The sequence below is a fragment of the Cytobacillus firmus DS1 genome, assembly GCF_000565285.1.
Taxonomy (GTDB): Bacteria; Bacillota; Bacilli; order Bacillales; family Cytobacillaceae; genus Cytobacillus; species Cytobacillus firmus_A.
In genome coordinates this window covers 115343-173013 of the sequence record NZ_APVL01000004.1, presented here as the reverse complement: position 1 = coordinate 173013, position 57671 = coordinate 115343, and the positions used below count along the sequence as shown (strand labels likewise).

Annotated in this window: 64 protein-coding genes (1 of these 64 cut by a window edge); 9 read left to right on the top strand and 55 right to left on the bottom strand. The window is 40.5% G+C overall.

Going from position 1 to position 57671, the window contains the following annotated elements; genetic code table 11:
* Positions 1–277: 277 nt before the first annotated feature.
* The 9 genes from PBF_RS07030 to spoIIGA all read right to left on the bottom strand — a co-directional run bounded on the left by PBF_RS07030 (position 278) and on the right by spoIIGA (position 6437).
* Positions 278–1051 (bottom strand): RNA-binding protein, encoded by a 774-nt coding sequence (locus PBF_RS07030; protein WP_035328827.1) that lies wholly within the window; start codon positions 1049–1051, stop codon positions 278–280.
* 64 nt (positions 1052–1115) lie between these two features.
* The gene (locus PBF_RS07025) at positions 1116–1379 is read right to left on the bottom strand and encodes a YggT family protein (RefSeq protein ID WP_009330847.1); all 264 of its coding nucleotides are present in this window, start codon (positions 1377–1379) and stop codon (positions 1116–1118) included.
* A 6-nt stretch (positions 1380–1385) separates the two neighbouring features.
* Positions 1386–1832 carry a cell division protein SepF gene (locus PBF_RS07020; protein WP_035328826.1) on the bottom strand — a complete coding sequence of 149 codons (447 nt, stop codon included), beginning with the start codon at positions 1830–1832 and terminating at the stop codon, positions 1386–1388.
* A 4-nt stretch (positions 1833–1836) separates the two neighbouring features.
* Positions 1837–2523, bottom strand: a complete 687-nt coding sequence (locus tag PBF_RS07015) for a YggS family pyridoxal phosphate-dependent enzyme (RefSeq protein ID WP_035328824.1) — start codon at positions 2521–2523, stop codon at positions 1837–1839.
* Positions 2524–3351 (bottom strand): peptidoglycan editing factor PgeF, encoded by an 828-nt coding sequence (gene pgeF, locus PBF_RS07010; protein ID WP_035328820.1) that lies wholly within the window; start codon positions 3349–3351, stop codon positions 2524–2526.
* A gap of 69 nt (positions 3352–3420) precedes the next feature.
* Positions 3421–3690 (bottom strand): YlmC/YmxH family sporulation protein, encoded by a 270-nt coding sequence (locus tag PBF_RS07005; protein ID WP_035328818.1) that lies wholly within the window; start codon positions 3688–3690, stop codon positions 3421–3423.
* Between the two features lie 96 nt (positions 3691–3786).
* The gene (gene sigG, locus PBF_RS07000; protein WP_026041699.1) at positions 3787–4566 is read right to left on the bottom strand and encodes an RNA polymerase sporulation sigma factor SigG; all 780 of its coding nucleotides are present in this window, start codon (positions 4564–4566) and stop codon (positions 3787–3789) included.
* Between the two features lie 168 nt (positions 4567–4734).
* Positions 4735–5454: an RNA polymerase sporulation sigma factor SigE gene (sigE, locus tag PBF_RS06995; RefSeq protein WP_009330857.1), complete on the bottom strand. Its 720-nt coding sequence runs from the start codon at positions 5452–5454 to the stop codon at positions 4735–4737.
* 44 nt (positions 5455–5498) lie between these two features.
* Positions 5499–6437, bottom strand: coding sequence for a sigma-E processing peptidase SpoIIGA (spoIIGA, locus tag PBF_RS06990; RefSeq protein WP_035328815.1), 939 nt, complete (start codon positions 6435–6437; stop codon positions 5499–5501).
* Positions 6438–6885: 448 nt separating this feature from the next.
* Between spoIIGA and hmpA the strand changes: the two genes are divergently transcribed.
* Positions 6886–8115, top strand: coding sequence for an NO-inducible flavohemoprotein (hmpA, locus tag PBF_RS06985; protein WP_035328812.1), 1230 nt, complete (start codon positions 6886–6888; stop codon positions 8113–8115).
* A 117-nt stretch (positions 8116–8232) separates the two neighbouring features.
* Here hmpA and ftsZ read toward each other — a convergent pair whose 3' ends face one another.
* The 25 genes from ftsZ to PBF_RS06865 all read right to left on the bottom strand — a co-directional run bounded on the left by ftsZ (position 8233) and on the right by PBF_RS06865 (position 35180).
* Positions 8233–9378: a cell division protein FtsZ gene (gene ftsZ / locus PBF_RS06980; protein ID WP_035328809.1), complete on the bottom strand. Its 1146-nt coding sequence runs from the start codon at positions 9376–9378 to the stop codon at positions 8233–8235.
* Positions 9379–9524: 146 nt separating this feature from the next.
* Positions 9525–10811 carry a cell division protein FtsA gene (gene ftsA, locus PBF_RS06975; protein WP_035328805.1) on the bottom strand — a complete coding sequence of 429 codons (1287 nt, stop codon included), beginning with the start codon at positions 10809–10811 and terminating at the stop codon, positions 9525–9527.
* A 122-nt stretch (positions 10812–10933) separates the two neighbouring features.
* Positions 10934–11302, bottom strand: a complete 369-nt coding sequence (locus PBF_RS06970) for a small basic family protein (protein WP_019381715.1) — start codon at positions 11300–11302, stop codon at positions 10934–10936.
* Complete coding sequence (locus tag PBF_RS06965) at positions 11302–12033, bottom strand: DUF881 domain-containing protein (RefSeq protein WP_035328801.1); 732 nt, start codon at positions 12031–12033, stop codon at positions 11302–11304. Before PBF_RS06965 ends, PBF_RS06970 begins: the two co-directional genes overlap by 1 nt.
* A gap of 71 nt (positions 12034–12104) precedes the next feature.
* The gene (locus PBF_RS06960) at positions 12105–12836 is read right to left on the bottom strand and encodes a DUF881 domain-containing protein (RefSeq protein ID WP_035328787.1); all 732 of its coding nucleotides are present in this window, start codon (positions 12834–12836) and stop codon (positions 12105–12107) included.
* Positions 12784–13575, bottom strand: coding sequence for a cell division protein FtsQ/DivIB (locus PBF_RS06955; protein WP_035328785.1), 792 nt, complete (start codon positions 13573–13575; stop codon positions 12784–12786). The genes PBF_RS06960 and PBF_RS06955 overlap by 53 nt, the downstream gene beginning before the upstream one ends.
* A gap of 192 nt (positions 13576–13767) precedes the next feature.
* Positions 13768–14676, bottom strand: coding sequence for a UDP-N-acetylmuramate dehydrogenase (gene murB, locus PBF_RS06950; RefSeq protein ID WP_035328783.1), 909 nt, complete (start codon positions 14674–14676; stop codon positions 13768–13770).
* Positions 14677–14742: 66 nt separating this feature from the next.
* Positions 14743–15846, bottom strand: a complete 1104-nt coding sequence (gene murG / locus PBF_RS06945) for an undecaprenyldiphospho-muramoylpentapeptide beta-N-acetylglucosaminyltransferase (RefSeq protein ID WP_035328781.1) — start codon at positions 15844–15846, stop codon at positions 14743–14745.
* Between the two features lie 286 nt (positions 15847–16132).
* Complete coding sequence (gene spoVE, locus PBF_RS06940; protein WP_035328778.1) at positions 16133–17233, bottom strand: stage V sporulation protein E; 1101 nt, start codon at positions 17231–17233, stop codon at positions 16133–16135.
* Positions 17234–17403: 170 nt separating this feature from the next.
* Positions 17404–18756, bottom strand: a complete 1353-nt coding sequence (murD, locus tag PBF_RS06935; protein WP_035328776.1) for a UDP-N-acetylmuramoyl-L-alanine--D-glutamate ligase — start codon at positions 18754–18756, stop codon at positions 17404–17406.
* Positions 18757–19731 (bottom strand): phospho-N-acetylmuramoyl-pentapeptide-transferase, encoded by a 975-nt coding sequence (mraY, locus tag PBF_RS06930; RefSeq protein ID WP_035328774.1) that lies wholly within the window; start codon positions 19729–19731, stop codon positions 18757–18759.
* Between the two features lie 2 nt (positions 19732–19733).
* Positions 19734–20183, bottom strand: a complete 450-nt coding sequence (locus PBF_RS06925; protein WP_035328772.1) for a hypothetical protein — start codon at positions 20181–20183, stop codon at positions 19734–19736.
* A 1-nt stretch (position 20184) separates the two neighbouring features.
* Complete coding sequence (locus PBF_RS06920) at positions 20185–21645, bottom strand: UDP-N-acetylmuramoyl-L-alanyl-D-glutamate--2,6-diaminopimelate ligase (RefSeq protein ID WP_035328769.1); 1461 nt, start codon at positions 21643–21645, stop codon at positions 20185–20187.
* Positions 21646–22030: 385 nt separating this feature from the next.
* Positions 22031–23947 (bottom strand): stage V sporulation protein D, encoded by a 1917-nt coding sequence (locus PBF_RS06915; RefSeq protein ID WP_035328767.1) that lies wholly within the window; start codon positions 23945–23947, stop codon positions 22031–22033.
* 97 nt (positions 23948–24044) lie between these two features.
* The gene (locus PBF_RS06910; RefSeq protein ID WP_035328765.1) at positions 24045–26267 is read right to left on the bottom strand and encodes a penicillin-binding protein; all 2223 of its coding nucleotides are present in this window, start codon (positions 26265–26267) and stop codon (positions 24045–24047) included.
* Positions 26267–26632: a cell division protein FtsL gene (gene ftsL / locus PBF_RS06905; protein WP_035328763.1), complete on the bottom strand. Its 366-nt coding sequence runs from the start codon at positions 26630–26632 to the stop codon at positions 26267–26269. The genes PBF_RS06910 and ftsL overlap by 1 nt, the downstream gene beginning before the upstream one ends.
* Before the next feature lie 56 nt (positions 26633–26688).
* Complete coding sequence (gene rsmH, locus PBF_RS06900) at positions 26689–27621, bottom strand: 16S rRNA (cytosine(1402)-N(4))-methyltransferase RsmH (protein WP_035328761.1); 933 nt, start codon at positions 27619–27621, stop codon at positions 26689–26691.
* Positions 27622–27732: 111 nt separating this feature from the next.
* Complete coding sequence (gene mraZ / locus PBF_RS06895; protein ID WP_035328759.1) at positions 27733–28164, bottom strand: division/cell wall cluster transcriptional repressor MraZ; 432 nt, start codon at positions 28162–28164, stop codon at positions 27733–27735.
* A gap of 279 nt (positions 28165–28443) precedes the next feature.
* Entirely contained in the window at positions 28444–30078 is a 1635-nt protein-coding gene (gene bshC, locus PBF_RS06890; protein ID WP_035328757.1) for a bacillithiol biosynthesis cysteine-adding enzyme BshC, read from the bottom strand.
* Between the two features lie 142 nt (positions 30079–30220).
* On the bottom strand, positions 30221–30607 hold the full coding sequence (locus tag PBF_RS06885; protein WP_235192219.1) for a DUF3397 domain-containing protein: 387 nt from the start codon (positions 30605–30607) through the stop codon (positions 30221–30223).
* Between the two features lie 10 nt (positions 30608–30617).
* Positions 30618–31511 (bottom strand): 2-dehydropantoate 2-reductase, encoded by an 894-nt coding sequence (locus PBF_RS06880; RefSeq protein ID WP_035328753.1) that lies wholly within the window; start codon positions 31509–31511, stop codon positions 30618–30620.
* Between the two features lie 182 nt (positions 31512–31693).
* Positions 31694–33235, bottom strand: a complete 1542-nt coding sequence (locus tag PBF_RS06875; RefSeq protein WP_035328751.1) for an acyl-CoA carboxylase subunit beta — start codon at positions 33233–33235, stop codon at positions 31694–31696.
* A 45-nt stretch (positions 33236–33280) separates the two neighbouring features.
* Complete coding sequence (locus PBF_RS26095; RefSeq protein ID WP_160169247.1) at positions 33281–33445, bottom strand: hypothetical protein; 165 nt, start codon at positions 33443–33445, stop codon at positions 33281–33283.
* A gap of 163 nt (positions 33446–33608) precedes the next feature.
* Positions 33609–33821: an acetyl-CoA carboxylase biotin carboxyl carrier protein subunit gene (locus tag PBF_RS06870; protein ID WP_035328750.1), complete on the bottom strand. Its 213-nt coding sequence runs from the start codon at positions 33819–33821 to the stop codon at positions 33609–33611.
* A gap of 15 nt (positions 33822–33836) precedes the next feature.
* Positions 33837–35180: an acetyl-CoA carboxylase biotin carboxylase subunit gene (locus PBF_RS06865; protein WP_035328748.1), complete on the bottom strand. Its 1344-nt coding sequence runs from the start codon at positions 35178–35180 to the stop codon at positions 33837–33839.
* Positions 35181–35443: 263 nt separating this feature from the next.
* Here PBF_RS06865 and PBF_RS06860 point away from each other — a divergent pair, with 263 nt between their 5' ends.
* Positions 35444–35917 (top strand): N-acetyltransferase, encoded by a 474-nt coding sequence (locus tag PBF_RS06860; protein WP_035328746.1) that lies wholly within the window; start codon positions 35444–35446, stop codon positions 35915–35917.
* 78 nt (positions 35918–35995) lie between these two features.
* Here PBF_RS06860 and PBF_RS06855 read toward each other — a convergent pair whose 3' ends face one another.
* The 4 genes from PBF_RS06855 to PBF_RS06840 all read right to left on the bottom strand — a co-directional run bounded on the left by PBF_RS06855 (position 35996) and on the right by PBF_RS06840 (position 38447).
* On the bottom strand, positions 35996–36625 hold the full coding sequence (locus PBF_RS06855; RefSeq protein WP_035328744.1) for an RsfA family transcriptional regulator: 630 nt from the start codon (positions 36623–36625) through the stop codon (positions 35996–35998).
* Between the two features lie 108 nt (positions 36626–36733).
* Positions 36734–37492: an enoyl-CoA hydratase/isomerase family protein gene (locus PBF_RS06850; RefSeq protein ID WP_035328742.1), complete on the bottom strand. Its 759-nt coding sequence runs from the start codon at positions 37490–37492 to the stop codon at positions 36734–36736.
* Positions 37493–37630: 138 nt separating this feature from the next.
* Entirely contained in the window at positions 37631–37804 is a 174-nt protein-coding gene (rpmF, locus tag PBF_RS06845) for a 50S ribosomal protein L32 (RefSeq protein WP_009791160.1), read from the bottom strand.
* A 118-nt stretch (positions 37805–37922) separates the two neighbouring features.
* The gene (locus PBF_RS06840) at positions 37923–38447 is read right to left on the bottom strand and encodes a YceD family protein (protein WP_035328739.1); all 525 of its coding nucleotides are present in this window, start codon (positions 38445–38447) and stop codon (positions 37923–37925) included.
* 229 nt (positions 38448–38676) lie between these two features.
* Between PBF_RS06840 and PBF_RS06835 the strand changes: the two genes are divergently transcribed.
* On the top strand, positions 38677–39891 hold the full coding sequence (locus PBF_RS06835; protein WP_035328736.1) for a nucleotidyltransferase: 1215 nt from the start codon (positions 38677–38679) through the stop codon (positions 39889–39891).
* Between the two features lie 106 nt (positions 39892–39997).
* Here PBF_RS06835 and PBF_RS06830 read toward each other — a convergent pair whose 3' ends face one another.
* The gene (locus PBF_RS06830) at positions 39998–41008 is read right to left on the bottom strand and encodes a SepM family pheromone-processing serine protease (protein WP_035328734.1); all 1011 of its coding nucleotides are present in this window, start codon (positions 41006–41008) and stop codon (positions 39998–40000) included.
* On the bottom strand, positions 41005–41796 hold the full coding sequence (locus PBF_RS06825) for a patatin-like phospholipase family protein (RefSeq protein ID WP_035328732.1): 792 nt from the start codon (positions 41794–41796) through the stop codon (positions 41005–41007). Before PBF_RS06825 ends, PBF_RS06830 begins: the two co-directional genes overlap by 4 nt.
* A 330-nt stretch (positions 41797–42126) precedes the next feature.
* Here PBF_RS06825 and ylbJ point away from each other — a divergent pair, with 330 nt between their 5' ends.
* Positions 42127–43344, top strand: a complete 1218-nt coding sequence (gene ylbJ, locus PBF_RS06820; RefSeq protein WP_035328730.1) for a sporulation integral membrane protein YlbJ — start codon at positions 42127–42129, stop codon at positions 43342–43344.
* Between the two features lie 82 nt (positions 43345–43426).
* On the opposite strand, the gene coaD is transcribed toward ylbJ, so the two are convergent.
* From coaD to PBF_RS06805, 3 genes are all read right to left on the bottom strand, one after another.
* Positions 43427–43906, bottom strand: coding sequence for a pantetheine-phosphate adenylyltransferase (gene coaD / locus PBF_RS06815; protein ID WP_035328728.1), 480 nt, complete (start codon positions 43904–43906; stop codon positions 43427–43429).
* Between the two features lie 59 nt (positions 43907–43965).
* Positions 43966–44520: a 16S rRNA (guanine(966)-N(2))-methyltransferase RsmD gene (gene rsmD, locus PBF_RS06810; protein ID WP_035328727.1), complete on the bottom strand. Its 555-nt coding sequence runs from the start codon at positions 44518–44520 to the stop codon at positions 43966–43968.
* A gap of 355 nt (positions 44521–44875) precedes the next feature.
* Positions 44876–46279: a stalk domain-containing protein gene (locus PBF_RS06805; protein ID WP_035328725.1), complete on the bottom strand. Its 1404-nt coding sequence runs from the start codon at positions 46277–46279 to the stop codon at positions 44876–44878.
* A gap of 185 nt (positions 46280–46464) precedes the next feature.
* Between PBF_RS06805 and PBF_RS06800 the strand changes: the two genes are divergently transcribed.
* The gene (locus PBF_RS06800; protein ID WP_035328723.1) at positions 46465–46854 is read left to right on the top strand and encodes a DUF7147 family protein; all 390 of its coding nucleotides are present in this window, start codon (positions 46465–46467) and stop codon (positions 46852–46854) included.
* A gap of 35 nt (positions 46855–46889) precedes the next feature.
* On the opposite strand, the gene PBF_RS06795 is transcribed toward PBF_RS06800, so the two are convergent.
* The 5 genes from PBF_RS06795 to PBF_RS06775 all read right to left on the bottom strand — a co-directional run bounded on the left by PBF_RS06795 (position 46890) and on the right by PBF_RS06775 (position 49031).
* Positions 46890–47165: a YlbG family protein gene (locus PBF_RS06795; protein ID WP_009330926.1), complete on the bottom strand. Its 276-nt coding sequence runs from the start codon at positions 47163–47165 to the stop codon at positions 46890–46892.
* A 159-nt stretch (positions 47166–47324) separates the two neighbouring features.
* Positions 47325–47762 (bottom strand): YlbF family regulator, encoded by a 438-nt coding sequence (locus PBF_RS06790; protein ID WP_035328720.1) that lies wholly within the window; start codon positions 47760–47762, stop codon positions 47325–47327.
* Between the two features lie 59 nt (positions 47763–47821).
* Positions 47822–48253, bottom strand: coding sequence for a hypothetical protein (locus PBF_RS06785; protein ID WP_035328718.1), 432 nt, complete (start codon positions 48251–48253; stop codon positions 47822–47824).
* A gap of 115 nt (positions 48254–48368) precedes the next feature.
* On the bottom strand, positions 48369–48611 hold the full coding sequence (locus tag PBF_RS06780; protein ID WP_035328716.1) for a YlbE-like family protein: 243 nt from the start codon (positions 48609–48611) through the stop codon (positions 48369–48371).
* 12 nt (positions 48612–48623) lie between these two features.
* A complete protein-coding gene (locus tag PBF_RS06775) occupies positions 48624–49031 on the bottom strand; it encodes a YlbD family protein (protein WP_035328714.1) in 408 nt (135 codons plus the stop codon).
* A 159-nt stretch (positions 49032–49190) separates the two neighbouring features.
* Here PBF_RS06775 and PBF_RS06770 point away from each other — a divergent pair, with 159 nt between their 5' ends.
* Complete coding sequence (locus PBF_RS06770; protein WP_035328712.1) at positions 49191–49688, top strand: PaaI family thioesterase; 498 nt, start codon at positions 49191–49193, stop codon at positions 49686–49688.
* Positions 49689–49702: 14 nt separating this feature from the next.
* The gene (locus tag PBF_RS06765; RefSeq protein ID WP_035328710.1) at positions 49703–50077 is read left to right on the top strand and encodes a hypothetical protein; all 375 of its coding nucleotides are present in this window, start codon (positions 49703–49705) and stop codon (positions 50075–50077) included.
* A 13-nt stretch (positions 50078–50090) separates the two neighbouring features.
* Here the strand turns inward: PBF_RS06765 and PBF_RS06760 are convergent, their stop codons facing one another.
* The 3 genes from PBF_RS06760 to PBF_RS06750 all read right to left on the bottom strand — a co-directional run bounded on the left by PBF_RS06760 (position 50091) and on the right by PBF_RS06750 (position 52762).
* The gene (locus tag PBF_RS06760) at positions 50091–51131 is read right to left on the bottom strand and encodes a CAP domain-containing protein (protein ID WP_051488826.1); all 1041 of its coding nucleotides are present in this window, start codon (positions 51129–51131) and stop codon (positions 50091–50093) included.
* A gap of 554 nt (positions 51132–51685) precedes the next feature.
* Positions 51686–52117, bottom strand: a complete 432-nt coding sequence (locus tag PBF_RS06755) for a CBS domain-containing protein (protein ID WP_035328707.1) — start codon at positions 52115–52117, stop codon at positions 51686–51688.
* Positions 52118–52129: 12 nt separating this feature from the next.
* On the bottom strand, positions 52130–52762 hold the full coding sequence (locus PBF_RS06750) for a CAP domain-containing protein (RefSeq protein ID WP_035328705.1): 633 nt from the start codon (positions 52760–52762) through the stop codon (positions 52130–52132).
* A 232-nt stretch (positions 52763–52994) separates the two neighbouring features.
* Here PBF_RS06750 and PBF_RS06745 point away from each other — a divergent pair, with 232 nt between their 5' ends.
* Complete coding sequence (locus PBF_RS06745; RefSeq protein ID WP_035328703.1) at positions 52995–53354, top strand: YugN family protein; 360 nt, start codon at positions 52995–52997, stop codon at positions 53352–53354.
* Positions 53355–53451: 97 nt separating this feature from the next.
* On the opposite strand, the gene PBF_RS06740 is transcribed toward PBF_RS06745, so the two are convergent.
* A complete protein-coding gene (locus tag PBF_RS06740; protein ID WP_035328701.1) occupies positions 53452–53802 on the bottom strand; it encodes an Asp23/Gls24 family envelope stress response protein in 351 nt (116 codons plus the stop codon).
* A gap of 156 nt (positions 53803–53958) precedes the next feature.
* Here PBF_RS06740 and ytvI point away from each other — a divergent pair, with 156 nt between their 5' ends.
* The gene (gene ytvI / locus PBF_RS06735; RefSeq protein ID WP_035328699.1) at positions 53959–55017 is read left to right on the top strand and encodes a sporulation integral membrane protein YtvI; all 1059 of its coding nucleotides are present in this window, start codon (positions 53959–53961) and stop codon (positions 55015–55017) included.
* Between the two features lie 71 nt (positions 55018–55088).
* Here ytvI and PBF_RS06730 read toward each other — a convergent pair whose 3' ends face one another.
* The 3 genes from PBF_RS06730 to ctaG form a co-directional block, all read right to left on the bottom strand.
* Positions 55089–56261 (bottom strand): GNAT family N-acetyltransferase, encoded by a 1173-nt coding sequence (locus tag PBF_RS06730; protein WP_035328697.1) that lies wholly within the window; start codon positions 56259–56261, stop codon positions 55089–55091.
* Positions 56262–56391: 130 nt separating this feature from the next.
* Positions 56392–56859: a DUF420 domain-containing protein gene (locus PBF_RS06725; RefSeq protein ID WP_035328690.1), complete on the bottom strand. Its 468-nt coding sequence runs from the start codon at positions 56857–56859 to the stop codon at positions 56392–56394.
* A gap of 492 nt (positions 56860–57351) precedes the next feature.
* Positions 57352–57671, bottom strand: the final stretch of a protein-coding gene (gene ctaG, locus PBF_RS06720; RefSeq protein ID WP_035328688.1) for a cytochrome c oxidase assembly factor CtaG. It continues 583 nt past the right edge of the window; only the last 320 of its 903 coding nucleotides appear in the window; the start codon falls outside the window, past its right edge; the stop codon is at positions 57352–57354.

The window sequence follows — 57671 nt, the reverse complement described above, 5'->3', positions numbered from 1 at the left end:
GCCCGTTGATTTCCACTGCGGACACTTGCTTTCCGCGGGGCGTGCGGTGAGCCTCCTCAGCGCTTTGCACCTGTGGGTCTCACCTGTCCCGATACTCCCGCAGGACATTGAATAAACTTCCTCGAATGAACACCTTACGCAGGAATTGCTGCAGCATTTACGAGGATCAAGTGCCCACAGCGAGGATCAACTCAGCAGATTAACAATATGTTGCATTTTGAACAACAAACAAATAAATAGCCTCAATATAGGTTTGTTAAAACCCTCTCCTGCTTTACTAACTCTGCCTCCCTGCAATTATCCTCCATTTGTCCTTTTTTGTTTTCCCATCTATTTCTATGATTTTGGAACGGCCTTGTCCCCTGACTGAAATGATGTCGCTTTGCTGACATTCAAATGAGGGGTTTTCTAATTGCGTCCAATTGACTTTGACGAGTCCCTGTTGGATATAGAGCTGGGATTTCTGTCTTGAGATGTTATAGATGGCTGAGATGACTGTGTCCAATCTTAGGGATGAAGAGGTGATGGAGCTTTCTTTCCACACCTCTGATGATTGAATCGCCTGAGAAAAGGGCTGCTTTTTCAAAGATACTGTCGCTCTGCCAATTGACTGCAGCTGCAGACTGATGTAATCTTCAATTTCTTGTGCTGCAAAAAATTGGATTCTGTCATCTTCAAAAAGGATATCACCGAATTTTCCTCTCTTTAGCCCCAGAGACATTAGACTGCCCAGGACTTGAGGATGTTCAATGCTGATAAACTTTTTTGGATATTCCAGTTCAAACAGCCGAATTTGAAAATCTTCCTCATCACTTTCATAGTAATCCGGAAATATCAGGGCTCTCTTTCTCTCAACATTTGAAGTTCCGCCAAAAAAAGCAAATAAGATTCCTGAATGCTGTCCTATGACGCTGTTAAGAATTTGCTGCTCCCTTGGATCAAGGAAATCCGTAAGCTTTGATGCATATGTATTTTCCACAAGGTCTTTCCAGTTAAGAACCTGATCAATAAATTCTTTTTCTTCCGGCCGGAAGTGCTGATAAATGGTCAAATTTAGCCGACCTCCTTTTATACAAATAAAAAAGGGCCATTTTGGTAGCCCTGTTTTGTCAGTCTTATGAAATCCAATAAAAAAGCTGCTGCAAACCTCCAGTGGCAAATCTCAAAACTAAGATAGCCACAATTGGAGAAATATCAATCATTCCGAGCGGCGGAATGATTTTGCGGAAAGGCTCAAGGTACGGTTCACATATCCTTGCCAGAAACTGGCCAAAAGCAGATTCCCTTGCATTAGGGAACCAGGACAGCAGAATATAAATAATCAGTGCCCATGAGTAATAATAAATTGCAGATGACAATATTCCAAATACTAATTCCATTAAGTGCTACCACCTCGTATTTTCTATTTCTTGTTCTTTCATCAGCTGAGAGATATTCCCTGATACTTCAACATTGTCAGGTGTACACAAGAAGATATCAGTTCCAATCTTCTGAATGTCTCCGCCGATGGCATAAACGGTTCCGCTTAGAAAGTCAACAATGCGCTTTGCCTGATCTTTTTCTATTCTCTGCAGATTGACTACAACAGCTCTTCTGTTTTTCAGCTGATCCGCAATATCCTGTGCTTCTGCATATACTCGAGGTTCAACAAGAACTACTTTTGAAGATTTCTGCACACTTTGGAGGCTGACAATGTTCTGTTTTTGAACTGGCTGCTGCTGTTTCTGCACTTGCTTCACTGGCTCTCTTTCTTCTTCGATGATTTCCTCTTCCTTATAGTCATATTCATCATCCAGGAAGAAAAATGTTTTAAATTTTGATTTTATACTCATTTTATTAAACCTCCTGACCCTCTTTGCCTACTAAAGCTGTCCCAATCCTAACCATTGTGGCACCTTCTTCAATTGCCAGAGTAAAATCATTGGACATGCCCATTGAAAGCTCAGTACAAGGAGCAAAATCAAATCCCAGCTCCTTTACCTGTTTTTGAAGGTCCTTGAGTTTACGGAAACAGGCACGAAGCAAATCTTTGTCTGCTGTATGCGGCGCCATTGTCATCAGGCCAATGATATTGAGATTTTTATAATCAGCCAGGCTTGAAATAAAGTCAGCTGCCTCTTCAGGATTAATTCCCTGTTTCGACGCTTCGCCTGAAACATTGACCTGAACAAAGCAATTTATCTTTCGATCCGCCCGCTTGTTAATTTCTTTAGCAAGGGATAGCCTGTCCAGTGAATGAATATAGTCGACTTTATCAATTATATTTTTCACTTTGCGCGTTTGCAGTGTTCCGATAAAATGCCAGGTTGGCCTGTCCTTTAACACTTCCCATTTAGCAAGAATTCCTTCATCTCTGTTTTCCCCTAAATGATGAATACCTGCTTCAAGGGCTTCTTGTGCTCTTTCCACTGAAACGTACTTAGTAACAGCAATTACGGTAATTTCTTCCGGCTTACGGTTAGCCTTTATGCACGCTTCGTGGATGGCTGCCTCTATTCTCTTTAAATTTTCTTCTACTCTCATTTAGCTTCCTGCTTCCTCCTTCCAGCCAATAAAGCTCAACATCCTGCCGGTAATTCCCCTGTCTCTTCGGTGGGAGAAAAAATAGTCTGCATGACAGCTAGTGCAAAAATCAGTCATCATGATATTTTCATGTGGAATCCCTGAATTTACAAGGATTTTTCTATTTAATTCTTTCAGGTCAAGCTGGAATTGATTGTCACTAATTTGATTATATGGCTTTATATCGACATCTTCTAGTATTTTTTGCACTTTTGAAATAACACGATCATCAACAATATAACAGTTTCCGCAAATGGAAGGGCCAATCACGGCTTGGACCTCTCTTATGTCTATGCCTTCACCTGCAAACAGTTCAGCCATATTCCTGCCAATCCCCCCTACAGTACCTTTCCAACCTGCATGGGCAATGCCTATGGCTCCTGTCTTTTCATGCAGGAAATAAAGCGGGACACAATCAGCGTAACACAGGGTCATCATGACACCTTTAGAATAAGTGAAAAAGCCGTCAGTATCCGAAAAGGAATCTTCGTAAACAAGAGCACCTTTCCCTCTATCATTTCCAGTAACTTTTTTTATGTTTACTTCGTGAGTTTGTTCAGCGCCAATCCATTTTTCAATAGAAAATCCAAGCAAGTCAGCCACATGCTGCCGATTTTGACTGACTGCTTCATAGCTGTCATTCACGTGCAATCCTGCATTAAGCGTTCCATATTCATCACTGCTGAAGCCGCCTTTTTTAGTTGTAAAACCAGCCATTATATTAGGAAAACGATCTGCCCACTCTTTTATGACAAAATACTCTTCCGTTTTTAAAGAAAATGGTTCCATGCGACTAACCCCATTTTATTTTTCTATAGTTTACCACAAGGAAGGCAGTGATGACACCATTAACAACTCTTATGCCTCTTCCTCTATATATTTCGGCTCAACCGCATCCTGATAGCGGACAAGTATGACATCTTCACCAATTTTTATAATATTATTCCATGGAATGACAATATCTGCGTCCCTGCCAAAGAAACCTAACACTTTCCCCGCGCCTCCGATAATTACCGCTTCAATTTTCCCTGTATTTATATTAATATCTATGTCCCCAATATTTCCAAGTTTTTTGCCGTCAGCTACATTTACAACATCCTTCATTTGAAATTCAGATATTTTCACCATCGACACTTCACTCCCAATTTTTGTTCTTATTCAATATATGTTTGCTTCTATAAGAAAAATGTTCGGTAAATATAAAAAGCAGCCAAATTGGCTGCTCTAGCTTTGAATATTTTTATTCATTTGTTTGATGGCCGCTTTTTCAAGCCTTGAAACTTGTGCCTGGGAAATGCCGATTTCCTCTGCCACTTCCATTTGCGTTTTGCCCTGGAAGAAGCGTTTTCTGAGAATCAGTTTTTCCCGTTCATTCAATCTCCTCATACCCTCTTTGAGCGCTATTTCTTCAATCCACTGAATATCTTTGTTCCGTTCATCGCTAAGCTGATCCATCACATAAATAGGATCCCCGCCATCATTATAAATCGGCTCAAATAAGGAAACAGGATCCTGGATGGCATCCAGTGCAAAAACGATTTCTTCATGAGGCACATCCAGTTCTTTAGCTATTTCTTCTGCTGTTGGCTCTCTGGATGTTTTACTCATGAGGCGTTCTCTTACTTGCAGAGCTTTATAAGCAATGTCCCTTAAAGAACGGGAAACACGGATCGGATTATTATCACGCAGATACCTGCGTATTTCCCCAATAATCATTGGAACGGCATAGGTGGAAAACTTAACGTTTTGACTTAGATCAAAATTATCAATAGATTTCATCAGACCGATACAGCCGACCTGGAAAAGGTCATCAACAAATTCGCCTCTGTTATTAAAACGCTGAATCACACTCAATACGAGGCGCAAATTGCCGTTGACGAGTTTTTCCCGTGCGGTTATATCCCCCTTATGCATTTGCTTGAAGAGCTCTCTCATTTCTTCGTTTTTTAAAACTGGAAGCTTTGAAGTATCAACACCGCAAATTTCTACTTTATTTCGAGTCAATCCATTTCCCTCCTCACAGGAGCTGCTGTACAAAAAACAGTATCTCCTTGGAAAGGAAAAATATGCACCGGCTAATCAGGCTGCCTGATGGGAAAATTGTCAAAGCATCATTAACACTAGGTTTTCTCCTTGCAAAATTCTGTAAAAAATATTCCCGGCATTAAACTTCTAAACCATCTTGTTAAATTCTTTTTTAAGTCTTTTTATTATTCTTTTTTCCAGACGTGAAATATAGGACTGGGAAATTCCCAGCATATCTGCCACATCTTTTTGAGTTTTTTCTTCACCTGATCCGAGGCCAAATCTAAGTTCCATTATCTGTTTTTCACGATCTGAAAGTTGATGTAATGCCTTTAACAGCAGCTTTTTATCAACATTTGCTTCGAGATCTTTGGTAATGATATCATCCTCAGTGCCCAGAACATCGGATAGAAGAAGTTCATTGCCATCCCAATCAATATTTAGTGGTTCATCAAAGGAAACTTCAGAACGGATTTTGTTGTTTCTTCTTAAATACATTAGAATTTCATTCTCAATACAGCGGGATGCATATGTAGCCAGTTTGATTTTTTTCTCCGGGTTAAATGTATTCACTGCTTTAATAAGCCCAATCGTTCCAATACTGATTAAGTCCTCTATATTGATGCCTGTATTTTCAAACTTCCTGGCAATATACACAACAAGACGAAGATTTCTTTCAATTAAAATGGATCTTGCCGCTTTATCTCCTTTTGGAAGCTTGATCAGGAGCATCTCTTCTTCTTCCTTACTGAGTGGAGGAGGTAGTGCTTCGCTGCCGCCTATATAATATACTTCATCTGTTTTGATCCCCAGCTTAATCAATAATTTATACCAATAGTAGGATAAGCGAAGTTTTAACTTTTTCATGAATTGTCCTCCTTCTAAATTAAGTTCGTGCAGAGTATAGTATATTAACTTACTTTTGCATCCGGCTTCATTGTACTTTTACCTGTAAGCATCTTGGGGTGTACAATGCACTGAAACGCATCGTCTGCTGAAAGCTGCTGCATGGAAAATGATATTAATCCTCGTTCCGCTTCGATTATTTCATTCTCTTTTTCAAGGAGAATCCTGTCAGGCTTGAACCCTATGATTAATTGGTGTTCTTGTCCAACAACCTTACATGGAATGACCCTCATTTTATGCTCCCAATCCCCTCCAATTGACTCGCTGCCCATGATGATATCCTCCGGGTTCCCTGCCAATTTACTAATTTCAGGCGGAAATTCATCTAGCCTGTCTTTTATGGATATAAACATCACAGGCATTTTCGAAATGGGATCGTATAACTGGTTGCCGCTGTCAATCAGGCCTTTGAAGCAATATTCTGTTTTATTGATCACAATACGCACCAAAATTAAAGAATCATAATGAATTTTTGTCATCTCAATTCCTTCAACATTTCTCTTTGAAAAGTGCCAGGCTAGAGGAAACCCAAGAAGCACGAACAGCCAGCTGATAGGATCACCGAAGCCTTTGACACTGGCCATCATGACAGATGAAGAAAGCTTAAAATCAAAATTGATAAAATAATGAATGCCTATTAAGGAGCCTCCAACTAAAAAAGTAGCAAAATAAAAAGTCATGAGACCTTTTACAAAATAACGTAAACGCTTAAAGCCGAAAACAGTCAGTACCATTGCAATGGAGAATAATAGCTTAGTGAACGGGTGACCTGAATATTCATTAAATGGTGTAAATGCTAATAAAATGATGATCGATCCTATGAAGCCGCCCGCAAAAATTCTCCAGAGTCTGGTTTCTCTTTTTAAAATTATGGCTGTTAAATAAAGGAGAAGGCTGTCAAACATAAAATTCAATGCCCAGATAACATCCAAATAGACCGTCAATTATCTTCCTCCTTTATAAAGTGAAACTTCAAGAAGTGGGGGTTTTCTTTATCCCCCGCTGATTGTTAGTTGAACCAATCGGGCCTTTACGGGCAGTTTGACCCCCACTTTTCCTCCGTTGATTCCGCATAGTCCTGAAGTAGGGGTCTTACTGCCCGTTAGACTGCGATCAAATCAGAATCTGATAGATTGACTTGAGGTTCCGATTCTCTCATATAGTTAAAGTGCTATGATTCTGTTGAAAAAAGTATAGCGCATTTCAGTAAAGAAAGTGTGTCGCTTTCTGTATGCAAAAAGATAGAAATTTTCCCTATTCCCAACGGATTTTGTCATTATTTTTCTATTCATTGCCCCTTCCTATTTTCCCTGGGTGTGATTTATATCACATTTTTTGTTTTTATTATCAACTATAATGACAGTGAAAATAATAAAAAGGAGTTTTGCTGATATGCTAGACACAAAAACAATTGAAATTATTAAAAGCACTGTACCTGTACTTGAAAAACACGGTGAAGATATTACGAAAACCTTTTATAAACTGATGTTTACAAATCACCCTGAACTGCTGAACATTTTCAATCACGCTAATCAAAAGCAGGGCCGTCAGCAAAAAGCACTTGCAAACTCAGTATATGCTGCGGCAAAATATATCGATAATCTCGAAGCTATTATTCCAGTTGTCACACAAATCGCACATAAACACAGATCATTAGGAATTAAACCTGAACATTATCCAATTGTGGGAGAGCACTTAATCCTTGCAATCAAGGAAGTACTGAAAGAGGCCGCAACTGAAGAAATAATTGATGCATGGGTTAAAGCATATGGTGTTATAGCTGATGCATTCATCGGATTAGAAAAGAGTCTTTATGAGGATGCAGCACATAAGCCAGGAGGCTGGGATGACTTCAGAACGTTCACAGTGGCAAAAAAGGTGAAAGAAAGTGATGTGATTACATCCTTCTACTTTACACCTGCTGATGAAGGAAATATTTCCGGCTACCTTCCGGGTCAATATATTAGTGTGAAATTAACGATTCCAGGGGAAGAATACACACATATTCGCCAATACAGCCTGTCTGATTCCCCGGAAAAATCATATTACCGAATTTCTGTAAAGAAGGAAGAAGGCAACTCTGAAAAGCCGGACGGAAAGGTTTCCAGCTATCTTCACAATGACCTTAACGAAGGCGATTGTATAGAGATTAGTGCCCCTGCAGGAGAATTTGTTCTGAAGAACGTGGATAAGCCTGTGGTTCTGCTTAGCGGCGGGGTAGGCATTACACCAATGCACAGCATGCTTCGTCATCTTGATGCGACAGGAATAAATCATGAAACTATTTTTGTTCATGCTGCACTCAATGGAAATGTACAGGCATTTACTAACGAAATTCAGGAGATTGCAAAGAATAATCCATTAGTTAAATCATATTTCTGTTATGAAAATCCAACAGATAAAGATAAAACGGAAAAAGTCTACAGCAAAGAAGGCTATATTACTTCTGAGTGGTTAAAAACAATTGTGTCAAATAAGGAAAGTATGGTTTATATGTGCGGTCCAGTGCCTTTCATGCAGGCTATGTATGAAGCATTGCTTGATGCAGGTATTAAAAAGGAAAATATCCGCTATGAATTCTTCGGGCCATCAATGCAATTAAAGGAAACTCAATCAGTTTAAAAATTTAATACGCATGGCTCATCACTTTGAGCAGTGCTTAAATGTGTAAAAACTTTCATGACAATTGTAAAAAACACCTGGAATCGAGCTGATTCCAGGTGTTTTTTCATTCATATATTATCTTCTGCGGTTACGGTTGCGCAGAAACGTCGGGATATCCAACGTTTCTTCCGGCTGGTGAGATTGGCTGCTTCTTACAGTTTCCTGTGGAGCTTCCTCCCTTTTAGACTCACGCTTCATAGCCGTGCCCATGTTTGGAGAAGATTTTGGCTGTCCAAATGTTGGTCTCATAGGCTTAGGCTGGATCACTTCTTCATTAAATCCAGTTGCAATAACTGTCACAACGATCTCATCTTTAAGATTTTCATTAATAACGGAACCGAAGATCATATTGACATCCTGATCAGATGCCGAAGCAACAATGTCAGCAGCTTCCTGTACTTCATACAGGCTTAGATTCGACCCGCCGGTGATATTCATTAAGACGCCTTGTGCTCCATCAATGGATGTCTCAAGTAAAGGAGAAGAAATCGCCTTTTTCGCGGCTTCTGCTGCACGGTTTTCTCCTGCAGCCACACCAATTCCCATTAGTGCTGAACCTTTATTGGACATGATTGTCTTCACATCTGCAAAATCAAGGTTAATTAATCCTGGGACAGCGATTAAATCGGAAATACCCTGAACACCCTGGCGTAAAACATTATCCGCTTCGCGGAATGCTTCAAGCATTGGGGTGCTTTTATCAACGATTTCTAATAGCCTGTCATTTGGAATGACGATCAGTGTATCAACCGCTTCCTTCATAGCCGCAATTCCGCCGGCTGCCTGAGTGGAACGCTTGCGGCCTTCAAATGTGAACGGGCGCGTAACAACACCGACAGTAAGAGCACCTAAATCACGTGCAATCTGGGCAATGACTGGAGCCGCTCCAGTTCCAGTTCCTCCTCCCATACCAGCAGTAACGAATACCATATCCGCTCCTTTAAGTGCTTCTTCAACCTGCTCTTTACTTTCTTCTGCCGCTTTCTTGCCTACCTCAGGGTTGGCACCAGCCCCAAGTCCCCTTGTAAGCTTGCCTCCGATTTGCATTTTTACTTCTGCTTTTGATAAATTCAGCGCCTGCGCATCCGTGTTAACTGCAATAAACTCGACACCTTGAACACCATGCTCAATCATTCTGTTTACTGCATTGTTACCGCCGCCTCCAACGCCGATGACTTTTATAGTTGCTAATGAATCCAAATTTGTATCAAATTCCAACATGACTTATCCTCCTAATTCGTCGACATTCCTAAGAACACCTTTTTTGATTCGCTTTTTTACGCACTCCCAACTGGGGTTTCAGTGCTTTTACTATCCGCCGTATGGCTTTCGATTCCGTTTCCCTAACCCTTGCGAATCAAATCAAGTTATTCGAAAAAGTATCCGAGGAACTTTTTAACTCTTGATGTGATCTTTTCTTCCGGCTGTTTTTCCGGCTTTGTTTTCGGTTGCGGTTGCGGTTTTTGCACTCGGTTTTCTTTTGCTTCAGGAACAGTCACTGGCTGCTCCATTTTTCTGCCCTGTATTTTGGCATTCTTATAGGCGAACTTAATCAATCCAACAGCAGTTGTGTACTGCGGTTCCCTCACTCCAATATAATCTGGAATTGCAATGCGGACTCTATTCTGGAAAACATCCTGTGCCAGTTCAAGGATCCCCTGAGTGTTGGCTACGCCCCCAGATAGAACATAGCCGCCGGGAAGGTCTTTTGCACCCAGACGTTTCACTTCGTGCTGGATAAGATCAAAAATTTCTTCCATTCGGGCTTCTATAATATCTGAAATTTCCAGCTGATTAAATTGCTGATGCTGATCACTTCCGATGATAGGCACACTGAATACTTCGTCTTCAGATGCATGGTCATAGAACGCATAGCCATACTTTGTTTTAATTTTTTCTGCATCTTCTGTAGAAGTGCGGAGTCCGATTGACAAATCTTTTGTAATATGGTCTCCACCTACAGGAAGGACACTGGTTGCCTTTAAATAACCATTTTCGAATATGGCAATGGTTGTGGAGCCGCCGCCAATATCAACAAGTGCAACTCCAAGGTTTTTTTCATCCTTGGATAATGCGAATGCACCTGCCGCCAGAGGCTGAAGTGTAATATCCATGATTTCAAGGCCGGCGCGTTCCACACAGCGCAGTGTGTTATGTAAAATCGTTTTTGATCCAGTAATAATGGTGCCTTCCATTTCCAGACGCACACCAATCATTCCGCGGGGATCACTGATCTCGTCCAATCCGTCGACGATAAACTGTTTTGGAATAACATCAATGATATCTCTTTCCGGCGGGATTGAAACAACTTGTGCCGCATCAATAACTCTAGCAACATCTTCGTCTGTTATTTCCCTATTTTCACTTGAGACCGCGACAACGCCATGGGATGGCTGAAGCATAACATGGTTGCCAGTTATCCCCACAATCACATTTTTTATTTCCATTCCTATCATTCTCTCAGCCTGTTCGATTGCCTTTTTAATAGAATGAACGGTTTCGTCTATATCAACAATAGAGCCCTTGCGCAGCCCCTCTGAATGTACATTGCCAACACCAATAATATTTAAAGAGTCATTGACCATTTCCCCAATGATTACTTTTACACTGGATGTACCGATGTCAAGACTAACATATATTTCATTGCTGTTCATTCTCTGGCACCTCCTTTTTTTGCTATTCCGATTATTGAACAACAATCATTTTTTGCTGTTGTTTGTTTTAATAAGTTAGTTTATCTATAAAATTATTCGTCAAAACTAATATTTTCCCTTTTTTAAATATCATTTTTTTCTGTTTTTTCTCTGTTTTGAGACCATTTTGCGATTAAAATTCTTCTGATGACCGCAATATTCTGGAATAACCTGACCCCAAATGCAAATACTGCTGCTAAATACAAGTCTACACCAAGATGCACACCCAGAAAAGCTAAACTTGCTGCCAGCAGGATGTTAAAAAAGAAACCGGAAACGAAAACTTTTTCATCATAAATGTTTTGAAGCTGTGCCCGAATCCCGCCGAATAGAGTATCCAATGCAGCAAGAACAGCTATGGACAGATAATTCGAGTATTCATCCGGCACCTTTATATCTGTCATAAGTCCAAGTATCACACCTATGATCAATCCTAAAACGGGAAGCCACATTATGATTTGCCTCCTTCATCAGGTTTCACAGGCTCCATATATCTGATTCTCAATGCCTCGTCATATGCTGGAATCGTAATTGGCTCTCCAGACTTTTCCACCTTTACCCGAAGATTGTCAATGAAGAATTCTTCTGCAGATTTTGATACCTGCATGCGGTTAAAAAGCTTCTCTGCAGATTGAACATTCTCGGTGATTACTTTCACTTCAATAGGCAGGGATTTTAAGGCATAGCCGTCTATCATGGTCTCCCTGTTAATGTCCCTTATGACAGTAGTATTGATAATTCTTCTCCCGCCAATGGAAATGTGCATGGCATCATACATATTTAACTCGTTTACCAGCCGCTTGAGTAAATCTGGTGAAACAGAATCAGGCTGCTTGCCCAGGAGCAGCTCCTCATGTACCGCTTCTAAGGTTAAGATTATGCCTGGTCCCGTCACTTCACTTAATCCGGCTTCCATTTTTAATTCCTCCAGCGTCTCACGAAGCACTCGTTCTTTGCTTTGTTTGCGCTTTGTTTCATATTGGGCAATTTTTTCTTCATTTGAACTGATTTCACGCAATAGTTTTAATTGCAGTTCCTTTTCCTTAAGAATGTCAGCTCTAAGCTCCCAAGTATCTCTCGTATCCCGGACTGCCGGTTCCTTAACTGTTTGAAACTGAATGGCAATCATAAAGCCAATTACAATTGTTATAAAGGTAAAGCTGAACTTCTTTTTGCTGTCCACTTTAATTCCACCTTGCTTTCCCGAATAAATTATTCTGTGGACAATTTTTTTATACGAATGCTAGTTTGGCTTTACGAACCCAGTAATGGTTCAATGATAATTTCGCCCTTTTCCTCTAAAGTGAATTGGATGTTTTCATCTACCAATGTATCTTTCACTCCGCCCGTCAGATTCAGAGCGGACGAAAGCACTTCGGCATCACCAATGGCCGTAATGACAAAAGGTGCAGGGTGCTGATAGCCATCTACTTCTATCACAGGTCCGTTGCATACAATATATGAACTGTGTGACAGCCTCTGCCCGTTTATGGCAACCGCTGATGCACCGGAAATATAGAGCTCATTAATCACTTTAAAGACATGGTGTTCATGTACAATATAATTATTAATGTTATCTTCATCCGGATTGTAATCGCCATCTACAAGAGTAACTTCCACTCCTGGGCCCTTTACTTTCACTTTTCCCAGATGCATCCTGTACTTCTCAGCATCCTCAGCAAGATTAAAATAAACCTGCGCTTCCTGTGAAAGCTCTTTTTCGATATCAAGAACGTTTTCCTGCTTTTGATTTAATTCTTTTTGAAGAGCTCTGTTTTTTTCCTCCAGTTCAACAAGCTGATTACGGAGCTCCAGGTCTCTTTCCCACTGTTTCCCGCTCAATGCCGGCTTTTCTTCTTCTCCCTGTGTAAGGTGATAGGAAAAAGCCATCATGTAACCCAGCACAAGAAAGACCAGGGAGAATATTACATGATTACCCTTCACCTTCATTTTCTTCTTCAATCTCTTCAGCTCCCTCTTTTTCATAAGCTTTAAAATAAGAGCCTACTTCCAAGTCAATGATTCCCTTTTTCTCGGGATCCAGCTGGCTTATGATAGAAGGGTAGTGAGCCATTTTTTCTGAAAAACTTCTTAAAGTAGCACTGACTTCAAAACCATCATTCATATACAGAGTAATATGATTGGAATCTGTCTTTTTTGGAGAGTGATGGACCTCTGAAATTGAATTTAATACCTCTTCGGGCAGGGTTCCAAGTTCTCCGATCATCATATCAAGGATGTCACCCTCAGAGAAGCCATGCAGGATTGGTGCGTTAACAGGGATCTCTGCAGCTTTTTCATCCTTTAATATGTTCCCATTCTCCATGACAGGGAGGTAGTGCTTCTCTTTCGCTATGTAGGCAATTCGCTTTAATTCATCTACCTGTATAATGATTGTGCCTGGCAGCTGAACCTTAATAGTTGAAGATTTTATTTCAGGCAGCTCTTTAAGCTTACCCTCCATTCCCTCTTCGTCAACCTTCCAAATATTTGTTTTTTCAGTAACACCGCTAATTTGAATAATTTCTTCTTTATCATAAATTGAATTGCCGGATACTTTAATTTGTTTAATATGGCTTAAGGGCGATTGAAAGTAGATAACTAAAACAATCAGCGAGAAAAAAAGCAGCAGCAAAAAGATCAGTCTTCTGTTCGCTTTCTTTTTTCTTTGTTGTTTGAGCTTCGGGATTCGATCCTCAAGCGAGACAACCTTACTTTTCTCCACATTTATCACCCCATCAGGAAAAGCGCAAGGACAATAAATTAAAACAATCAAGTGGCTTGTCCAGCACAATTTATGCAATAAAAAAATTAGGGAAGAGAACGGCATGTTTCACATGCCGTTTACACTGCATTTAATGTTATCTAATAAATCATTATATCACAATAAATGGTATCTGCGAGGTATTATTTCCCGTTACTTTCGACCGATTATTTCCACTTCTGTCTCCATTTTTATTCCGTAATAATCAAAGATTGTATCCTTAATATGCTGAATAAGCGCCAGAACATCCTCCGCTTTTGCATCTCCCGCATTCACGATGAAATTCCCATGCATATTGGAAATTTGAGCACCTCCGATGGAGTGGCCTTTCAAGCCGGCTTTTTCAATGAGCTGGCCGGCGTATTCAGGCAGCGGGTTACGGAAAATACTCCCTGCACATGGGAAGTTCCAAGGCTGTGTTTCCTTCCTGTAATCCTTATTCTTTTGCATTGCGGAGGATATTTTTTCCCGGTCTCCCTCTATAAGCTGAAAAACGGCCTCAAGAACAATTCCTGGACGCTTCTTTTGGAGAATAGAGGTTCTATAAGAAAATTCCATTTCATCCTTCGTGAGCCAGCCCATCTTCCCATCCTCAAAAAGAACATGTGCCTTGGTCAGGATTTGCGAAATATCTGAACCGTGAGCCCCAGCGTTCATATAAACTGCTCCGCCTACCGACCCGGGAATCCCACTGGCAAACTCAAGTCCTGACAAGCCTTTTTTACTGATTATCGTGGAGAGGGCAACCAATGAATAACCGCCGCCAGCTCTCAGCTCCGTTCCTTTAAGATCCAAGTGGTCCATGCCTCGGCCCAATTTAATGACCACGCCTTCTATGCCGCCATCAGATACGAGCAGATTCGATCCTCTTCCAATCGCTCTCCAGTTCACTTTATATTGACGGATCAAATCCATCGCTTTTGCCAGGCTATCTATGGAAGAAGGCTCAATAAACAAATCGGCGGGCCCGCCAATTTTCATTGTTGTATGATTAGCCATCGGCTCATTTTCTTTAACTGTACCGATGTTTAATTCTCTAAGCTTGCTGATAAATTCGTCCATATTTACCTCCCTTTCTATTGATCTATGCCTAAATTTATTTATTCTATGCAAATTTTCTATTCAGGGCTACTTCCCATTATTTGAGACCAATTCTGCCATTAAGTTGTAAAGCCTGCTTGATGCATCCCGGATTCCAAGCTTTCTCGAAGCTTCCTTCATGCTATCCATTTTATCTTTATCGAGAATAATTCGGTCAATGCTATCAATAAGTTTTTTGCCTGTTAATTCTTTTTCAAGCAATAGCTCTGCAGCACCATGGTCACTAAGCGCCCTTGCATTTTTCTCCTGGTGGTTATTTGTTACATATGGGCTTGGAATTAAAATGCTTGGTATTCCTAAAGAAGTTATCTCTGCCAAAGTGGTGGCTCCTGCACGTGATACGACAAGGCTGGCACCGGCCAGCACTTCTGGCATATTGTGAATAAATGGTTTGATTATTACGTTTTCAGGACTTCCCACAAGTTCTACTTCTTTTTGTACATCATCATAATGGACATCCCCTGTAATATAAAGAACCTGATATGGCTTTTCACCAAGCTCAGCCAGTGTTCTTAATACTGCATCATTTATCGGCCTTGCTCCTCTGCTGCCGCCAAATATTATAACGGCAGGAACACCTGTCTTTAATCCCGCAGACAGCCTTCCCCTGATTCCATCCTGTCCCAATACCTCCGATGCGCGTGGATTCCCTGTCATGACGGTTTTAGTTTCCGGAAAAAAGTCCTTAGCTTCTTCAAAACAAACTGCGATTTTATCTACATATCTGCTTAAAAACTTATTGGTTAATCCAGGGACGCTGTTTTGCTCATGTATTATGGTCGGGATGCCCAGCTTTGAAGCAGCATATACAACAGGACCGCAAACATATCCGCCCGTACCGATGACAACATCCGCCTTAAATTCCTTAAGCATCTTTTTACTGTCACGAACGCCTTTCAGGAACCTTAAAACAGTTTTTACATTATCCAAAGAGATTTTTCTTTTAAAACCGGTTATATGTATTGACTTAAAAGGGATATTTTCACGATTCACAATTGTGTTTTCAAGCCCCTTTTCAGTTCCAATATATAAAAATTCAGCATCCTTATGTTCTTTTTGAATTTGTCTTATAAGCGCAAGTGCCGGATAAATGTGACCGCCAGTTCCTCCGCCGCTAACAGCAATTTTCATTCTTTCACCTCATAAAAGAGTAATAATCTATAAAGTTTTCCTTTATTATGCCATCAGTAAATATTTATGATGGCCACCAGCGCGTTGGAGTGAAAACACTCCTCTTATTTCCCTATTCTACTATATTCAAAACAAATAGATAGGAACGAACATCATAATGTTAAAGAAATGTAATAATGTGCAAAATTGCAAAGAAGTTTGATAATTCTGCGTGTGGGATATACTATTGCTTCCAAAAAAGAAACCCTGATTCACAGGGTTTCCTAAAATGCATGTTATAAATGCGCTAGTACCTTGCATATCTGCTAATATTAAGCAAAACCCCTATAGCCATTAGCATCAGTGTCAGGGAAGATCCTCCGTAGCTCAGAAACGGAAGTGTGATGCCCGTAACAGGCATCAGACCTGTTACAACACCGATGTTGATCATTACCTGAATAGCGACCATTGCTATAATCCCAACAGCCAAAAAACTCCCATATAAATCAGGGGCTCCAAGAGCTATGCGGATCCCGCGCCATAAGAGAAGCGCAAATAATAATATGACAAAAGATCCGCCAATAAACCCAAGTTCCTCAGCTAAAATGGCAAAAATAAAATCTGTCTGCGGTTCTGGAAGGTAGAAAAACTTTTGTCTGCTCTGTCCCAGACCAAGGCCAAACAGCCCTCCCGGCCCTATTGCATATAAGGACTGGATAATCTGGAACCCGCTGCCCAGCGGATCCTCCCATGGATCAAGAAAGGATGTAATCCTCTTTATCCTGTATGGGGCCGACAGAACCAGTGCCACAAATCCGGCCAGACCAGCAGCGGCAAACCAGATAAAGTGGCTGATTCTGGCCCCTGCAATGAAAATCATGACAACACAAGTACCCACCATTACTGTTCCAGTCCCTAAATCAGGCTGCAGCATAATTAAACCAAATGCTAAAAACACAAGCCCTAAAGATGGTACAAGACCTTTTCGGAAAGAGGTTATCAGCTTTTGTTTTTCAGAGAGGAATTTTGCCATAAACACAATCATGGCAAGCTTCATAAACTCCGAAGGCTGTATGGAAAATGCACCAACGCCAATCCAGCTCCGGGAACCGTTTCGCACATTGCCTACACCAGGAACCAGCACCAAAAGCAAAAGCACAAAACAGATGATGATTACGACTTTTGCCCAAGTTCTCCAGGTCCAATAATCCACATTCATAATAAAAAACATCGCAATAATTCCAACTCCGGCAAAAAGCATTTGCCTTTTCGCAAAAAAGAAAGAATCGTCAAATTTATAATCTGCCCAAATTGCACTGGCACTATATACCATAGTCAATCCTACAGCAAGCAGCATTAAAGTGACGATCATTAATATAAAATCGGGAGTGGTTTTTTTAGCCGGCAACGAAAACACCTCGAATGCAAGTTTTAGGGCTGTCAAGGAGTACTATATGTCCTGCCGAAAATAAGATTACCCGCTTTCCGGCAGTCTTTTGCTCCTTTTTAAAGCTCTAAATGTCACGCGAGGAAGATGAATGACTTTGCTGAAAGTTTCTCAGTCCCGCAGACAAGCCCTTAACTAAGTTTATGCACCGCATCTATAAACATGTCTCCCCGAACCTCAAAAGTTTTATATTGGTCCCAGCTTGCACAGGCAGGAGAAAGCAGAATTACATCTCCTGGCTCAGAAAGCTTAAAGGCTGCAGGTACGGCTTTTTCAACATTATCGACACGCTCAATTGTTTTTATTCCCGCTTCCATTGCTGCTTTTTCAATCTTTTCAGCAGTTTGCCCAAAGGTTACCAGAGCCTTTACCTTTTTAAGAGACGGAATCAGTTCATCAAAATCATTTCCGCGGTCAAGGCCACCTGCAAGAAGAAGAACAGGCTGAACAAATGCTGCGACAGCATTCTTCGTTGCAAGGATGTTCGTTGCTTTAGAATCATTATAAAATTTCCTGTTCTGATATTCTCCAACATACTGCAGGCGGTGCTTTACACCTGTAAAGGATTCCAGTACCTGCCTGATGGCCTCATTCCCCACTCCTGTTAGTTTGGCAGCAGCCACTGAGGAAAGGATATTCTCAAGGTTGTGCTCTCCCGGCAATGAAACATCCTTTCTTTCCATCACTTGTTCATCATTAAAATAAATCCAGCCATCTTTCACATATGATCCTTCAGACAGCACTTTGGAAGTCGAAAAAGGAATTATGCGCGCCTTTGACCGGGCGGCCGCTTCCATTACTTTATCCTGGTCGGCGTTGACAATGAAATAATCCTGTTCAGTCTGATTCATCGTAATGTTCGCTTTGGCTGCATGATATTCTTCTCTTGTGCCATGGTAATCCAAATGGGCATCATATAAATTTGTTAAAATGGCAATTCTCGGACTGAAATCCTGAATTCCCATCAGCTGAAACGAAGAAAGCTCAATCACGATATTGTTTTCTTCCACGGCATCCTGAGCGACTTCGGAAGCTACTGTACCAATATTTCCTGCTATCAGCGGCATTTTGCTTCCTGCCTGAAGCATTTCAAACACAAGTGTAGTGGTTGTAGTTTTTCCGTTTGTACCTGTAATCGCAATAAAAGGAGCTTCAGAAACCTGATAGGCAAGCTCCACTTCTGTAATGACCGGTATGCTCTTTTCAAGTGCTCCTTTTATCATTGGATTATGATAAGGTATACCGGGATTTTTCACAATCAGCTCAAACCCCTCTTCAAGAAGTTCAATGGGATGGCCCCCGCATATAACGGTAATACCCTGCTCAAGCAGACCTTGTGCTTCAGGATTTTCTGCAAGCGGCTTATAATCATTAACAGTCACAAATGCTCCAAGCTTATGTAAAAGGGAAGCTGCACTCACTCCGCTTTTCGCCAGCCCAAGTACTAATATTTTTTTATGTCGATAGCGATTAACTTCTTTCACTTACACCCACACCTCGATATAAATTCCTAAAATTGCAAACAATAACCCAACCGTCCAGAACGTAACAACAACCCGCCATTCTGACCAGCCTACCAATTCATAATGATGGTGAAGCGGGCTCATGCGGAAAATCCGTCTGCCGGTGGTTTTAAAGGAGGCCACCTGTAAAATAACAGATAATGTTTCAATAACAAAAACACCGCCGATAATAATCAGGATGATTTCAAGTTTTGTCAGGATGGCTATGGTCGCAATAGCACCACCTAGAGCCAGTGAACCTGTGTCTCCCATAAACACCTTTGCAGGATGGGCGTTAAACACAAGGAAACCCAATACCGCTCCAACTACTGCTACAGAAAAAATGGATACTTCAAATTGGGATTGATTCCAGGCCAGTACTGCAAATGCTCCAAAAGCGATTGCAGCAGTCCCGGAGACAAGTCCATCAAGTCCATCTGTCAGATTGACAGCATTCGAGAATCCGACCAGCCAGAAAATAATCATTAAAACATACCCCCAGCCCAAATCAATCGAAAAGTCTGTCAGCGGAATATGTACTTCTGTGGAAAAGTCATTCTGCTTGTAAACAAAATAAAAAATAACTGAAATAATAATCTGGCCCAGAAGCTTCTGTTTTGAAGTCAGGCCTAAGTTGCGCTTCAAAACCACTTTGATAAAATCATCAAGGAAACCGAGAAGTCCAAACCCCAGGGTAACCAGAAGAAGCAAATATGTTTCTACTGTAGGTTCTGAAAATTTACCGGTCATTAATAAAGTGGCCACCGTAACGGAAAGAAGAATCATAATCCCGCCCATCGTCGGAGTACCTGTCTTCTTCTGATGAGATTTTGGGCCTTCTTCACGGATGCTTTGCCCAAATTTCAATCTTCTAAGGAAGGGAATGAATATGGGAGACAGCAGAACCGTAATTAAAAAGCCTGCCAATATTGTGAAAAAAATAACTTGCTCCATCATACTTATCCCCTCCTTTCCCGCTTGGCATTTCCAGCAGCTTCCGCTAATCTTTCAGCCATTACAGCAATATCATATGTTGTTTCGTTTTCTTTAAGACTTTCTTCATCCGAAATAAGGAAATTAGTTGTGTTCATTTTTACTTCTGCTTTACTTAATTTATTTATATATAATTCCATGATATCCTTTAAGCCTTTCGTTAAGTCGTTTGTATAAAAAATAGGGAAATGATTTGGGGTGTATGCCGGCGTCTCTGCATTTTCATTCCAGATTGCAGCAATAGCCCCTTTTTCAATAGCTTCCTTCAGATTTCCGTCCTCTCCGTAAGGAATATAAATTCCTTTTGGCTGCGGATCAGAAGAGGACGAAGCGACGGTATGAAATTCCAGCTCATGATCCTTTATCCCTTTTACAGCCGGAAACAATTCCGCTAAATCCTGATACTTCAAATACATTTTATCGCTCCTCTATAGCCTCTTTTGCCACCAGTCGGTCATCAAAGTCAAAAACATGGCTGCCTACAATCTGATAAGTCTCATGGCCCTTTCCTGCTATTAAGATAACGTCTCCTTCACTGGCATTTTTCACAGCATAGTGAATGGCCTCTTTTCGATCGACGATAATTTTATAACTTTCACCTTTTACTCCCTCTTCCATATCCCTCAGTATTTGGATCGGGTCTTCACTTCTCGGGTTGTCTGAAGTAAAGATTGGGTCTGTACTATACTGGCATGCAATTTCAGCCATAAGCGGACGTTTTGATTTGTCTCTGTCTCCTCCGCAGCCCACGATGGCGAAAATGCGCTTCTGAGCAAATTGCTTTACCGTTTCCAGAGCATTTTTCAGGCTGTCCGGTGTATGCGAATAATCAACAATCACAGAAAAATCCTGGCCTGCATCTACGGTTTCAAATCTGCCGGCTACCCCTTTGACTTCTTCCGCAGATTTAATGATTTGAGAGATTGATATCCCCGCAGCGATACCTGCCCCAATACTGGCAAGGACATTATAGATGCTGAACCTGCCTATCATTTTTAAAGAAACTTTATGCTTCCCGAATGGTGAGATTAAGTCAAATTCCGTACCGGCAGCAGTCATCTGAATATTAATGGCCCGAAGATCAGCTTGCTGATCAATTCCATAGGAAATAACGTGAGCTGCCGTCGATTTTTCATATTCTGCAGAAGCAGGGTCATCTGAATTTAAAATGGCATACTTAGGTTCATCAAGATTATAGGCACTTCCAAGCTGGGCAAACAACAACCCTTTTGCTCTCCTGTATTCATCCATTGTTTTATGATAATCCAGGTGATCCTGTGTCAGGTTTGTAAAAACGGCTATATTATAATCACAGCCATGAACACGGCCTTCAACAAGTGCATGGGAAGACACTTCCATTACAGCTGAATCCACACCAGCATCTGCCATTTTTCTGAATGTGCTTTGCAAAGTCAAACTTTCAGGAGTTGTATTTTTCACTTCAAAGGTTTCATCGGCAATCTTCGTATACATCGTGCCAATTAAGCCGGTTTTCCTTCCTGCATCAGCAAGGATCTTTTCAATTAAATGGCTTGTTGTTGTTTTGCCATTAGTCCCTGTTATGCCGATTAAATGAAGCTGCTTGCTCGGCTGTCCATAAAAAGCATCAGCCAGCACGGCCATCGCCCGTTTTGTATTTTTAACCACTATAACCGGGACATCCAAGTCCAGCTCTTTTTGGGCAACTACAGCTGCTGCACCTTTTTCGGCAGCAGAAACTGCAAAGTCATGGCCATCCACCGTATAGCCCTCAATGCAAACAAACAGACTTCCAGGTGTAACTTTCCGGTTATCATTAACAATCGCTGTGATTTCAGGGTTTTCCCCTTTATATGTAATGTAAGGCTGTAAAAATCGCAGCAGTTTACTTAATTCCATCTTACCATTCCTCTCATGTTAAACAGAGCAAAACTAATTCCTTTTTTAGTGAAGCTGGTCAGTATAAAGTGAAACTTCAATTAGTGGGGAGTGCTTTTTCCCCGCTAATTGTTAGTTGAACCAATCGGGCCTATACGGACAGTTTGACCCCCGCTTATCCCCATTGATTCCTCTTAGTCTTGAAGTGGGGTCTTACTGCCCGTTAGACTGCGATAAATAAATATAATCAAAATAACATTCTAAATGATGGCGATATATATTGTACAGGATAATCGCTTTTTTAGCTATTTAATATATAGAAGCCAAACTTTGAAAGTATGTTACAGTTTCCTTACAAACAAAAAAATTCAGGCGGCGCAGGAGGAAGCCGCCTGAATTCCTATTATTATTTGTCATCAAAATACAGGCGGATCGTTGAACCTGCTTTTAACTTAATGCCCGGCTGAGGCGTTTGCTTCACCACCGTATTTCCTGTCCCGCTCGCATCAATTTTCAGGTTGAGATATAGTTCACCAAGGTCTTTCTTTGTCAGACCTACCATATCCGGAACCTCAATCATTGGGGAATCCATCCATGTCAGCTCTTTTTCAATTTGATCTTTGCGGGGCTTTACACCCATTGCCCGGAGGCTGTCCCCCATGATTTCCCCTACAATCGGAGCAGCAACAACACCCCCAAATTGAACGGTTCCTTTTGGATTATCTACAGCTACATACACGACGAGCTGAGGATCATCAGCAGGTGCGAATCCTATAAATGATACGATATGGTTATTTTCCAGGTACCGGCCATTCTGCGCTTTTTGTGCCGTCCCGGTTTTTCCCCCAACACGATATCCGTCAACGAACGCTTTTTTTCCTGATCCTTTTGCCACAACTGATTCCAGCGCTTTTCGGATTTCATCCGATGTTTCCTTTGAGATTACCTTTCTCTTTGCTTCAGGTGATTTTTTCATCAATATTTCTCCGGTAGCCGGATTAATAAGCTCTTTGGCTATATAAGGTGTATATAATGTTCCTCCATTAACGGCAGCCGAAATGGCTGCTACCTGCTGAATCGGAGTCACGGAAACTCCCTGTCCAAAAGCAGTAGTTGCCTGCTCAACAGGGCCAACCCGATCGAGATCAAATAGAATCCCTTTCCCTTCGCCTTGCAAATCGATACCGGTCTTTTCTCCGAACCCGAAGTCACGAATATATTTAAACAGTTTCTCTTTGCCTAATCGCTCACCCAGCTCTACAAAACCAGGGTTACAGGAATTCTGTACTACTTCAAGATAAGTCTGGCTGCCATGACCGCCCTTTTTCCAGCATCTTAGTCTGGCACCGCCAACTTCAACAGAGCCCGGGTCATGGAAATGATCCTTTTCCAAGTCTACTTTGCCCTCTTCTAAAGCTGCTGCCAAAGTGATGATTTTGAATGTGGAACCAGGCTCGTACGTACTCCAGATTGGCAGGTTGCGATTGTAAATTTCCGGGGGTACATTCCTGAAATTCGCAGGGTCAAAATCGGGCCTGCTGGCCATGGCAAGAACTTCACCGTTATTTGGATTCATGGCAATTGCAATTATTCCATCAGGGTTGTATTCAGCCTGGGCAATATCAAGCTCCCTTTCTACGATTGTCTGAATTTTGGAATCGATAGTGAGCTTTAAATCCATACCATCAACCGGCGGCTTGTAGTCATCCGCCATATCGTTCATCCGTTCTCCCTTTGCATTCGCATAAAACTTAACAGATCCTTTTTTTCCTTTTAGTTCTTCATCATAATATAATTCAAGACCCATAAGACCCTGATTATCAATTCCCGAAAACCCCAAAACATGCGAGAGATAATTCCCGAAAGGGTAATGGCGTTTTGAATCTTCTCCGATATATATGCCTTCAATTTCCAGTGCACGGATTTCTTTCGCTTTTTCATGAGAAATTTTTTGGCCTTCAGGGATTTTCACACTTGATGCTCTTTTTGTGATAAGCTGGTAAGCTTTTTCTTTTGACATATTCAGCACTGCAGCCAATTTCTCTGCAGCATCAGCAGGATCTTTTATTTGCCTGGGTACAACATAGACAGTTGGGGCACTGACATTCGTAGCCAGCGGAACACCGTTGCGGTCGACGATTTCTCCTCTTTCCGGTTCGAAGGGGATGTCTCTGCTCCAGAGCTCCTTTGCGCCATCTGTAAGCACATTCCCCAGAAAAAATTGAACATATCCCAGACGCAAATCAATAATAAAAAAAACGAGAATACCAACAAACAACGCTGCAGTCAGCCGTTTTCGAACGGTCACATTTGAAACTCGCATGTACGGACGAACCTCCTTAGATTATGGCTCGTTCCAATATATGCTTGTACCAAAATGAATAGAACGCACTGCCGCACATCGGCAGTACGTTCTTCATTTAATCCAGCACTGCTTCCTCTTCTTCCTGCTGCTCTTCTGATTGAAGGTTCTCCTCATTATATTTCTCAGCAGGCTGCTTAAGTTCGACGATTAAATAGTCACCTTCCCTAAGCACAGAACCGGCTTTTAGATTTTGTTTCACCACATATCCGCTTCCTACAGTATTAAGCTTTAAGTCAGCAAGCTTTGCCACCTTCATGACGTCCCTTAGCGACCATCCAGTCATATCAGGCACTGTTAATTCGCCATCCGTCTTTAAGATCACTCTTTCTCCTTCAAGCAAATTGTACATATTGCCAGGAACCTGTCTTTGCACCTTGCTGCCCTTTCCCAGCACAATAGCTTCAAATCCGGATTTTTTTAATTGTGCTTTTGCTTCCTCAACTGTTTTCCCTTCCACTTCAGGTGCTTGTTCTGAGTTTGCCTTTAGTTCTTTTGCCGGTTCAATATTTAAATATTGGAGACTGCTTTTCATTACCGGTGTAAAAATCTTAGCAACAGGTTCTGCACCATTTGTACTGAGGTCAATATCCGGCTGCTGGACCGCGACATAGATGATCAGTTCAGGATCATCTTTTGGCGCCATACCTAAAAACGAGAAGATAAAATTTTCATGACCCGTTAAATATCCCCCGCCATTTGGATCAGGGATTTGAGCAGTCCCCGTTTTTCCTGCAACCTCGTAACCTTCGATATTATACCTTTTATAGCCTGTTCCATTTTCAGAAGACACAACCGTTTCCAGTATATCTCTGGTTTTCTTTGCCGTTTCTGCTGAAATTGGATTTCCCTTCACCTTCGGCTCTGTTTTTTTCACAACTTCATTTTTATCGCTATTAACAATACTGCTGATGACATGCGGCTGCATCATTTTGCCGTCATTTGCAATGGCAGTAGCTGCTTGTATTTGCTGAATAGGCGTAATGGCTGACCCTTGTCCGAATCCGGTAGTTACCTTATCAAGAGGCCACTCATAAGCGATCTTTCCGCCAGTTTCATTCGGCAGGTCAATTCCCGTTGGATTTTCAAACCCGAACCTTGTTATATATTCCCTGTATTTTTCATACCCGAGCTTTTCTTTCACTATTTTCGCAAAAGCCACATTCGATGAACGCTGAACACCCTCTAAGTAAGTAATGGATCCCCATCCCCGTCCCTGGTTATGGTCACGTATAGCCGGTGAATTTTCCGTCACTTTATAACTGCCTGATTTATACCATTCATTCGGATCAAACTCTCCCTCCTCAATGGCAGCAGCCAAAGTAAAGATTTTCATGGTTGATCCGGGCTCAAATGAGTTTTCAATCACTTCATTATGCCAAGTGTCTTCAATGCCTTCCTTTGTTTTCGGATGAAATGAAGGCCTCTGTCCCATAGCCAAAATCTCACCTGTTTTAGCATCAGCGACTACTGCGACCATCTTTTTCGGCTTATATTCCTCGTCTACTTTATTCATAGAATCTTCGAGGAAGGTCTGGATCTTTTTATCGATCGTCAGATACACATCTTTACCATTTTGAGCCGGCTGAATTTTTTGATCTCCATTAGGAAGCAGATAGCCCCAAATATCACTTTCATAGCTGAATTTTCCATCTTTTCCTGTGAGCACCTTATTCAAGCTCTGCTCAAGGCCAAGCATCCCGACTGTATCGGTCTTATTTGTCTTCGATTTTTTCTTTTCAACATACCCTACTAAATGTGAGGCGAAGACTCCATTTGGATAAAACCGTTTGGAATCTGTTATGAATGTAATCCCCGGCAGCTTCAAATCTTCTATTTCTCTTTTGGTCTTTAGCGGAAGATCGCGGCCCTCTTTTCCAAATTCAACCTGAAATGGTTTTTCCCCATCTTTTGTTTTCTTTGTCAAAATTCTATAAATTTCCGACTCTTCCAGGTCAATAGCTTTTGAAAGCGCGGCTGCTGTTTTACCTGGGTCTTTCACATAATCAGGTTTCATGCTTTTGTCAAGGATTGCTACAAGCTTGTAGGAAATAGTATCCTCGGCAATGACTTCCCCATTACGATCATATATAGTTCCCCTTTTGGCCTGAATTGTCTTTTCGCGTTCATATTTCTGCTGAGCCTTAGCCGCAAGTGCGTGGCCCGCTGCTTCACCCGTTGCCTGAATGGAAACAAAGCGAAAAATTAATACAAAAAAGAGCAGGCTGAATATTAAAAATAATATCGCTGCTCCAAAATTGATATTTGGCTGTTTCTTCATTAATCTTCCACGACCTTGACATTATTTCCGCTGAATTTGAGACCCATTTCTTCAGCTTTTGCTTTGATGCGCTCGTATGTACTTAATTCGCTCACTTGCATTTTGAGATCTGTATTCACTTTGTTCTGCGTTTGGATTGCTTCTTCAGTTTGCTGAATTTCTTTGTTTACTTCGTAAATGGCTGCCTGATTTGAAACCATTTGCACTGCACCAAAGCAAACAATGCCAGTGAAAGCAAGACCCAGTATTTTCTCGCCGGGGGAAAGCCATGACTTTTTTGATTTTAATTTCTTTGGGGCCTGTACGGGCTGGGTTTGAACATCAAATTGTTTATCTTCCTGAATTTTTCGGGCTAAATTGCTCATAATTCCCCTCCTGAAATTTTTTATTCTCTATTTCGGGTCTTCGATTAAAGCTTTTCTTAAAGCTTTTCCGCTATTCTCAGCTTTGCGGACCTTGCACGATTATTATGTTCCAGCTCTTCCTCTGAAGGCAGGATCGGCTTTCTGTTAATTAGCTTTAAGGTTGGTTTATATTCATCTGGAATAATCGGCAGGCCGGGAGGCAGATTCGGTGTTTCACTGGCTTTTTTAAAGGCAGCTTTGCAAATCCGGTCCTCGAGTGAGTGAAACGTAATTACGCTGATTCTTCCATTGGGATTTAATATGTCAATAGCCTGGTGCAGAGAATCCTCAAATACACCCAGTTCATCATTCACAGCTATTCTAATTGCCTGAAAAACACGCTTGGCGGGATGCCCGCCTTTTCTCCGGGCAGGTGCAGGAATGGCCTCTTTAATAATTTCAACCAGCTGGCCTGTTGTTTCTATTGGAGAAACTTCCCTGGCCGCTTCAATTTTCCGCGCAATTTGCTTCGAGAATTTCTCTTCTCCATATCTGAAAAAGATTTTCACAAGTTCACCATATTCCCAGCTGTTTACTACATCATAAGCGGAAATATCAGCACCGGTATCCATTCTCATATCAAGCGGGGCATCATTATGATAGCTGAATCCCCTTTCAGGTGTATCCAGCTGAGGTGAAGAAACGCCAAGGTCATATAAAACACCATCAACCTTATAAACACCAAGGTTTTCAAGCTCTTCCTGAAGGTACTTGAAATTGCTTTTGATAATCGTGATTCTGTCGCCATATGCAGCCAGTTTTTCTTTTGCGTGTGCAATTGCTGTGTCATCCTGGTCAAATGCGTATAGCTTTCCCTTTTCAGACAGCTGGGAAAGAATTAATTTACTGTGGCCTGCTCCGCCCAGGGTACAATCCACGTACACACCATCAGGATTGATGTTTAAGCCTTCTACTGTTTCTTTTAATAGTACTGTTGTATGTTCAAACATTGTTGAATGAATCCACCTTTCCAATCAGAGAAGCACAAGACGCAATTTAAGCATCTGGAGCTAAACAAGTATCTTTGTTTCATGGGAAATTATATTACTAAAACATTCCCATTATATATCAAACCCAATCATATTTTCCGCAATATCAGCAAAAGATTCCTCTGATTCTGCAAAATATTCTTCCCAAAGATTTTTGCTCCATATCTCGATCCGATTGGAAACGCCCAGCACTACACATTCTTTTTCCAATTTTGCATATTGCAGAAGCGGGGAAGCAATATTTATTCTTCCTTGCTTATCTATTTCACATTCAGTGGCACCTGAAAAGAAAAAACGGGTAAATGCACGGGCATCTTTTTTAGTAAGCGGAAGGCCTTTTAATTTCTCTTCAAGCTGACTCCACTCATCCATGGGGTAACCAAACAAACATTGATCAAGTCCGCGGGTCAAAACAAATGTTTCACCCAGGTTATCACGAAACTTGGATGGCACGATGAGACGGCCTTTATTATCAACGTTGTGATGGAACTCACCCATGAACATACCCACTGCACCCACTTTCTAACTCAAATGTACCACAATCCCCCACTTTCCTCCACATGTTTTTAATTATTCTACCACTACATTTAAAATCCTGCTTCCCATAAGGTATTCGTCCATTTTCCGTTCGTCTTTTTATTACAATTTCTTTAAACTCTTTACTGTTGTTTCACATATTTTTTTAAAGGGGAAATTACAGGTGATAAATAGGCTTCACCGTCTTTTTCATATAGAAAAAAGACCTTATCCGATTGGATAAGGCCCGAAGAATAATGGCGAATATTAAATTTTTATGACTTTGTGTGTCCCATCAAAATCAAATGAGAGTTCAAGTAATTCTTCAATAAGATTAATTCCATATTTATTAAGGTAATAAAGAATATTCCATACTCTTTCCTGAGGAATCCCGCCCGGTCTCAGGGAGTTTTCAGCTTTTTCATATTTTTTAATGACTACTTTATGTTTTTGCTGTATGGATTTCTGGATTTTATTCTCCATGAAATCTATCTGCTTTAATAACAGTTCTTCATTTTTCTTCAACATTGGAAGAAGGGCACTAACCTCTATTAATGTTAGTTCTTCAATAAGTTCATAGTTTTGTTTTAATTGATCTTTTGTTTTTCGGAACTTGTCTTCTATGAATTCATTTTTTATACTCTTTAAATAAACTTCCTTTACATCTTCGGTTCCTGATACGAGCACAGCCTGCAAATCAAGCCCTAAATCGTCCAAATCACTTTCTACAGACCGTTCTAATAAGGTTATATTTAAACGCGGCATAATAGGAGGCATTTTCATCCCAAACCATTCAAATGCCATTTTAAGTTCAGCCCAATAGGCAATTTCACCAGGCCCGGCTATAAAGGCAAGAACCGGAAACAGGCATTCCTGAGTGATGGGTCTTGTCACCACATTATTGCTAAGTCTTTCAGGATGATTTTCAGCAATCTCCAGAAGGTCATTCATGGTAAACTCATGGAAGCATTCCTTACCCGTAAATACCTTTTTCTCCTGATTGAACTCTAAAAGAATCCTTTCTTTATGCTTTTCATCATAATAAAACAGGTTGGCAGCATTTTCACTTAAATCAATGGCATTTGGAAAACCGGCATTCTCCAGGCTATGCTGCTGGCTTTTCACACGGTTTGTGATTTCTTCAAAGCCTTTGATCTGTTTGCCAAAAATACTGCTTTCAAGTTTGCGGAGCCTTCGGTCACCTGAATCAACCAGAAGAAGCCCTGTTTCTTTAAATAAATGCATGATAATGCCGGCAAAGAAATCCACATAGGTTTGGGAATGCATAATTATTTCTTCCAATATCAAAAGAAGATTTTTTGTATGTTCGGTCTCTCCGAAAGTTTCAATGATGTCTTCCACCCATGCCCTGCACGTTTCACGGTTCAAAGGGATATTTGAAACCATTTTCTTTTCTAAAACTTTTTCAGGATATGTCATTTTTTCCATTTTATTATTTTTCTCGATGAAAATATGATTTACTTCCTGATAGTCATGATCCTCGCCCGCAATCCAGAAAACAGGGACAACGGGTATGCCCAGCTTACTTTCCTGCTGTTTTGCAAGATGTATGATTGAGATGATTTTATGTATAGTATAAAGAGGCCCCGTCAAAATCCCTGCCTGTTGCCCTCCGATAATCACTGCACTATTTTCTTGCTTCAGTTTATTTAGCGAATCATGAACTGCCGGGGAAGAAGGAAAACGATCCATAAACTCTCCAATATATTGAGAAAGTTCATTTCTCATAAACGACCGGCTCTTCAGCTCAGCTAACCTTGCTTTATAGTCAGAATCCGAATTATAACGATAGTGAAAAAACTGCATAAGTTCTTCTGTTTGTGCAATATAATCTGTTGCGAACCGGTTTGTCGCCGGTAATGAGAGATTAAGAATCTCCATTAATGAACTTCCTTTCTCATAGCTGATCGATTTTGATTTTCATCTTATGAGTATAGCATTGTCTTAATTCAAAAGAAAAAAACTTTGCTTACCTAAATGCTTCAATTCTAAATGTTAAATCATTTTGTTTTAAAACCCGTTATTAAGGTATAAAAACAACAGAAGTTACCCTTTGAACAAGCCCGATTATCATCAGAATAATATAAGCGGTTAAATAGAGCAGGAAATTAAATCTCCAGAACCCTTTGAATAAGACACGCATATTGATTTCCTGCTTAATTCTCCACTGAATGATAATAAAAAAGACGGCTGTAATGAGCAGGGATAAGATAATCATCCATAAATACGATTTATCCCAGATAACGATAATTAAATAGTGAACCGCCAATATAAATAAAAATGTGCTTACATCCAAAGCAATATGTACAGATTTTTTATGTTTTTTAGTAATTTGTTTGCTGATAACAAAAACAGCCAGATATCCAAGCAGCGGTATGGTCACCATCGTTGCAATCAGGCTTGAGAGCACAGCGTTCAACTTATTTCCCCCTCTCCCTGCCTTTGATCTGATAATAAAGACTTTCTGTATATGGAGCAGATATCTTCTTCATTTCAGCTTCCTTGAGGATATAGCCTAAAATAGCATCGATCTCTGTTTCCCTGCCTTCTTCAATATCCTTAAGCATTGAGGATCTGTTCATCCCGGTCTCCTCACAGACACTTTTCACATGGTTTAAAGCAGATGCTTTATCGTGGATATTTAATATGGCACTTACCTCGTCAAACAGCTTCAAAAATAGCCGATAATAACTTTTATTCGAAAGCAGTTCACCATTTCTAACACGAAGAACTGCTGTGAGAGGGTTTATAAGACTGTTTACGATTAATTTTTGAATTAGCATTTCCAGATGATCCCCGACAAAAATAAAAGGAAAATAACAAGATGCCGAATCGGATATTTTCTTCAGAAATTCCACATCTCCCTTTATTGCTGCCACTTTTGTGACTCCTATCCCAGTATGCAGCACAGTGTCAGGCTCTGTCTTTAAAGCACCATGCTCAACACTGCCCACAAAAAGGCTATCAGTTTCAAGCATTTCTGCCCACTTCAAGTGCCCCATCCCATTTTGCAGAAACAAAAAAGAGCCTGATTTGCAAGCATCCATCTTCAATATTTCTCCTGCCAATTCAGGAATGCTGTATTGCTTAACCGCAATGATTGTTAAATCCTCTTCCCCCTTCCATTCACTAAAATGACATGCTTTAACGCGGGTATTGCTGCGGATTCCATTTCTCTCGAATGTAAGTCCATTTTTGCGCAGTTTCTGCAGCTGGCTGCTGTTTCTTACATAAACAAGCACTTCATGATTTTCATTTAAGTAATGGGCAAACAGAAGACCTACAGCGCCTCCACCGATAATAGCTATTCTCATAACAACTCCACCATTTTTACTTTTTAAACATATTTTAACAAAATAAGATAAATTCATGGGTAAAATGGAATATTTTTAACTTGAAATCTAATAGTTATTTCTTAATTCCATTTTTCATCAGCTAAATCCTTTAAAAAAATCCCTTTTTCGAAAAACGAAAAAGGGATTTTTAATGATGAGGATTAAACCGGATAAACCGGATGTTTGCGGACACTGAATGTCAATTCTTTAGTCTCATACAGATCAAATCGGTTAATTAAAACATTTCTTAAATCTGAAGGTGCAACAATATCGTCAACAATTAATTCAGAGGCGAGCTTGTAGATATCAATTGTTTCTTTATATTCCTGCTGTTTTTCCTGAACATACTTGATCTTTTCTTTCGGGTCTTCAATCGCATTGATTTTATTGGAATAAACAGCATTTACTGCTGCTTCAGGTCCCATTACTGCAATTTGTGCTGTTGGCAATGCTATGCAGCAATCAGGCTCAAATGCCGGACCAGCCATTGCATACAGTCCGGCTCCATATGCCTTTCTGACAACAACAGAGACCTTCGGAACTGTTGCAGAACTCATGGCAGCGATAAGCTTGGCACCATGGCGGATAATTCCAGCTCTTTCCACCTTCGTCCCAATCATAAATCCAGGAACATCCGCCAGGAATAACAGCGGAATATGGAAAGCATCACAAAGCTGAATAAATTTCGCTGCTTTATCCGCAGAATCCACAAATAAAACGCCGCCTTTAACCTTTGGCTGGTTGGCAATAATTCCTACGGGCCTTCCTCCTATTCGGGCAAGTCCTGTAATCAGTTCAGAAGCAAAAAGCTTCTTAATTTCAAAAAAGCTGCCTTCATCAATTAAGGAATCAATACACTCGTACATGTCAAATGGCGCATTCTGATTTTTAGGGATAATTTCTTCTAGGACGCGGCCGGATTTTGGCAAGACGGCCTCCAGCCTCTCGGGTTTTTCTTTAAAGCTTGCCGGAAAATATGCCAAATACCTTCTTGCTGACTCAATAGCCTCTTCCTCACTATAAGCAAGGACATCACCACATCCGCTGACAGAACAATGCATGCGGGCGCCGCCCATTTCTTCCAGGGTTACCTTCTCCCCGATAACCTTTTCTGCCATCCTTGGTGATCCAAGATACATAGAAGCATTTTGATCTACCATAATAACAATATCACAAAACGCAGGTATATAAGCTCCGCCGGCCGCAGATGGTCCAAATAGGAGGCAAATCTGCGGTACCATGCCTGAAAGCTTTACCTGATTATAAAAAATTCTTCCTGCTCCGCGTCTATTCGGAAACATCTCAAGCTGATCGGTAATTCTGGCACCGGCAGAGTCAACCAAGTATAGAATCGGAATTTTTAACTTCTCTGCTGTCTCCTGAATACGGATGATCTTTTCAACCGTTCTCGCACCCCAGGAGCCGGCTTTTACTGTTGAATCATTCGCCATGACGCAAACAGTCTGGCCGTTTATCTTTCCAACAGCAGTTACAACTCCATCTGCAGGAAGGTCATTTTCCTGGCAGTTTGCAAATTTGCCGTCTTCCTCATAGAATCCGTCATCAAACAAAAGCTCAAGCCGTCTTCTGACAAATAATTTGTTTTGTGCTTCATTCTTTTCATGATATTTTGGATGTCCGCCAGCTTCAATTATCCTGCTTCTTTCCTGGAGCGTCTCAGTTAATGTCTTTGCAGTAGTCATTCCCATCCTCCTCAAATATAAAGTGAAACTTCAATCAGGGAGGACTTATCCCCTGATTGTTAGTCGCGTTCTAGTGTCGCTAAGATCTCCGCTTGCGCTTCGATCAATCGACACTACGAACCCGATTGGTTCAACTAAGCCTCTGCCTGCGCGTCGGCAAGTTTCACTGTATCTCACCAATCTGGCCTTTACGGGCAGTTTAACCCCCACTTATCCTCCTTTGATTCCTCTGAATCTTGAAGTCGGGGTCTTACTGCCCGTTAGGCTGCGATAAATTTCACATATTGCAATAACCTGCATTGCAGATAGGTACACGCTTCAGACGGGGCTTAGCAGCAGCCCACTTCCTCACTGAATCCGTGTCCCTGCCTCCTTATTCAAATACAATCAATACATCGCCTTCGTTCACAAAATCTCCTATGCTTACCTTTACTTCGGAAACTTTTCCGGCAGTTTCGCTTTCGACCGGAATTTCCATTTTCATGGATTCAAGCATTAGTACTTCCTGTCCTGCATTAACATCCTGGCCCGCTTCGACCAACACATTTAATACAGTACCTGCCATTGATGATGTAATTTCTTTCATTGTAATTTCCTCCTTTTAGTTAACGGCAAAAGCCTTCTGGGTTAGGTATGATGTAGAATAATTCCCTTTACGGAAATCATCGTCTTTTAAAATTTCTTTAAATAATGGGGCATTCGTCTTAATTCCTTCAATTTCCAGTCCATCAAAGAATTGCAGTGCATTTTTGATTGCTTCATCCCTTGATTGGCCATAAATAATGCATTTTGCGATCATTGGATCATAAAATGGGCTGACTGCCGTATTTGAAGCATATCCGTAATCTACTCGTATTCCCGGAGAATCTGCCCATTCAAATTTTGACAATTTTCCAGGAGAAGGCATGAAGCTTACAGGATCCTCTGCATACAGCCTAAATTCAATCGAATGGCCCTGCTGCTCTATGCTGTTCTGTTCAAGTGGAAGCTTTTCCCCTCTTGCTGCAAGGAGCTGCCATTCGACAAGATCCAGGCCGGTTACTTGTTCAGTTACGGGATGCTCAACCTGAAGCCTTGTATTCATTTCAAGAAAATAAAAATTCTCCTGTTCATCTACAATGAACTCAATAGTACCGGCATTTTTATAATTGACTGCTCTGGCAGCAGTCAAAGCTGTATCATACATCTTTTGCTTTGTTTGCTCTGAAAGGAAAGGAGATGGTGATTCCTCCACTACCTTCTGATGTCTCCTCTGTATAGAGCAATCTCTTTCAAATAAATGGACGATATTCCCATGATGATCACCAAACACCTGTACTTCAACATGTCTGGCATTCTCTATATACTTTTCTACAAAAACCTCATCAGAACCAAAATAAGCCTTAGCACGGGCCTTGGTTGAGGCAAAGGACTTAGCGAGCGCTTGCTCATTTTCACAACGCACCATTCCAATTCCTCCGCCCCCACCACTTGCCTTCAGCATGACTGGGTAACCCATATCATCAGCAAGCCTGCATGCTTCCTCAAGGGTGGAGGTTCCCTCTCCGCTTCCCGGGACAACCGGCACTCCTGCTTCCTTCATGGTTTTGCGGGATACAATTTTATCCCCCATCAATTCAATGGTTTCGGGATCTGGTCCTATAAAGGCAATCCCTGCATCAATTACGGCTCTTGCAAAGCCGGCGTTTTCGGACAAAAAACCATATCCCGGATGAATTCCATCTGCCTTTTCCCTTTTGGCAATCTCTAGAATGGCATCTGTTTTTAAATAAGATTTACTGACAGGCGGTTCACCGATACGGAAAGCATATGTAGCTTCTTTAACAAATGGCAGGTCTTTATCTGCATCAGAATATATGGCAATAGTTTCAATTTCCATTTCACGGCAGGTTTTAATGATTCTTAAAGCAATTTCTCCCCTGTTGGCAATCAGAATTTTTCGCACAATCCGGCCCCTTTCTACTTGTATTAATCCTGCAATAATAAATATTTCTACAATCTTCTGCTAATTTCCTGCTATTTTTGTAAACGCTTTCTGATTTTTATAAAAAAACTAAAAATATATTAAGTTTTCCATATGTGCAGAATTTTTTGTTTACTTGTTATATAATAATAGACAAAGAAGAAACCTTTCAACTATAAGGAAGGTATTATAAAGCGTTTACATCCGCAGAAGTCCTACACACCGATGGCTAAGGGGGAGATTTTATGAACTATAAGGTTGAAAAATTAAAGGTAAATTATAAAACTCTGGAAGAGTTCAAGAAATTTAAAGAATATGGATTGCAGGAGCTTTCCATGCTTGAAGACCTTGAGGCTAATATTATCGAAAACGACAGTGAGTCGCCTTTTTATGGTATTTATTTCGGGGATAAACTTGTTGCACGCATGAGCCTTTACCAGATTGAAGCAAGATTTGACCGCTATTTCGAACCTGCACAGGATTATTTAGAGCTATGGAAGCTTGAAGTTTTGCCTGACTATCAAAACAAAGGCTATGGACAATCACTTGTAGAATTTGCAAAAGGATTTGGACTTCCTATTAAAACAAATCCGCGTGTGAAATCAAAGGCCTTTTGGGAGAAGATGGGATTTGAACCCGTTCATTATGATATGGAACGCGACCTGGGAGAGAATCCGCTTGCCTGGTTTCCGGCTGGTGTTAAAGAACAAACCCATTAAGCAGATGTCTTCTACTATAAATGCATAAAAATAAGCGGACAAATTTCAGTCCGCTTATTTTTATGCATTTACAATAATCTATTTCTCAACCTTTTCAGGCTTTATTTCGGGATTTACAGTAAAATTCAAGTTTTTGTGGCGGCTGCCGTCCTTATGCCAAACAAGCTTTCTTGCACTTTCCATAATCTCTACCAGTGCTTTGTAATCCTGTTCAAGCGTATTTAACTCATTAATTAATTTCTCATTTTCCGCAGCCAGGTAGTACATTTGCTTCTCCAGCTCCTGAATGCGTTTCAAAGCACTGGGATCTTCTGCAGGTGCAGGTTTCTGAGCATTCTCATATAAGACTTTTAGAAAGCCGACTAATTCATTAAACTCGATTCTCCTATTAATTGCCTGAACTGTGTTTTTGCTTTTTTCCGCCTTTTCCGCAGGAACTTCATGAATATCTTGTTCACTTCCAGCAGCCTGCGGGTTTTTCTTTATTTCTTTTCTCTGCTTTTTTGCCAATTCAATACCTGATTTATATTGTTTTCTTACATAAGAATTCCAGCGAAATCCGCAGGCAGCCGCGGTTCTGCTTAACTGTTTGCCAACTTCTTCAAATGCCTGAAGCTGAGTTCCTCCTTCACGTATATGACGGAGCACAACTTCTGCAAGAAGTAAATCTTCATCTTGAGACCAAGCATCCTGACGGGTTGAAGACATCAGCGTATCCCTCCTAGTGTTTTTCTTTATACATATGCCAATGCTAGAAAAGATAGACTGATATCATATTATAAAATGCAACTTTATTCATCCCCGCAAAGAATACACTTATGGCTTATTCAGGAAACTGTCAACTTTTGCATGGTGTGCTTCTCCCTCCCATAAAACCGAACAGCGGCGCACTTCTTGGTCAATTCTCTCTTCTAAGCCAGATTTCGACCACTTATTTACAAGAAGATCTTTATAAGCTTCCAAAACCTCACTCTCAAGCCTAAGCATTCTTTCCAGAAAACTCAGACACCCATCGGCTGAATCCCCCTGAAAGACTGAATGTATGAAACCTAATTCTTTTAATTCTTCTTCATTATATAATTTTGCTTCCATCAACATTCTCATGGCATTGGCAGGAAGCATCTTTTCCATAATGATGGAACCGCCGCCCCAGCCGGTTGTTATAGCTAAAGTTCCCTGGATGAAACCGGCTTTTATTCCTGCTTTGGCAATCCGGTAATCACATGCTGCAGCCAGCTCACAGCCTCCGCCGACAGCTGTTCCATTCAATATGGCAATAGTTGGTTTTCGCAAGAATAATAATTTTTTTAAAAGAGCAGCCATTCTGCTTAGCATTCCAAAGGCTTCATTTTCTGTCTTTAAACTGTGAAAGGAAGATAGATCTCCTCCTGAGCAAAAAGCCTGGTCTCCCTCACCCGTAATCGCAAGCACCTTAACTGACTGCTTACCAGCCATATGAATTGCGGTCTCCAGACCATCCATAACCTCATAGTTTATGGCATTTCTTTTTTCTGGCCTGTTAATCCTGAAAATTAACAGTCCATTCTCAAATTCTTCAATTATGTAAGGTTTCATCGGTGCCTCCTTAAACTTTGATTAAACTATTTTTAATATTAGCAAAAATACAGATAGTCTTGTACTTATAATGATTAAATCGATCTTTAAAACGACAAAAGCACAAGAACTAAGTTCTTGTGCTTTGTATCTAAAGGATTAGTCGTTAACTACTTCTTTTCCTTTGTAAGTTCCGCAAGCTTTGCAAACGCGGTGAGCAAGTTTCATTTCACCACAGTTTGGGCATTCCACCATACCAGGAACCTGTAATTTAAAATGGGTACGACGTTTTCTCTTCGCAGTTTTAGATGTTCTTCTAAAAGGTACAGCCATTCTTCCCACCTCCTTAAAGAGTATTAGAGGATGTCCATAGGAATTGGACAAACCCATTAAGAAAGTTATGAAGGCCAGAGCAAGCTGGTGTCTTCAAGTGCTTCTTGTTTTTCTTCCGTTATGAATCGGAAGAAGGATCATTCTGATCAAAAAATTGAGCAAGTCCGGCAAGACGAGGATCTACTTTATCCTGTTTATCCTGCTCATGAATGACCTCCCAATCCTTACCGGATTGCGGAGCTCCCTCTTCACTGCTGTCTTCGCAGAAAACTTGCATTGGGACTTCGAGTAAAAGGATCTCATGAAGGATCGGATTTAAATCAATCACATCCCCTTTTACCTGGTGAACTTCCTCTTCAGTCTCATAATCAGGACCTTTTAAGAGGAAAGTTTCAGTTGTTTCAACATTAATTGGATAATTTACGTCAACTAAAGTACGAGAACAAGGCAGTATTAAATGACCCTTTATAGTTAAATGAAAGGTCACTTTGGCAGAATCGATATCCGCACGGCCAGTCACATGCATTTGTGATGCACCGCGTATTTCCGGATTCAATTTCATGACCTCATCAGCATTGACAGTTTCATCAATGGGAAAGTCCTTGCTTCGATATTTTTGTAACTGACTTAAAGTCCATTTCATACGAATCACCCCAAGGCAACAAAGGTAATTATAGCCTTCCTATAATTATTTGTCAATATTTTTTCTTTACACTATAATGTAGCTATTATCATACTATTGAAGGCTTCTTTAGTAAAAAGTTTTTTTGCGGGATTTAGAGATTTTGTCTACTGGGCAAGGCGCTCCCGCTTTTCTTTTAATACTTTTTCCAATACATATCTTTTTAAACCTTTTCGAGGAGTATGTCAATATGAAAGCAACAGGTGTAATTGTAGAATATAATCCTTTTCATAATGGCCATGCCTTCCATTTGGAGCAGGCCAAAAATATTTCAGGTGCAGAAACCATTATTGCGGTCATGAGCGGCAACTTTCTCCAGAGAGGAGAACCAGCGTTAGTTTCAAAATGGAAACGAACAGAAATGGCACTAAAGGCAGGTGCAGATATTGTATTTGAACTTCCCTACCAGTTTGCTGTTCAGCAGGCAGATATTTTCGCAAGCGGAGCAGTATCCATACTCGAAGCAGCCGGCTGCAGCAGCATATGCTTCGGGAGTGAATCCGGCAATATGGAAAGCTTTCACCAAACGCTGTCATTTCTCGGAAAACATCATGCTGCCTACCAGGAAAGGGTCAGAGTACACCTTGATGCTGGAGTCAGCTATCCAAAAGCAACATCCTTGGCATTTCTTGATCTGAACCCTGAAGATGAATTGGTTGACCTTTCAAAACCGAATAACATTCTTGGATTTCATTATTTAAATTCAGCCCGCAGGATCAATTCATCTATGCAGCTGTTTACAGTTGCAAGAAAAAGTGCAGGATACCATGACGAACAATTTTCTTCTGAATCTATAGCAAGTGCGACAAGTATAAGAAAAGCACTTTTTACCGAGAATGGAGAAATTGAAGCCATTCGCCAATATGTTCCGGAAACTACATATCAGGGTTTACTTCAATATAAAAAAGAGTATGGTGCATTTAATCAATGGGAACAATACTGGCCATTTTTAAAATTCCGACTGATTCATCTACAGCCGGAACAGTTAAGATGCATTTATGAAATGGAAGAAGGCCTGGAGCATAGGTTTTTATCAGCAGCAATTCAGGCAGAAAGCTTTCAGCAATTCATGGAAAAGATCAAAACAAAGAGGTACACATGGACAAGGCTACAACGGGCTTGTGTACATATCCTTACGAATACAGAAAAAACAGAGATGCCCAATAAACCATTAAAAGCCGAATATCTTCGTCTTTTGGGGATGTCCAGGAATGGCAGGAAGTATTTAAACAAGTATAAGTCTGACTTAAAGATTCCACTGATATCAAGAATTTCATCACATGCTGCACAGCAGCTGCATTTGGATATCAAAGCCTCACGGATATATGCAATGGGCATAAATGCTCCTGCGGAACGAAATCTTATGCAGCAGGAATTTAACCAGCCTCCTATTATGGTTGACTAAATTCTGATGTGCCTTCTTTTTTCAAGACTAATTACTCCAGATTAAAAGAAAAGCCAGCGGCATCTCCCGATTGCCGCTGGCTTTTTGCTGCCGGCTGCAAGTTATATTAATCCAGGTTTCTTAAATATTCCACTGCATCATCAAAAGTATCCACCGGAACGATTTTCATATCGGTCTTAATATCCTTGGCTGTTGCAGCAGCTGCTTTGTAATTGGAGTCTTCTGCACCATTTTCATTTGGCGCAAGGAAAATTTCTGCTCCTGCTTTGTCTGCTGCTACGATTTTTTGCTCGATCCCGCCTATTCTCCCGACTGTCCCTTCGGAATTGATTGTTCCGGTACCGGCTATTTTATAGCCTCCCGTCAAATCTTCTTTTATGAGCTGATTGTAAATTTCAAGAGAAAACATCAATCCGGCAGAAGGGCCGCCAATTTCTTCACTGTCAATATTTACAGACGGTTCGACCTCTATTTCTTTGTCGTCAACGAGAGTGATCCCCACGCCAGGTTTTCCTGTTTCCTCAAGTGTTTTTAAAGGAATCGAGGTTTCCATCGTTTTATCCTGTCGTTCAAAAGTTAGTGTTATTTCACTGCCCTCCTGCTTATTGGAGACAGCGCTGATAAATTCATCTGAGGATTTAAACTCCCTGTCGTCCACTTTAAAGATGCGGTCACCTGCCTGAAGTTTGCCGTCAGCAGGCATATCAGGCAGCACATTAAGGACATACACGCCATTATAAAGATAATGAATGGGCAGGCCGGCTTTTTTGTAGGCAGTTTCAATAGCAGCCAGTTTGGAAGTTGCCATCATATGAAGCTGCCTTACATTATACTCTTCATCTGTTTCATTTTCGGACCGTATTTCTTCCACAGGATACAAATCCTGATACGTGCTGAATTTGGCAGCCATATATGCATATATATTCGCCCGGCCCATTCTTACGGTCGTCAGCATGAAGCTTCCTTGTTCTTCATAGCCGTTTTCCACCTCAATAATCGGTTCGAGTTCCTTTGCCATACCCGGCTTTGATACATAGTAAGGCAGATAATAAAACGAACTGGCCACAAGGATAACTGCCAAAATCAAGAAGGAACGGGTATAAAATTTGCTTCTCATGATTCAGGATGCTCCTTCCATTTAGTTATGTAATGATGAATATTGTCAATATGCTTTTTTGCTTCCTCTTCGCCAATTTTGATGATTTCTTCAATATTTGTAAAGGCGCGGGAGCTATACATTTCCACCCTGGGTTTGATCATAAAATCAGAAGCAATTTCACGGTGACTGACAAGCTCCATCTGCATGATATCCAGACTTTGCATGATTACGTCATAAATTGAGGTGATTTCCGCATTTGTCTTAACATGTGAAACATCGATAGCGATAATGATATCAGCTCCCATTTCCTTAACAACTGACACAGGAACCCTGTCCACTACTCCTCCGTCCACTAAAAGCCGGCCATTTAATCTTTCAGGCACAAATATACCCGGGATAGATATGCTTGCCCTAACAGCATCAGAAATGGGACCCCTTTTAAAAACAATTTTTTCGCCAGTCATTAAATCCGTGGCCACAACATTGACAGGAATATCGAGGTCCTCGAGGTTTTTTCCATGAGTAAATATACGAATCAGTTCCTTTACTCGTTTCCCTGCCACAAAACCCATTTTAGGCACTGTAAAATCTAAATAATACTTTCTTTTAAATGCTTTGGAGAGCTTATATAAACGATCAACATCCAGCCCTGCCCCATAAAAGCAGCCTACCATGGCACCCATGCTGCTGCCGGCAATATAATCAATCGGTATGCCGGCTTCCTTCATGACCTTGATCGCACCCAGGTGGGCGAATCCCCGAGCTCCTCCCGAACCAAGTGCCAAACCTATTTTCGGACGCTGCAAAAGACTCCCCCCTTATAAGCCAATGGCCGATTCGAACTTATGCTTATTCTATTCTTTTTATTTCCAAAGGAAGCATACAATAAAAATTTTCAGGTGAAAATTCACATATGCCTGTACCTAATTCTATGGTCTATTTTAAAGTTCTATGAGTATATTGAGTTATATGGGGACAAGACTTGACAGCACAGGCATAATCAATGTATTCATTTGTTCCGGATTCAGGAAATAATAAATGAAAAGGCCGGAGAAAAATATAGATGCAAATGCTTCTTTATTTTACCATTGTTTAAATTCATTTCACAGTCAGTACAACTTGAGGGAGGCTTGTCCGTGTTTCGTTCCAAATTAAAAACGGTTACTCTTGCACTCTCTGTAACCTTAATGGCCATCTCATTAATTTCATTCCCCCAGGAATCGGTTGATGCATCCATCAGGGGACTAGATATGTGGTGGGAAATTGTCTTCCCTTCATTGCTGCCCTTCTTCATAGTATCAGAAATGCTGATCGGCTTTGGTGTAGTAAAATTCATTGGAGTACTCCTTGAACCTTTGATGAGACCTTTATTCAGAGTACCTGGAGTTGGCGGGTTTGTTTGGGCAATGGGGATGGCTTCAGGCTATCCGGCCGGGGCAAAACTGACCGCTAGATTGCGGCAGGAAGGACAGCTCTCAAAAACAGAAGCTGAGCGTCTGGTTTCCTTTACTAATTGTTCAAATCCTTTGTTTATATTCGGTGCAGTATCGGTTGGTTTTTTTAATAACGCAAAGCTTGGGGTTATATTGGCCCTGGCACATTATCTCGGCAACATTACCGTTGGTTTATTAATGAGGTTCTATGGAAAGAAACCCAAGCAGCCCTCCCATGGTGCAGGGACGTCAAAGCCATCTTTGCGGGCTGCCTTATCAGCTCTTCATCGGACAAGAATAAAGGACAATCGTCCGATTGGCAAGCTTCTTGGAGATGCAGTCATGTCATCCATCCAAACACTTCTGATGATCGGCGGATTTATCATTTTATTCTCTGTTATTAACAAACTCCTATTTCACATTGGGATCACAGCATTCCTAGCTAAAGGCTTAGAAGCCGTATTGTCAATTTTCAGCCTGCCAACTGAATTAAGCATCCCGTTCATTTCAGGCTTGTTTGAAATAACACTTGGCAGCCAGATGACGAGCCAGGTTCAGCAGGCAACATTAATGCACCAGGTCATCATTGTCAGTTTCATACTCGCTTTCAGCGGATTCAGCGTGCAGGCTCAGGTGGCGAGCATCCTTGCACAAACTGATATAAATTTCAAGCCTTTCTTCTTTGCAAGAATTGTTCATGGCTTTGCGGCTGCCTTTTATGCATTCATACTTTGGCAGCCAATTTATGAACGCTATTACAATACGGAGCAGCCATCAAATGCCATTCCGGTCGGATTCTTTGAAAAATACTCGTTTCTCGGTAAATTGATGGATGGAATCGTCTCTTCTGGACCGCTTATAACTATACTTGCACTTTCTGTTTATACTTTAATGCTCGCCAGGCGTTTGGATAGGAAGTAACAACAAAACGGGTACCACCTATCAGGCACCCGTTTTGTTAAACCCCATACAATCATCGGGTAAGGATATCCCCTCTGATTCATTATTGAAACTTGTTTTTAAGAGCCTTTTCTACAATGTCAGGAACCAGTTCTGATATGTCTCCGTTATATTTTGCCACTTCTTTCACAATGCTTGAGCTTAAAAACGAATATTGATTGTTAGTCATAATAAAAAAGGTTTCCACTTCATCATTTAAGACTCTGTTCATGGATGTGATCTGCATTTCATATTCAAAATCAGAAACTGCGCGAAGGCCTCGAATAACAGCATTCGCATTTACCGATTTTGCATAATCCATCAGCAGCCCCTGAAACGAATCAACTTTAACATTCTTAAGATCCTTTGTAACTTCTTCTATCAGCTGAATTCTTTCTTCAACACTAAAAAGAGGTTTTTTTGAAGAATTATTTAACACAACTACATACACCTGTTCAAATACCTTTGCCGCTCTCTTAATAATATCCAGATGGCCGTATGTAATTGGATCGAAGCTGCCTGGACAAACCGCGATGCCTCCCATTGTTATCCCCCTGTCATGTTCTTATTATGTATTTTTTCCATCAGCATTCCTAGTATGTATTATTCAGCCAAGCTGTAAATAGAGATTGAAATGATCCCGTAATTTTCATGTTTCCGCTGAACCAGTCTTCCAACAGTTTCAGGCAGCTCCACATCTGACCCGTGTTCGCATAGAATTGTTCCCTGTTCCGAAAGCAGATTATTCTCATCAATTACCTTGAGAAGCTTAAGCAGCTGCTGCTTGCGGTATGGCGGATCGAGAAATATATAATCAAAAGCCAGATCTCTTTTTAAAATTGCCTTGAGTGCACGATCCGCATCATTTCGATATATTTCTGCCTTTTCTTCAAAATCGCAATTCCGAATATTTTCATGAATGGTCTGAATGGCCTTTCCGTCCCTATCCACAAAAATAACCTTGTCCGCTCCTCTGCTCAAAGCTTCAATGCCAAGTCCGCCGCTGCCCGCAAATAGATCAAGCCCTTGGCCACCGTCAAAATAAGGCCCTATTATATTAAAAATAGCTTCTTTTACTTTATCAGTAGTCGGACGGGTTGAGCTGCCCGGAACAGCTTTTAATATCTTCCCTTTTCTAGTTCCCGATACCACTCGCATACGATCACCACTAACCTGCAATATTTCAATTTTCCAGACTGCCGAATTGGAAAACTGTTTTTTTCTATCCTATCCTACCATATCTTACAATTTGTAGCCAACCGGCAAATTGTAAGCGAAATCATCAGCTGGAAAAAAATATAGTATGAAGTGTATATCCATGAGGATTGTGGAAATAATGTAATTAACAGCATCTATTCAAGGATGTTGTTGCCAACCGCGGAGAAGACTTACGTTTCCCCATAAGTTCTTCCTCCGGTTTCTCCTCTCCCTTTGCCTTCTATCCTGAAAAGGATATAGAAGGACCCTGCAGTTTAACTGCAGGGCTTTTTATTTTGTAATTCATTAAGTCCTGTCAGGGCGTCAGGTGAATCCCGCCTTCTCTTTCTTCAGCAGTCACTCCGAAAAGTGTTTTAAACCATTGGATTTCCATCCATACAGTTCCGTTTTGCCTGGTTAATGGATTTATAAGCAATCCATAGTCTTCTTCATTATAGATAAAAACATTTTTATTCAAATAAAACCGATAACTATTATTCCCTTTTGACACAAGCATCGTTTCCTCGCCGGATAGGATCTTGACTTCATATCCTAATGCCTGCATCGCGGCTGTAAATGGTAGAAAGATCTTCCCATCCCTATATACTAAATTAATGCTCGCCTTCTCAGCACCAGACACCCACACCTTTTTTTCTTCCTGAAAATACAGCGGGACAAGCGGTGCTTCGTTTTTGATATTCATCGTGAAAAATTGTGTGTGCAGACCTTTAGCATTGCCTAAAAGCTTGTCCAGCTTTTCTGCATTCAGAGAATCCGCCTGGAATACATTTATCAGAAAATCTTTAAGTTCATCTTCGGTCAACTCCCCCTGCAATTCCTTCAGGGCTATGCTTCCTTTCGCGGAGCCGGGTTTTAAATCCAATATGCCTGCTGTGAAAGCATCAATAATCCAGTCAGAAGAGTCATCTGCGAACTTTCTGTATAATTGCAAAGCTATAAGCCTTTTTTCCAGCTGGTCGACTTTAATGTTTGGAGAAGCAATCAGGATCGTTTCATCCGTATATTCAGGATAGTGATCTGTAAGAATAATCGACATAAATGGAAAATTTCCGATGTCATTCAGTCCCTTAAAATCCAAGCTGGCTGCCTGAGTATCTGCTGTATATGCATCTGCGTTGTTTATAGCTGTCTTTAAAAGCGTTTCCTTTTGCCAGTAAAGTGATGGAACATTTCCATAGCCCTCGAAATAATAAAAATCGATATGATCTAATTTCTTTTGGCCTTTTAGTCTGATTCCCGCAGCCCATGAACCCTCTCTTTTCAAAGAATCCGAAATTGAAATGGACAAGCCTTCAGCCTTTATTCCGGGTACTTTTACAAACCAATCAGTTAATAAGAATGCTTTTTTCTTTTCATCTATCGGTACCGTATATTCAAATATCATCTGATCATCAGCAGAAAAAAATGTATAAGTACTTTCGTCTGCTGAATCACAGGCTTTTCCTGTTCCACTTTTGCAGTTCCATTTATATAGAGTATCGGGGATATCAAGCCTATATTCTTTTCGGGCCATGAGTCCGTATAACTTTTGAGTGATTTTTAGTTCTTTCAGATGCGTTTCAACTGTGATTTCCTGTGTAATCACCTCGGAACTCTCCAAGGCAATCGCACGCTCAGAATAAGACTGCCACTGCCACAGCAGCATACCTGAAATAGTTCCAGACAAAATTAAAAAAATTAATAAAGGTGCCTTCCACATTGCTATGCCCTCTTAGTCATTTTTCTTTTAACCTAACAATACCAAAGGGAAGGTCATCAGTCACATTAATTTTTATAAATTTTATGATTTTTTTCCATTCTATTTTCATCTTGAAAATGATAAAGTATGGATGGACAAAAAGTATTTAAGAAGTGAATGCTATGAGTTTTAAGGAGGTTTTAATTTTGATACAGCGTTTTATAGAACTTGGCGAGGGATACTCAGATATTTATGAATTAATTGAAATTGCACGGGCGAACAAGCATCGACTGTCCCACATGGCCGCATTCCATACGAGCATCAATAATAAAGAAATGACATCCCTGGCAGTCATATTGAAGCCGACAGACCCGGGAGAATTTCAGCCGTTATATATATGCCGTGAAGGGATACCGAATCCAAAGTCAGCGCCAAATAAAAGGTATGATTTATTCGAGGATGCTGCGAAAGAGCTGGATAAAGAAATTATTCAGCTGACAGTAAAGCCTTCTGTTATTTTTAATGAAAAGGAATTATATTATCAATATTTGATTGGAATTTTAAGGCTTAATCATTTTATTGCACCTTTGCATTAAATGAGAAAAAGGCATGAGCTTTTGCTCACGCCTTTTTAAATTCCCATTTTATAATCATATTCTTTAGCCTTGTCCGGTTTGGAATTTTCAAATTCCGTTTTTAGGAACGGCTTATAGGATGGTTCCACTTTTTTAACAAAAGAATATGAATTTATCTTCTCCATAATGGTTTCCGTATCGGCAAGGTCACAGTATAGCACTACATATTTGAGCCGTTTTGAAACATAATGGACATTTCCAAATCTTCTTAACATTTTTGCCTGCTTTAAAGAATAAAGCCATACGATTATTCCTTGCCTTTGACCAAGCATATAGTTTTCCCCTTCAGTGATCGTTTGTTTTATTTAGTCTAGCATAGAAAAATAACAGTTTTCAATGGGAAGGTTCAAACTGCGTATTTTATTTAAAAAGAAAAAACCAGCATTAGCTGGTTTTGTACGCTGCCTCTGCGGGCGGGGAACTTCCCTTTTCTAAGAACAGCCGCAGCTGCCTCCAGAACCGCAGCCTCCTCCGCAGCTTGATTCAAAGAAGGGATTGCCGGTGGGAACTTTAATATGTTCTGACACAGAACGTCCTATCAGCATGCTTACCTCATCCAGGAGGGTTTGCAGGCCGGTCTCTGCTCTTCTGAATTCCGCAACATGGATGTCCATGTCCATGTCGCGCTTTAGCTCCCTAATTGACATCATCACCCTCTTGTACTCCGGATGATACTTGCCGAATCGCTGAACTTCTTCATACAGTTCTTTCATTTTGATAAAATCCTGTATCTTCCTTTGAGTTTCACGGCTGTTCTTTAATTTATATAAACTTTTGCGGTAATGTTCCGCTTCTTCAGATTCTGTAATCATCGCTGCAAGTTCGTCAGCTTTGTCCAAAATAGCCATTCTTTCTAATGTAGCAAGCAAAATAGCCCACCTCCGTTTCTTATTTTATCATGAAACGGTTTAAAGCTAAAGCAAGTAGACTAAGGGATCAGCACAAAAAAATCTCTTTTCAAAGAGGCTTCAGCACTGTTGCCTTTAACTAGTTCCAGTCCGATCCGATGTTTGCCTGAAGGAAGCCCTTTGATAATAAAAGCAGCTGAATGAATTTCATCCTTCTTCTTTCCGTTTATATACAGCAGAATTTTGCCTTTTTCTTTGCTGCTCTGCTTTCTAAAGGACACATCCTGCACAATACATTCAACAAAAACGTCTTTTCCTTTTATTTGATGCCTTACAAAAAAAGGATCCTTGGCTGAGCTTTCCACACCTGAAACTGGCAATAGCGTTTCAGCTTTAACTGTATTCACCGGAGAACTGGTTTCCGCTTTTGTTTCGGGCTCTGGAATATCTTTCTGGCACGCTGCAAGAATAAAAATAACCAGCAATATAAAGATTAAATTTTGCCTTTTCATTATTTACACTCCTTTAGGATTTCTTCCGTAAAGCTCTAATAAAGTTAGTGTTTGCCCGGCTGCTAATTTTTACTCTATAACAAATAAAAAGCTCTCTCTTGTGTGAGAAAGCTTCCTAACTGGATTGAGAATTCATGGCCTGAAACATGCTCATCATCATGGAGGCCATTTGCACTCCATTCGTGAATTTTTCAACCTGGTGGGGAATTGTTTTTTTATAATAGTGCAGTGCAGCCACTTCCAGGGATTGAATTTCGTTCGGGTTTCTGCTCAGTTTTCTATACCAATGAGGCTGCTCACGGATAAATTGCTTAAGCTCCTGCTTTTGTTCAAGATACTCGACGATATCTTTTCTCATCTGATTAACCCCTTAATCCTTTTTAAATGTAAAAGGGCTGGCTGGTTTAGTCATACTTGACTTGGAGCCTCCTGATGGTTTCTGGCCGCCGCCCTGAAATTGCGAAATAACCCCCTGAACAGCTGAAAGTGCCTGGCTGAGATTAGTAATGTACCCCTGCATTTGATTCGCATCCATTTGCTTAAGAGTACCCATGATACTGCCCATCCAGTCACTTTTTTTCTCTTCGGGCTTTTGTGTATTATCATTGTTTTCTCTAAAGGAATCCCACCTTGAATCTTCTTCCCCAAGCAAATACCAATCCTCATATAATTCCTGCCATGTTGTATTTCCATCCCTGACTTCTTTGATGATCCGGGGGTTCTGTTTAACAAACTCTTTAAACTTTTCAACAGAGGGATGAAGCTTCGTTTTGGACATGCAATATCACCTCGTTCTAATGCAAATGCCTATAATACCATATGAATATGAATGAAAAAGGTGAATATGAATCTCTGTTTTATTGATCCATTAAAATTCAAAAATTCAGCCATTAATGATAATATATGAATGCAGAAAGATATTGAAAGGTGAATAATAATGAATAGAGATCTTATGGAATTATTTGATCAGTGCACCAGGAATGCGACTGACGAAGAATTAACCGCTTTAGAATCCCTGCTATTAGGTTTTCATAAAAGACAAACCGGTCAAAACAGCTCTTATATTGGCGGTCTGCTTCATATGGAAAGGCACATAACTGAAGATGAGTGCACATTGACAGTTCCTTTAAGTAAGATCGTCAATAATCCGCTCGGAATTCTACATGGGGGAATAACCGCAACAATTATTGATTCTGCGATGGGAACACTTGCGGATTCACTGCTTCCTGAAGGCTTTGGTGCTGTTACGACTCAGTTAAATATTCATTATCTTGCAGTCGGCAAAGGGGAACACGTAACATGCAGAGCGACAATTGACCATAAGGGAACAAAAAGCATGGTATTATCTGCAGATGTAATCCGGTCGGATGGAAGAAAAATTGCACAGGCAACAGGCAGCTTTTTTATCATCGAAAAGAAAAATGTAAATAATTAAAGGCAGGTGGGAAGATGGTCACCGCTATCGTTATACCAATAATTTGCCTTTATTTTTTTTGGCTGACAAAAAAGGAAATGCGGGAGGGTTATGAGAAGTGGAGGAGCCTGGCAGATGTTTCCGAGGAGGCCATCATTTCCGGCGAAGTCGTCCATCTAAGCGAGAGCAGGCAGCGCTATAATTACAGCCGCGATGTTCATGTTCTTGAATTGACCGTCCAAACAAAGGGCTTCAAACATTCAAATATAAAAAAAATTACTCCTTTAATGAATAATACTTCAATTCCTTCTGTCAAGATCGGTGACCCTGTTCACTTGTATGGAAATTGGAAGGATGACTTTTTTCAGGTTGGGCGAATTCAGATTGTTAATAGTAAAAAAGAGCCATAATTTAGGCTCTTTTTCATTTTTCAGCTACTCCATCAGCTTTTTTTATGAAATTTTGCGTGTAATGCTTTTTATAAACACCAACTCCAAGATGTGTAAATTCTTCATTCAGCAGACTATCCCGATGGCCTTTGCTGTTAAGCCACCCTTCAACTACAGCGGGCGCATCCGTATAATTTGCAGCTATGTTCTCCCCTGCAGCCTCATATGAGACCTCCCCAGCTTTAAGACGGTCAGTCAAATCGCCGTTAGTTTTAGAAGTATGAGAAAAGACATTGGATTCATACATATCTTTACTATGAGCCAATGCTGCTGATGCAATCAGATCATCCCATATCAGCGGCTGTATATGATGCCTGACTCTTATGACATTGGTGATGTCGAAAATTTGCTTCTCTTTCGCTCTCTCCACATCTTCTGCAAAGGCAGGAGAAGGCAAGGGGGGCTCCAATAATTCACCACGGTAAACCATTTCATACGGGCGAAGCTTTATCAAAGTGGCTGCATCCATTAACCTCACACTGGATAGCGTCCCTGTAAATCTATCGATATTCAGCTGTGCAAAATACTCATCAACCATAACAAGCGGCCTTGTGTTGAGGTCATCTTCAGATAATTCGAAACGGTATGAGCTGTCATTTACTTTAAGACTAAATTCTGTTTCAAAAAAGACGGATGAATATAATTCACCAATGGGCTGCCCTATTTTGAAAGGATGAATGTCTGTATCTTCACCTGTCGCAAACAAACTAACCACTTTATTATTGCTGACGCCAGCCTGAATATACTCAGTGCTGCTTTTATCGTATATCCACCAATCGTAGCCATAAAAAGAAGGATCTATTCTGGACGGCTCTCCCAAACTTTCTTTAAGCTCCCCAGCCGATTTCCCCATTAGTGATGCGACACCCTTTTCAGGGAACCCCGTATTGGAGGATAAGTTATTTTCCTTATTATTTATATCCTTAATTGTATTTTCCTGACTGACAAGTATTTCCCCTTTTTCTTTACGCCCAATATCGATGTAAAAGCCTGCTGCCAGAAAAATGCAAATCAATACTAAAATTCGGAAAAGTGCTCGCAGAGAACCGTACCTCCCTTCGTTTACCTGCTGTATTTAAGGCAATTAAAAGTATAACATGCAGCCGTTCTGCTAAATGGAACCTGAATGAAATCATTGCATATATACTATTAATCATACCATTAGGTGTATTGTTTATCTATTATTTTCAATAAGTTCTGCATGCAGCAGCCTTTGCTGTAAGAAAAGCGCAAGCGCCTTGCCCACGAATGAACGCAGACTAAGAACGCCACGTCCTGTGGCAACGTCTGCATGACCCCCATCCTCCCAAAAGCTGTCGCTTTTGGTCGTGCGATGATTATGCTGACGAAGCCTTCCTTGTCCTGCGGGCCTCAGGCATAAGACAGTTCCTGTAAGAAGGCGTTCTTCCTTCTGAAAGGAAATGGCTTATGACCCCGAGTCCCTAGGACCCGCAACTAGACAGGCTTGTGACCTCGAGGGGGCAGGCTGCTTGCGCTAGACAGTTATAGACGTTCAAAATTTTATACTTTCTTACCTTTCAAAAAAAAGAACACCCTGATGGTGTCCTCTTAATGCTGTGCTTCAGTTTCGTGTTTAGAAATATCAGTAAGGGCTTCTCCAGCCTGGTCATCTGTTAAATGGCGCACGGCAAAGTCACCTAGTGATACGATCCCAACAAGCTTGTCACCTTCCACAACAGGAAGCCTGCGAATTTGATGTTCTGCCATCAAACGGGCTGCTTCCCGAGCCTCTGTATCCCTCGATACAGTTACTAAATGGCTGCTCATAATATCTTCTACCTTAGATGAAGCAGGGTGTTTTTCTGCTACACAGCGAAGAACGATATCCCGGTCAGTAATCATTCCGACGAGCTTTTCACTATCCACAATCGGGATAGCCCCTACGTTTAATTCTTTCATCTTAACTGCCACTTCATAAACATTGTCCAATAGAGAACAGCTTTCAACCTGGTCTGTCATAATATCGCGGATTTTTTCCATTTTTTATCCTCCTTAATTTTTTTCAACAATGAATATGGTCCAATAGTGACCGTGCAGGCCTCCTTGAATATATCCTGAACCAATATGAGTTGCCTTTTTGTTTAGAATATTTTCACGGTGGACTGCGGAATTCATCCAGGCATCAAACATTTCATCAGCTGTTTTATAGCCCGCCCCGATATTCTCCTTTACGGTCAGAAAAGAAATTTGCTGATTCCTTAACATTTCTGTAGGATTTCCATATGTAGGAGAATTATGTGAAACATATTGTAATTTCATCATATCTAAAGACTTTTTTTGGGCTGCAACATTCAGCTTCATATCTACAGACAATGGTTTTAGCCTTAATTCCCTTCGTTTTTCGTTAGCGAGCCTCATAAGCTCATTTTCATTTTCATCCATTTTTGGGATAGCAAACTTCTTTCCATGGTCGGGAATGACAATAATTTCACCTGGAAAAATTAAATCAGGATTTTCTATCTGAGGATTGCTATAAATAATTTCCTGCAGATCTTTCTGAAATCTTAGGGCAATTTCCCAAAGAGTATCCTTTTGCTCAACTCTGTAATCTGCTGCAGCACCTGCAGACTGTGGTGTAAAAAATATTAGAAAAAAGAAGATACTGATGGCTTTGTATTTCTGCAATTGACGCTTCCCCTTTCACAGTTGGGCAGCTGAGAGTTTCAGCTGCTCAAGATATGCCAGTCAGACGTTAAATTACGGTATTTCAGCAAACGTTCTTTAGAGAAGGATGTTTTCTTACATGAATCCGTTGCAAGTTATGCTTTTTTCTACTATTATTAAATTTGAGATAAACTTGTTAAAATTATGCATGGATCGTTCATCAGAACCATGGATGTTTTCAGGAGGGACAATTATGAAATTTGAAAACACGGGTCTGGAAAATAAAAAAGCAGACTTAACCCGCTTAGATGAAGTAATGCTTTCTCACGGCCTGGTCCGCGAAGGGCAATGGGATTATGAAAGAGTTACATATGACCGTAAATTCGAATTAAAAGAGGGTGTTTTTTACCTTCGTGTATTTGGATATGCGGCTGAAGGAGATGTAGGAGCTCATAGAGCAACTATCCAGCTTATGACACCGCTGCTGGGCAAACATTATTATCCGCATGGGGTAGAATACGGTGAAGGCGAAAGCTTCCCTAAATCATTAGTAAGTCAGTGCGAAAAAACGCTAAATGAGATCAAAGCAGAGATTGACCAATTCGCTGAATAATTTTGTCTAACATTTTGATTACTGAATTTATTTTCTGCATGGAAAAGACGCATGAACCTCATGCGTCTTTTTTACATTAACTTTAGATCTGCAAAATTTAGTTTTCTGAAAGAGCGTTTCCTGCAGATATAATTTTTTGAACTGAGAGATCTACTCTTTTAACCTTCAGTCCTGTTAAATGAACAATTTCATCCTTGATTTCTTTCTGAATCCTGAGAGTTTCCTCCAAGATATTTTTTCCTTTTACTATGTTAAGCTTAATTTTTAAGTATACTTCAGTGTTTCTGAAAGTTATGGAGATCGGTTCTTCTTTTCTCTTAAAGAAAGTAAATCTTTCATGCTTAAGAGGAATGACACTTTTTCTTTCCTCCAGGCTGGATTCTACAATTGCGGAGATTATATCACTGGCTGCCTGAATCGTCTCGAAGTCAAGATGATCGTTATGCATCTTCCTTTCACTTCTTTCTTTACGATTTTTTATATAAGGGCAATAATCTCTCAGCTTTAAACCGTTTTATTTTTAGTTTTTATGATATTTAATGCATAATATAAACAAAGTGTTACGGTCTTTTGATGGTTAACATAATTGGGAAGGGGATTTATTTTGTCTGCAATATTCACGAAACGCTTTTTATTAATATTGATTGCTGTAATTCTTATAACTGTCCTTTTTTATTTCATTTTGCCTGTTTCTGTTCCTCTGGTTATTGCTTTTATTACAGCATTAATCCTAGAACCAGCTGTGAAACTGCTGCAAAAAAAAATAAAAATAAGCCGAAGAATATCTGTGCTGATTACTTTTCTCGGATTTGTCCTCTTCATTGGATTATCAGGCTACTTTATTACGACAAAAGTAATAACTGAAGCCATTAAACTTGTTGAAAATGCTCCTATGTACATTAATGAAATTACAAAAGCATGGCTCAGGGCAGAAGCGGACTTTTCAAATGCTGCCAAAGACCTTCCTAAAGACCTTGTTAATGAAATAAGTATCCAGATTCAATCCTTTTTGAATAAAACGAAGGATGACCTTGTCGCATACGTAAATATTGATAGCTTAAAAGCACTTCTGACAAACATCCCGAACTATCTTGTCAGTTTCATCGTATATTTGATTGCCTTATTTTTGTTTTTAATAGATCTGCCGCGATTAAGGAAAGGTTTGTATAATCACCTTACAGAAAAAACTGCAGATAAAGTCAAGTTTATGACCTCACGGCTTTCTTATGTCGGATTTGGCTTTTTCAAGGCTCAATTCCTTGTAAGTGTGATTATCTTCATCGTTTCCCTGATTGGATTATTATTCATCAATCCAGAAATGGCATTGATTATGTCTATAATCATTTGGGTTATTGACTTTATCCCTATTATTGGCTCCATTGTCATTGTTGGCCCATGGGCAATGTTTCATTTACTGACAGGAGATGTAGCTATGGGGACACAATTGGCAATTCTTGCAGCCGTCCTCTTAATTATCCGCAGAACAGTTGAGCCAAAGGTAATGGGCACCCATATAGGGCTATCTCCGCTCGCCACACTAATAGCTATGTATCTAGGGCTGAAACTCATTGGGATACTGGGCTTCATCATTGGCCCATTACTGATCATTGCCTTTAATTCGGCAAAAGAAGCAGGACTTATTAAGATGAATTTCAAAATATAAACTTAATAAAAAGTAAAAAAGCGTCCGCCTGGACGCTTTTTCTTTCCTGCAAACATCTGAACTGAGTTTCCTTAAAAAAAGTCATAGAAAAAGGACTTTTGCACAGGAATTTTTCTTTCAAGTATTTCTGCATCATTTCTTGGACCTTTAATTTCACCTAGATCATATAACTCCATTGGCCTCTTATAGCCAATTATAATCGCTGAAAAAGCATTGATAGACATATGCAGGCCTCGTGCTGGAGCGTTTGTGCATTGGCTTCCTACTTTCTCTTTAAACACCCTGACACCTTCGTCAGCAATTAGGTAGCTTCCATTATTCCATGGTGCATGGGGATCCTCAATATGCAGAAAGACATTTTCACTATTTTCATTGAAAGAATATTGGCCGAGACACTTTCCAGCATTGACGATTCTCCCCATAAAGTACGGAAAAACCTCCATTTTTAAATTAGGCTGATACAGGTAATAAGGAAATGGATCGTGTACTGATGTAATGATCTTTACTTCCTCAACCATTGAATCATGCTGACAGATAAAGTTCCATAAATTCACTCTGGCTTCCTGATTTAGAGCTGCGAATTCTTCGATATCCATTTTATTGTCTTTTACCTTAAATAATATATAGCCCTGTCCTTCACCTGAGTCGTTAAAATACACTGCAATCTGGCAATCAGAATACACAAAGTTCTCCCACCAGTATGAGTCTCTTACAAGCCCTCCTGAATAACGCTGCATATATTCCTTATAAATCTTTTCGATGGTTAATGTGTGCTGGTTCTTAGTAAATCGCTTAATGGTCCCTGAAGGTTTTCCCGTCATTTTTAAATCTATTTTCTTAATAAGCGTTTTCTTATATTCAGTGAATATCTCCCATCCGTATTTCCGATAGAAAGAAATATCGAATGGATGCAAAAATGAAAATAGCTGACCCTTATTGTTCATCTCGGCTAAAGCGTGCTTGATCAGGCTGCTCACATGCCCTTTTCTTCTGAATTCTGGATATGTTGCCACACCAGCAATACCTCCCATATCCCATTCAAAGCCATTAATATGAACTTTAAGGGGGATGATGTGAAGTTTGGCAGCCAAACTTTCCCCTTCCCGGATACCAAAAATGGCATGATTTTTTAAACGTTCCATCCTGGCCGGGATATCAGCTTCAGGCACATTGTACTGGAAGGCATACATGGAAAGCTTCATCGCCTCAAGATATTCATTCTCTGTTAATTTACTTACCGACACAAAATTCACTCCCAATTAAATATCATTATAACTATTCGCCATATACTTATTAAGTCCTTTTAATTTAGAAGTGGATAATTTTTTGGCATAAAAAAATACCGCTAAACAGCCAGCGGCATCTCATAACATGTTACGTACCCAGGATTGCTTTTATAACTGAAGTGGTTTCTCCACCATGGTAGAAAACGTACAGCAGCAGATAGACTGCAACACCTGTTATGCCAGTAAAAAACCAGACCACACTAGTTATCGGTCCCAATTTCCTATGTGCTGCCACTTTATTTTTATAGCCCGTATATAACGAGATAATTCCTAAAACTGCCCCAACAGTTGCCAGGGTAATATGGAAAATTAAGAAAATCGTATAATAAATTTTTATATCATCAGGGCCGCCAAATGCAGTATTCCCGATAAAAACAGTTCTGCTGGCATAAATGATAAAGAAAATAACAGCAAACACAGCAGCCAAAGTCATTGTTTTCTTATGAGCCTCAAGCTTTTTTTTGCTGATTTGCACCCAACCAATCGCAACCGTTATTGCACTTAAAACAATAAAGGTTGTGCTTATGGTAGGGAGTATAGGCAATGAGTATTCCATAAATTCTTCCTCTCTCCAATATCAGTTTAAAATGCATCTTCAAGGTGTTTTTATCACAAAGTTCATTTTATTAAAGTGTACTATATTTTTCAACAAACAGTATGAGCTTTTAATAAAAGTTCCTTAAATGTTCAATATTTATTTAATACCATGTGAGCATTATCATTGCAATACGCCACCATCATTACTTTATCGAAAAAATAAACTCCAGCCTCTGACTGGAGTTTATTTTTTATCGCAGTCTAACGGACAGTAGGCACCCCCGCTTCAAGACTCAGAGGAATCAACGGAGGATAAGTGGGGGTCAAACTGCCCGTAAAGGCCCGATTGTTGAGATACAGTGAAACTTGCCGAGGCGCAGGCAGAGGCTTAGTTGAACCAATCTGGTTCGTAGTGTCGATTGATCGAAGCGCTAGCGGAGATCCTAGCGACACTAGAACGCGACTAGCAATCAGTGGGGATAAAGAACACCCCACTGATTGAAGTTTCACTTTATTTTACTAAATGCGGATTTAGGATAGTTTCTTCTTCTGAAGGTGTAATTTCCTGTTCTTTTTTGTACCATGCATAGAAGATTTGCGCAAGAATAAAGCCATATACAATTTCCTGGATTATCTTCATAATGACCCCGCCAAGCTGCTGATCGTGTATAAGTGACATTGAATTGAACATTTCCGGCCCGCTAAGATTGAGGCTTGCCAGTGTCGCAGAAGGAACACATAACTGAAGGGCCTGTGCCCAAGCATTTGGATCAGAATATGTGCTGTACATTGGAGTATCTGCAAAAATGATCAGAGCACATGCAGGAGTCA

Bases quoted from the DNA above. Each gene is read 5' to 3' on its own strand.
- PBF_RS06740 (WP_035328701.1), bottom strand. From the start codon at position 53,802: ATGCATAACGATCATCTTGACTTCGAGACGATTCAGGCAGCCAGTGAT.
- coaD (WP_035328728.1), bottom strand. From the start codon at position 43,906: ATGGGAGGCATCGCGGTTTGTCCAGGCAGCTTCGATCCAATTACATAC.
- PBF_RS06830 (WP_035328734.1), bottom strand. From the start codon at position 41,008: ATGAGAAGCAAATTTTATACCCGTTCCTTCTTGATTTTGGCAGTTATC.
- rsmH (WP_035328761.1), bottom strand. From the start codon at position 27,621: ATGTTTGAACATACAACAGTACTATTAAAAGAAACAGTAGAAGGCTTA.
- rpmF (WP_009791160.1), bottom strand. From the start codon at position 37,804: ATGGCTGTACCTTTTAGAAGAACATCTAAAACTGCGAAGAGAAAACGT.
- ftsA (WP_035328805.1), bottom strand. From the start codon at position 10,811: ATGAACAGCAATGAAATATATGTTAGTCTTGACATCGGTACATCCAGT.
- murG (WP_035328781.1), bottom strand. From the start codon at position 15,846: ATGAAAATTGCTGTTAGCGGCGGAGGAACTGGCGGTCACATTTATCCG.
- PBF_RS06855 (WP_035328744.1), bottom strand. From the start codon at position 36,625: ATGTCTTCAACCCGTCAGGATGCTTGGTCTCAAGATGAAGATTTACTT.
- PBF_RS06785 (WP_035328718.1), bottom strand. From the start codon at position 48,253: ATGAAAAGGCAAAATTTAATCTTTATATTGCTGGTTATTTTTATTCTT.
- PBF_RS06920 (WP_035328769.1), bottom strand. From the start codon at position 21,645: ATGGAATTAAGTAAACTGCTGCGATTTTTACAGCCTTACATTACATAT.
- PBF_RS06960 (WP_035328787.1), bottom strand. From the start codon at position 12,836: ATGAAAAAGAGGGAGCTGAAGAGATTGAAGAAGAAAATGAAGGTGAAG.
- PBF_RS06770 (WP_035328712.1), top strand. From the start codon at position 49,191: ATGAATAGAGATCTTATGGAATTATTTGATCAGTGCACCAGGAATGCG.
- PBF_RS06840 (WP_035328739.1), bottom strand. From the start codon at position 38,447: ATGAAATGGACTTTAAGTCAGTTACAAAAATATCGAAGCAAGGACTTT.
- PBF_RS06880 (WP_035328753.1), bottom strand. From the start codon at position 31,511: ATGAGAATAGCTATTATCGGTGGAGGCGCTGTAGGTCTTCTGTTTGCC.
- PBF_RS06775 (WP_035328714.1), bottom strand. From the start codon at position 49,031: ATGTCCAAAACGAAGCTTCATCCCTCTGTTGAAAAGTTTAAAGAGTTT.
- ftsZ (WP_035328809.1), bottom strand. From the start codon at position 9,378: ATGTTGGAATTTGATACAAATTTGGATTCATTAGCAACTATAAAAGTC.
- PBF_RS07015 (WP_035328824.1), bottom strand. From the start codon at position 2,523: ATGAGAGTAGAAGAAAATTTAAAGAGAATAGAGGCAGCCATCCACGAA.
- PBF_RS06970 (WP_019381715.1), bottom strand. From the start codon at position 11,302: ATGTGGCTTCCCGTTTTAGGATTGATCATAGGTGTGATACTTGGACTT.
- PBF_RS06850 (WP_035328742.1), bottom strand. From the start codon at position 37,492: ATGAAACCTTACATAATTGAAGAATTTGAGAATGGACTGTTAATTTTC.
- PBF_RS07005 (WP_035328818.1), bottom strand. From the start codon at position 3,690: ATGGTGAAAATATCTGAATTTCAAATGAAGGATGTTGTAAATGTAGCT.
- bshC (WP_035328757.1), bottom strand. From the start codon at position 30,078: ATGGAGATTCTTAATCTCTCATTACCGGCGACAAACCGGTTCGCAACA.
- PBF_RS06795 (WP_009330926.1), bottom strand. From the start codon at position 47,165: ATGCTTGGTCAAAGGCAAGGAATAATCGTATGGCTTTATTCTTTAAAG.
- PBF_RS06765 (WP_035328710.1), top strand. From the start codon at position 49,703: ATGGTCACCGCTATCGTTATACCAATAATTTGCCTTTATTTTTTTTGG.
- mraY (WP_035328774.1), bottom strand. From the start codon at position 19,731: ATGATGGAGCAAGTTATTTTTTTCACAATATTGGCAGGCTTTTTAATT.
- PBF_RS06745 (WP_035328703.1), top strand. From the start codon at position 52,995: ATGAAATTTGAAAACACGGGTCTGGAAAATAAAAAAGCAGACTTAACC.
- hmpA (WP_035328812.1), top strand. From the start codon at position 6,886: ATGCTAGACACAAAAACAATTGAAATTATTAAAAGCACTGTACCTGTA.
- mraZ (WP_035328759.1), bottom strand. From the start codon at position 28,164: ATGTTCATGGGTGAGTTCCATCACAACGTTGATAATAAAGGCCGTCTC.
- PBF_RS06875 (WP_035328751.1), bottom strand. From the start codon at position 33,235: ATGACTACTGCAAAGACATTAACTGAGACGCTCCAGGAAAGAAGCAGG.
- PBF_RS06915 (WP_035328767.1), bottom strand. From the start codon at position 23,947: ATGCGAGTTTCAAATGTGACCGTTCGAAAACGGCTGACTGCAGCGTTG.
- pgeF (WP_035328820.1), bottom strand. From the start codon at position 3,351: ATGGAACCATTTTCTTTAAAAACGGAAGAGTATTTTGTCATAAAAGAG.
- PBF_RS06860 (WP_035328746.1), top strand. From the start codon at position 35,444: ATGAACTATAAGGTTGAAAAATTAAAGGTAAATTATAAAACTCTGGAA.
- PBF_RS06755 (WP_035328707.1), bottom strand. From the start codon at position 52,117: ATGGAAAAAATCCGCGATATTATGACAGACCAGGTTGAAAGCTGTTCT.
- sigE (WP_009330857.1), bottom strand. From the start codon at position 5,454: ATGAAAAAGTTAAAACTTCGCTTATCCTACTATTGGTATAAATTATTG.
- PBF_RS07020 (WP_035328826.1), bottom strand. From the start codon at position 1,832: ATGAGTATAAAATCAAAATTTAAAACATTTTTCTTCCTGGATGATGAA.
- PBF_RS06925 (WP_035328772.1), bottom strand. From the start codon at position 20,183: ATGTATTTGAAGTATCAGGATTTAGCGGAATTGTTTCCGGCTGTAAAA.
- PBF_RS07025 (WP_009330847.1), bottom strand. From the start codon at position 1,379: ATGGAATTAGTATTTGGAATATTGTCATCTGCAATTTATTATTACTCA.
- ftsL (WP_035328763.1), bottom strand. From the start codon at position 26,632: ATGAGCAATTTAGCCCGAAAAATTCAGGAAGATAAACAATTTGATGTT.
- rsmD (WP_035328727.1), bottom strand. From the start codon at position 44,520: ATGCGAGTGGTATCGGGAACTAGAAAAGGGAAGATATTAAAAGCTGTT.
- PBF_RS06780 (WP_035328716.1), bottom strand. From the start codon at position 48,611: ATGAGAAAAGATATCGTCGAGTATCTTGAACAAAAGCAGGAGCTTAAG.
- PBF_RS06835 (WP_035328736.1), top strand. From the start codon at position 38,677: ATGAAAGCAACAGGTGTAATTGTAGAATATAATCCTTTTCATAATGGC.
- PBF_RS06805 (WP_035328725.1), bottom strand. From the start codon at position 46,279: ATGTGGAAGGCACCTTTATTAATTTTTTTAATTTTGTCTGGAACTATT.
- PBF_RS06870 (WP_035328750.1), bottom strand. From the start codon at position 33,821: ATGAAAGAAATTACATCATCAATGGCAGGTACTGTATTAAATGTGTTG.
- PBF_RS06910 (WP_035328765.1), bottom strand. From the start codon at position 26,267: ATGAAGAAACAGCCAAATATCAATTTTGGAGCAGCGATATTATTTTTA.
- murB (WP_035328783.1), bottom strand. From the start codon at position 14,676: ATGGACGAATTTATCAGCAAGCTTAGAGAATTAAACATCGGTACAGTT.
- PBF_RS06725 (WP_035328690.1), bottom strand. From the start codon at position 56,859: ATGGAATACTCATTGCCTATACTCCCTACCATAAGCACAACCTTTATT.